General features: G+C 73.6%; 38 protein-coding genes, 5 tRNA genes and 1 pseudogene. 24 read left to right on the forward strand and 20 right to left on the reverse strand.

Annotated features, from left to right (window positions below):
• Positions 1-79: 79 nt before the first annotated feature.
• Entirely contained in the window at positions 80-1,471 is a 1,392-nt protein-coding gene (locus tag PV350_RS17675; protein WP_500334745.1) for a helix-turn-helix domain-containing protein, read from the reverse strand.
• A 208-nt stretch (positions 1,472-1,679) separates the two neighbouring features.
• Here PV350_RS17675 and PV350_RS17680 point away from each other — a divergent pair, with 208 nt between their 5' ends.
• Entirely contained in the window at positions 1,680-2,306 is a 627-nt protein-coding gene (locus PV350_RS17680; protein WP_499515151.1) for a hypothetical protein, read from the forward strand.
• A 75-nt stretch (positions 2,307-2,381) separates the two neighbouring features.
• Here PV350_RS17680 and PV350_RS17685 read toward each other — a convergent pair whose 3' ends face one another.
• Positions 2,382-3,995: an ABC-F family ATP-binding cassette domain-containing protein gene (locus PV350_RS17685; RefSeq protein ID WP_499515152.1), complete on the reverse strand. Its 1,614-nt coding sequence runs from the start codon at positions 3,993-3,995 to the stop codon at positions 2,382-2,384.
• 270 nt (positions 3,996-4,265) lie between these two features.
• Between PV350_RS17685 and PV350_RS17690 the strand changes: the two genes are divergently transcribed.
• Together PV350_RS17690 and PV350_RS17695 are read left to right on the forward strand one after the other, a co-directional pair.
• Entirely contained in the window at positions 4,266-4,655 is a 390-nt protein-coding gene (locus PV350_RS17690) for a hypothetical protein (protein ID WP_499515153.1), read from the forward strand.
• A 15-nt stretch (positions 4,656-4,670) separates the two neighbouring features.
• A tRNA-Met gene (locus PV350_RS17695) sits at positions 4,671-4,744 on the forward strand.
• 73 nt (positions 4,745-4,817) lie between these two features.
• Here PV350_RS17695 and PV350_RS17700 read toward each other — a convergent pair.
• On the reverse strand, positions 4,818-5,087 hold the full coding sequence (locus PV350_RS17700; RefSeq protein ID WP_499515154.1) for a DUF6343 family protein: 270 nt from the start codon (positions 5,085-5,087) through the stop codon (positions 4,818-4,820).
• 123 nt (positions 5,088-5,210) lie between these two features.
• Between PV350_RS17700 and PV350_RS17705 the strand changes: the two genes are divergently transcribed.
• From PV350_RS17705 to PV350_RS17740, 8 genes are all read left to right on the forward strand, one after another.
• Entirely contained in the window at positions 5,211-6,326 is a 1,116-nt protein-coding gene (locus PV350_RS17705; RefSeq protein WP_499516992.1) for an MFS transporter, read from the forward strand.
• A 36-nt stretch (positions 6,327-6,362) separates the two neighbouring features.
• Complete coding sequence (locus PV350_RS17710) at positions 6,363-6,887, forward strand: SigE family RNA polymerase sigma factor (protein ID WP_499515155.1); 525 nt, start codon at positions 6,363-6,365, stop codon at positions 6,885-6,887.
• Between the two features lie 63 nt (positions 6,888-6,950).
• Positions 6,951-8,186 carry a hypothetical protein gene (locus PV350_RS17715; protein WP_499515156.1) on the forward strand — a complete coding sequence of 412 codons (1,236 nt, stop codon included), beginning with the start codon at positions 6,951-6,953 and terminating at the stop codon, positions 8,184-8,186.
• 157 nt (positions 8,187-8,343) lie between these two features.
• The gene (locus tag PV350_RS17720) at positions 8,344-9,816 is read left to right on the forward strand and encodes an FAD-binding protein (RefSeq protein WP_500334749.1); all 1,473 of its coding nucleotides are present in this window, start codon (positions 8,344-8,346) and stop codon (positions 9,814-9,816) included.
• A gap of 29 nt (positions 9,817-9,845) precedes the next feature.
• Complete coding sequence (locus tag PV350_RS17725; RefSeq protein ID WP_499515158.1) at positions 9,846-10,577, forward strand: tyrosine-protein phosphatase; 732 nt, start codon at positions 9,846-9,848, stop codon at positions 10,575-10,577.
• 92 nt (positions 10,578-10,669) lie between these two features.
• A complete protein-coding gene (locus tag PV350_RS17730) occupies positions 10,670-11,146 on the forward strand; it encodes an SRPBCC family protein (protein WP_499515159.1) in 477 nt (158 codons plus the stop codon).
• The gene (locus PV350_RS17735; RefSeq protein WP_499515160.1) at positions 11,143-11,514 is read left to right on the forward strand and encodes an ArsR/SmtB family transcription factor; all 372 of its coding nucleotides are present in this window, start codon (positions 11,143-11,145) and stop codon (positions 11,512-11,514) included. Before PV350_RS17730 ends, PV350_RS17735 begins: the two co-directional genes overlap by 4 nt.
• Before the next feature lie 5 nt (positions 11,515-11,519).
• Positions 11,520-12,065, forward strand: a complete 546-nt coding sequence (locus tag PV350_RS17740) for a hypothetical protein (protein WP_499515161.1) — start codon at positions 11,520-11,522, stop codon at positions 12,063-12,065.
• Between the two features lie 49 nt (positions 12,066-12,114).
• Here the strand turns inward: PV350_RS17740 and PV350_RS17745 are convergent, their stop codons facing one another.
• Both PV350_RS17745 and PV350_RS17750 read right to left on the reverse strand, forming a co-directional pair.
• Entirely contained in the window at positions 12,115-12,354 is a 240-nt protein-coding gene (locus PV350_RS17745; protein ID WP_499515162.1) for a hypothetical protein, read from the reverse strand.
• 19 nt (positions 12,355-12,373) lie between these two features.
• Entirely contained in the window at positions 12,374-13,519 is a 1,146-nt protein-coding gene (locus PV350_RS17750) for an inorganic phosphate transporter (RefSeq protein WP_499515163.1), read from the reverse strand.
• Between the two features lie 175 nt (positions 13,520-13,694).
• On the opposite strand from PV350_RS17750, the gene PV350_RS17755 reads away from it, so the two are divergent.
• Positions 13,695-14,330, forward strand: a complete 636-nt coding sequence (locus PV350_RS17755) for a DUF4291 domain-containing protein (RefSeq protein WP_499515164.1) — start codon at positions 13,695-13,697, stop codon at positions 14,328-14,330.
• Here PV350_RS17755 and PV350_RS17760 read toward each other — a convergent pair.
• Both PV350_RS17760 and PV350_RS17765 read right to left on the reverse strand, forming a co-directional pair.
• Positions 14,305-14,682: an MmcQ/YjbR family DNA-binding protein gene (locus PV350_RS17760; protein ID WP_499515165.1), complete on the reverse strand. Its 378-nt coding sequence runs from the start codon at positions 14,680-14,682 to the stop codon at positions 14,305-14,307. The genes PV350_RS17755 and PV350_RS17760 overlap by 26 nt on opposite strands.
• A 165-nt stretch (positions 14,683-14,847) precedes the next feature.
• Complete coding sequence (locus PV350_RS17765) at positions 14,848-16,203, reverse strand: M14 family metallopeptidase (RefSeq protein WP_499515166.1); 1,356 nt, start codon at positions 16,201-16,203, stop codon at positions 14,848-14,850.
• Between the two features lie 178 nt (positions 16,204-16,381).
• Here PV350_RS17765 and PV350_RS17770 point away from each other — a divergent pair.
• From PV350_RS17770 to PV350_RS17795, 6 genes are all read left to right on the forward strand, one after another.
• A tRNA-Gly gene (locus PV350_RS17770) sits at positions 16,382-16,454 on the forward strand.
• 16 nt (positions 16,455-16,470) lie between these two features.
• Positions 16,471-16,542, forward strand: a tRNA-Glu gene (locus tag PV350_RS17775).
• A gap of 20 nt (positions 16,543-16,562) precedes the next feature.
• Positions 16,563-16,634 (forward strand) — tRNA-Trp (locus tag PV350_RS17780).
• A gap of 14 nt (positions 16,635-16,648) precedes the next feature.
• A tRNA-Ala gene (locus PV350_RS17785) sits at positions 16,649-16,725 on the forward strand.
• A 27-nt stretch (positions 16,726-16,752) separates the two neighbouring features.
• Positions 16,753-18,114 (forward strand): SDR family NAD(P)-dependent oxidoreductase, encoded by a 1,362-nt coding sequence (locus PV350_RS17790; RefSeq protein WP_499515167.1) that lies wholly within the window; start codon positions 16,753-16,755, stop codon positions 18,112-18,114.
• A 1-nt stretch (position 18,115) separates the two neighbouring features.
• Positions 18,116-19,294 (forward strand): leucine-rich repeat domain-containing protein, encoded by a 1,179-nt coding sequence (locus PV350_RS17795; protein ID WP_500334754.1) that lies wholly within the window; start codon positions 18,116-18,118, stop codon positions 19,292-19,294.
• Here the strand turns inward: PV350_RS17795 and PV350_RS17800 are convergent, their stop codons facing one another.
• From PV350_RS17800 to PV350_RS17845, 10 genes are read right to left on the reverse strand one after another with little or no spacing between them, the layout of a single operon-like run.
• On the reverse strand, positions 19,295-21,151 hold the full coding sequence (locus PV350_RS17800) for an ATP-binding protein (RefSeq protein ID WP_500334756.1): 1,857 nt from the start codon (positions 21,149-21,151) through the stop codon (positions 19,295-19,297). It lies immediately after the preceding gene.
• Positions 21,148-22,548 carry a vWA domain-containing protein gene (locus PV350_RS17805; RefSeq protein ID WP_500334758.1) on the reverse strand — a complete coding sequence of 467 codons (1,401 nt, stop codon included), beginning with the start codon at positions 22,546-22,548 and terminating at the stop codon, positions 21,148-21,150. Before PV350_RS17805 ends, PV350_RS17800 begins: the two co-directional genes overlap by 4 nt.
• Positions 22,437-23,492 (reverse strand): hypothetical protein, encoded by a 1,056-nt coding sequence (locus PV350_RS17810; RefSeq protein ID WP_499515171.1) that lies wholly within the window; start codon positions 23,490-23,492, stop codon positions 22,437-22,439. The genes PV350_RS17805 and PV350_RS17810 overlap by 112 nt, the downstream gene beginning before the upstream one ends.
• 37 nt (positions 23,493-23,529) lie before the next feature.
• Positions 23,530-24,150 carry a TetR/AcrR family transcriptional regulator gene (locus PV350_RS17815; protein WP_500334760.1) on the reverse strand — a complete coding sequence of 207 codons (621 nt, stop codon included), beginning with the start codon at positions 24,148-24,150 and terminating at the stop codon, positions 23,530-23,532.
• Positions 24,138-24,887: an enoyl-CoA hydratase family protein gene (locus PV350_RS17820; protein WP_499515173.1), complete on the reverse strand. Its 750-nt coding sequence runs from the start codon at positions 24,885-24,887 to the stop codon at positions 24,138-24,140. Before PV350_RS17820 ends, PV350_RS17815 begins: the two co-directional genes overlap by 13 nt.
• Positions 24,887-26,476, reverse strand: coding sequence for a 4-coumarate--CoA ligase family protein (locus PV350_RS17825; protein WP_500334762.1), 1,590 nt, complete (start codon positions 26,474-26,476; stop codon positions 24,887-24,889). The genes PV350_RS17820 and PV350_RS17825 overlap by 1 nt, the downstream gene beginning before the upstream one ends.
• 30 nt (positions 26,477-26,506) lie before the next feature.
• Positions 26,507-27,709, reverse strand: coding sequence for an acyl-CoA dehydrogenase family protein (locus tag PV350_RS17830; RefSeq protein ID WP_500334764.1), 1,203 nt, complete (start codon positions 27,707-27,709; stop codon positions 26,507-26,509).
• Positions 27,706-29,595: an acetyl/propionyl/methylcrotonyl-CoA carboxylase subunit alpha gene (locus PV350_RS17835; protein ID WP_500334766.1), complete on the reverse strand. Its 1,890-nt coding sequence runs from the start codon at positions 29,593-29,595 to the stop codon at positions 27,706-27,708. The genes PV350_RS17830 and PV350_RS17835 overlap by 4 nt, the downstream gene beginning before the upstream one ends.
• Positions 29,596-29,608: 13 nt before the next feature.
• Positions 29,609-31,147 carry an acyl-CoA carboxylase subunit beta gene (locus PV350_RS17840; protein WP_500334774.1) on the reverse strand — a complete coding sequence of 513 codons (1,539 nt, stop codon included), beginning with the start codon at positions 31,145-31,147 and terminating at the stop codon, positions 29,609-29,611.
• Positions 31,148-31,167: 20 nt separating this feature from the next.
• Entirely contained in the window at positions 31,168-31,965 is a 798-nt protein-coding gene (locus tag PV350_RS17845; protein WP_354795259.1) for a TIGR03084 family metal-binding protein, read from the reverse strand.
• A 200-nt stretch (positions 31,966-32,165) separates the two neighbouring features.
• Between PV350_RS17845 and PV350_RS17850 the strand changes: the two genes are divergently transcribed.
• Positions 32,166-33,125: an AEC family transporter gene (locus PV350_RS17850; RefSeq protein ID WP_499515177.1), complete on the forward strand. Its 960-nt coding sequence runs from the start codon at positions 32,166-32,168 to the stop codon at positions 33,123-33,125.
• A gap of 9 nt (positions 33,126-33,134) precedes the next feature.
• Here the strand turns inward: PV350_RS17850 and PV350_RS17855 are convergent, their stop codons facing one another.
• Entirely contained in the window at positions 33,135-33,770 is a 636-nt protein-coding gene (locus tag PV350_RS17855) for an HAD family hydrolase (protein ID WP_500334776.1), read from the reverse strand.
• Positions 33,771-33,910: 140 nt separating this feature from the next.
• Between PV350_RS17855 and PV350_RS17860 the strand changes: the two genes are divergently transcribed.
• Positions 33,911-34,372, forward strand: coding sequence for a GNAT family N-acetyltransferase (locus PV350_RS17860; RefSeq protein WP_500334768.1), 462 nt, complete (start codon positions 33,911-33,913; stop codon positions 34,370-34,372).
• 55 nt (positions 34,373-34,427) lie between these two features.
• Here PV350_RS17860 and PV350_RS17865 read toward each other — a convergent pair whose 3' ends face one another.
• Positions 34,428-35,393 (reverse strand): acyl-ACP desaturase, encoded by a 966-nt coding sequence (locus PV350_RS17865; RefSeq protein ID WP_499515179.1) that lies wholly within the window; start codon positions 35,391-35,393, stop codon positions 34,428-34,430.
• Between the two features lie 89 nt (positions 35,394-35,482).
• The gene (ddaH, locus tag PV350_RS17870; RefSeq protein ID WP_500334770.1) at positions 35,483-36,259 is read right to left on the reverse strand and encodes a dimethylargininase; all 777 of its coding nucleotides are present in this window, start codon (positions 36,257-36,259) and stop codon (positions 35,483-35,485) included.
• Positions 36,260-36,358: 99 nt separating this feature from the next.
• Here ddaH and PV350_RS17875 point away from each other — a divergent pair, with 99 nt between their 5' ends.
• The 4 genes and pseudogenes from PV350_RS17875 to PV350_RS17890 all read left to right on the forward strand — a co-directional run.
• Complete coding sequence (locus PV350_RS17875; RefSeq protein WP_499515181.1) at positions 36,359-37,999, forward strand: ABC-F family ATP-binding cassette domain-containing protein; 1,641 nt, start codon at positions 36,359-36,361, stop codon at positions 37,997-37,999.
• Between the two features lie 112 nt (positions 38,000-38,111).
• On the forward strand, positions 38,112-38,600 hold the full coding sequence (locus PV350_RS17880; protein WP_499515182.1) for a glutathione peroxidase: 489 nt from the start codon (positions 38,112-38,114) through the stop codon (positions 38,598-38,600).
• The gene (locus tag PV350_RS17885; protein ID WP_500334772.1) at positions 38,597-39,310 is read left to right on the forward strand and encodes a L,D-transpeptidase family protein; all 714 of its coding nucleotides are present in this window, start codon (positions 38,597-38,599) and stop codon (positions 39,308-39,310) included. The genes PV350_RS17880 and PV350_RS17885 overlap by 4 nt, the downstream gene beginning before the upstream one ends.
• A 351-nt stretch (positions 39,311-39,661) precedes the next feature.
• Positions 39,662-40,598, forward strand: a pseudogene (locus PV350_RS17890) (FUSC family protein); the annotation flags it as partial.

A 40,598-nucleotide genomic window follows, 5' to 3' on the forward strand; every position in this document is an offset into this window, starting at 1 on the left:
GTGGGGACCCTTCGTCACGTCCCGGAGCGGGGGACGAGGGACGGGCACGGGCACGGGGCGCCGGGGCAGGGCGCGGAGCCTAGTTGCGGGTCCAGCCCCCGGAGGACCAGTAACCGTACTCGGGGCGGCCCTTGACGCCGCTGGTGCGGAAGGGGCGGCCGCCGTCGTCGATGCGGACCGTGTCCGTCAGGCCGCCGGCGCTCCACTCCAGTTCGAGGAACCAGTCGCAGTCGCAGCGCACCGTGCGGGCGTGCACCCTGAGCACCAGCGGATCCTGTGCGGAGACCTGGTAGGGGAGGCGGACCGCGGGAAGGACGTGCTCGCTGTCGGAGCCGTCCCGCGGCCGCGGCTGCGGACGCGCGGCGTCGAGGTCCACCGCGTACTCCGCGGGGGTCAGCGCTCCACCGCAGCCGTTGTCCATCGAGTACGACGACCAGCGCAGCGGGTCGCGGCGTTCGACGACGCGGATGTGCAGGGCCTGCACCACCACCGGCGTCGACCCGCGCCCCCGGACCGTGGCCTCGACGATGGTCGTACCGCCGTGCACGGCGCCGAGGGCGCCGGCCCAGGCGCGCGCGTCCTGGGAGACCGGCGGGGGAGGGACGTCCGCGGGGGGCCGGTCGATGAGGTAGTCGTGACCGCAGCCGTTCTCCCAGACGTGCGAGCGCACGCTCCAGACCAGGGGCCGCGCGGGCACCGGGGCGTGGGAATCCGTGTTGCCGCCGGGGGAGCGAGGACCGGTGTCGGTGCCCTTCGCCGACGGCTTCGTGGACGAGGCCTGTCCGGAGGGGGAAGCGCCGGGCGAGGCCGGGACCGTGCCCGTCCCACCCGCCGAGGGCGGTGTGCCTCCCGCCCCGCCGGGGCGCGCGGAGGGCGAGGAGGCGGCGTGGGCCGGCGGACCCTCGCCGCCCGTGCCGTCGGTCATCGCCAGCGCGGCGCCGGTGAGCACGAGCGCCGCCACCGATCCGGCGACGGCGGGCCGGGACAGACGCCGGCGCCAGGAGCGCGGCCGGCGCGGCGCCGGGACGGTGCCGATCGGGTCGAGTTCGGCGGGCGCCTGCGGGGCCGCCTCGGGGCCGGGCGCAGGCGCGTTTCCGACAGGGGCGTTCCCGGCGGCGGCGACGTCGTCGTCCCCGCTCGCCTCGGCTTCCCCGTCCCCGCTCCCGTTGCCGCTCTCGTCGCGCTCGGCCACCGCACCGCCGCCGCGGTTGCCGACCCGCCGGACCGCGTCCGCGAGCACCCATCGGCGGTGCAGCTCGACCAGTTCCTCCGGCCCCGCGCCGCACAACCGCGCCAGGCGTTCCACGACCGCGTAGTCGGCCGGTACGGCGTCGCCGTTGCAATAGCGGTGCAGGGTCGACGTGCTGACGTGGAGCCGGGTCGCCAGCTGCCCGTAGCTCAGCCCCGAACGGTCCTTCAGGTCACGTAAAGACCGGGCGAAGTGCTCGCTGCCCGCCGCCGTACCACCCATGTCCCGCGCCCCCGACGTCTTCCCGTGTCCCGGCCGCCCGTTCCAGGGCGCTCACGTCTCCCCAGGCCAGGGTACGCGCAACCGTTCCGGCGTCCCGGAACCCGCCGCTGCTGTTGCCGGGTCGTGACGGCGCCCCGCAGGCTGAGGTGCAGTGCCGCCGCCGCTCGGCGACGGTCCTCGTCCACGACCTGACCACGGGGGAAGCACCTTGAACCGCACACCCACCCGCCGCGCCGCCGTGACCGCGCTGGCCGCGGTCGCCGCCACCTCTCTCCTCGCCGCCGGCTCCGCCGAGGCCGGGGCCGCCGCGCCCACCGCAGCGCCCAGGTTCCTCGCACCGAAGGAACTGCCGCCGTACCCCCTCTCGCCCTGGTACGCCGACCGGGTCACCGCCGGCCTGCCCGAGGGCGGCACCGCCTGCGCCCTGCGCGGCCTGCCCCGCAAGGGCGTCTCGCACCGCTCGTTCTGGACCGAACTGGACACCAACGCCCAGCAGGTCACCTTCACGACCAAGAACACCAAGGCGGCGCGTGACCTGGCCGCCAAGCTCCGCGCGTCCGTGCGGGGCTGCGCCGGCCGCTTCCTGGAGCAGAACCCGGGCTCGGAGGCCGACTGGAAGGACTTCGGCGCCCTCGACGTGGAGGAGGGCGCACACGTCTACGGCGTGCACGTCGCACCCCCCGAGTCCGAGCACAACGTCCGGCTCTACGGGATCGGCCGCGACGGCCGAACCGTCACCGTCGTCGAGTGGGGCCAGATGGGGACCCTCGACCGGATCCCGCTGAAGGCCTTCAAGAAGACCACGCGGACCGCCGTGAACAAGCTGTACCGCTGACGCCGCCACGCGGCCCGCGGACACCGGCGGCGGGGCCCCGGGGGGAGCCCCGCCGCCGAAGCGGCACCACATCCGTCACAGCGGCTCGACGCGGGTGAGCCCGCCGGCGTCGAGCCGCAGCCAGCTCGTGACGCCGATGCCCCGCAGGAACGGCAGGTCGTGGCTCGCCACGACCAGTGCCCCCTCGTAGGAGGCCAGCGCCGTCGTCAACTGCCGTACGCTCGCCATGTCCAGGCTGTTCGTCGGCTCGTCGAGCAGCAGCAGCTGCGGCGAGGGCTGGGCGAGCATCAGCGCCGCGAGCGAGGCCCGGAACCGCTCCCCGCCCGACAGCGAACCGGCCGCCTGGTCGGCCCGTCCCCCACGGAACAGGAAGCGGGCCAGCGACGCGCGGATGCGGTTGCCCGTCGCCTCCGGGGCGAACCGCGCCACGTTGGCCACGACCGACAGCTCGTCGTCCAGGACGTCCAGCCGCTGCGGCAGGAAGCGCAGCGGCACGTGCACCTGCGCCTCGCCCGCCGCCGGGGGGAGTTCGCCGCTGATCGTGCGCAGCAGCGTCGTCTTCCCCGCGCCGTTCCGGCCGACCAGCGCGATCCGTTCCGGGCCACGCAGCTCCAGGTCCCCGGCCGGCGCCCCGTACGCCGTCCGCAGGGAACGCAGCGTCAGCACGTTCCGGCCGGCGGGCACCGCGGTGTGCGGCAGGTCGACGCGGATCTCGTCGTCGTCACGCACCGCCTCCACGGCCTCGTCCAGCCGCTCCTTCGCCTCCGCCAGCCGTTCGGTGTGCAGCACCCGGTGCTTGCCCGCCGACACCTGGGCGCTGCGCTTGCGCAGTTTCATGACGGCGCGCGGCTCCCGCTTGGAGTCGTACATCTTCTGCCCGTACCGCACCCGGCGGGCCAGTTTGACGTTGGCGTCGGCCAACTCCCGCTTCTGTCGCCGCACATCGGACTCCGCGACGCGCAGCATGCGCTCGGCGGCCTCCTGCTCGACGGCCAGGGCCTCCTCGTAGACGGCGATGTCGCCCCCGTACCAGCGGACCCCGCCGTCGCGCAGCTCGGCGATCCGGTCCACGTGCCGGAGCAGTTCGCGGTCGTGGGAGACGACCACCAGCACGCCGTTCCAGGCCGCGACCGCCTCGTGGAGCCGCTGCCTGGCCGCCAGGTCCAGGTTGTTGGTCGGCTCGTCGAGCAGCAGCACGTCCGGACGGCGCAGCAGCAGGGCCGCCAGCCGCAGCAGGACGCACTCGCCGCCCGACAGTTCGCCGACGACCCGGTCGAGGCCGACGTGACCCAGCCCGAGGCCGTCCAGTCCGGCGCGGGCCCGCTCCTCCACGTCCCAGTCGTCGCCGACCGCCGCGAAGTTCTCCTCGCGCACGTCGCCGGCCTCGACGGCGTGCAGCGCGGCCCGCGCGTCCGCGATGCCCAGGGCCTCGTCCACCCGCAGCGCGGTGTCCAGGACGACGTCCTGCGGCAGGTAGCCGACCTCGCCGGCGACGCGAACCGTCCCTTCGACGGGCGTCAGTTCGCCCGCGAAGAGCCGCAACAGGGTGGACTTCCCCGAGCCGTTGAGCCCGATGAGGCCGGTGCGGCCCGGGCCGACGGCGAGCTGGAAACCGTCCAGGACGGGAGTGCCGTCCGGCCAGGCGAAGGAGAGGTCGGTGCAGGTGATGGAGATCGTGGGATGTCCCATGTGTTCCTCCGGGGTGCTCGTGAATGACGACGGGTCGGCACACGGGGACACCGGAAGGCGGGCGCTGCACGCAGGCGGCTGCTCACGGCCGAGGTCGCACACGGGCCCGCGCGGACGCCGGTTCGGCGAGCCGCGGACACGGTGTCCCTGACCTCAGAAGAGCAACGGCCTTCTCCAATCGGACGGTGGCAGGCCGGAGCAGAAGCTACGCCGGTGCCGGGGCCCCGGCAACGCATTTACCGGGCGCCCGGTCCGTGGGAGTGTGACGCCGTGACCTCCCGGACCACCGCGCCCGACGGCCGCGTCGCCTCCGTCCTCCGCTTCACCACCGAGCTCGTGGCCTGGGTCGCGACCCCGTGGGCCCTGGCCGGGCACTCCTGGCCGCTCGCCGCGCTCTCGGTGGTCGTGCTCGTCGGCCTGCCGACGGTGTTCGCCACCCCCGGCGACAAGGCGCAGGTGATCGTCCCCGTCCCCGGCGCGGTGACCGTCGCGCTGGTGCTGCTGCAGCTCGGCGCGGCCGTCGTCTCCTCCTGGGCGGCCTGGCCCGCCCCGGTCGCGGTGCTGGTCGGGGTCCTCGCGGCCGCCACCGTCGTGGCCGAGATCCCCCGCTGGCGGTGGCTGACCGGGAATGGATTTGGTCCTGGCGCCGACACCCCGTAAGGTTGCGTTCAACGACGCGGGGTGGAGCAGCTCGGTAGCTCGCTGGGCTCATAACCCAGAGGTCGCAGGTTCAAATCCTGTCCCCGCTACTGAAGCCGAGGGCCCGGTGCATCAGCACCGGGCCCTCGGTCTTTGCCTGCCCGTGCGTGTCCGGCCGTGCGCTCAGCGTTTGCGGAGCGGCTCGTAGGGCGGGACGTCGCGACCCGGCTGCCAGTGCGCGCCCTGGCGGATGTGCCGGACGATCACCACCAGGTCGGTGCCGGCGGCGAGCGCCAGCAGACCGAAGAAGACGGCCCACCCGGTACGCCCCAGGTCGGCGAAGAGCACCGTTCCCGCGATCGCCCAGACCAGCCCGAAGGCCGCGAGTGCGAGCCGCATCCGCAGTGCGCTGCGAGCCCGCAGGGGCTCGTTCCCGCTCCGTCCCATGCGCATGGAAAACGCCTCCTCATCCGGTTCGTACCCGGCTACGCTCGTCCCATGACATGGCGACATTGATCCTCACCGCAGTCACCACTGGCGCGCAGGCTCTACGCCTACGCCTTCCTCGAGGACCTGATCCCGCTCTACCCGGTCTACGCGGTGCTCTTCGCGGGCGCCGGGCTGTCCGAGGCGGGGATCTCCTCGCTGTTCGCCGTGTGGTCCCTCACGGCGTTCCTGCTCGAGGTGCCCTCGGGCGTATGGGCCGACCGCTTCTCCCGGCGTGCCCTGCTCACCCTCGCGCCGCTGCTGGCCGGGGCGGGCTTCACGCTGTGGACCCTGTGGCCGTGCTACGCGTCCTTCGCCGCCGGGTTCGTCCTGTGGGGCGCCGGGTCCGCGCTGCGGTCCGGGGCGCTGCAGGCCCTGGTGCACGAGGAGCTGACCCGCGTCGGCGCGGCCCACGCGTACGCCCGCCTCACCGGCCGGGCGCAGGCCCTCGGCACCACGGCGGCCCTGGCCGCGACCGCGCTGGCGGGGCCGCTCCTCGCGGCCGGCGGCGACCGCGCGGTCGGGCTGGTCAGCGTCGCGGTGACCGTGCTGACCGCGCTGGCCGCCCTCGCGCTGCCCGAACCCCGGGCACGCGGCGCGGGTGCCGACGAGGGCGGCGGCGCGGCCTCGTACGCCGGGCTGCTGCGCGAGGCCCTCGACCACGCCCGGCACACCCCCGGCGCCGGGCGCATGGTGGCCGTCGTCTCCCTGGTGGCCGGCGCGACCGCACTGGACGAGTACGTCCCGCTGCTCGCGCAGGCGACGGGCGTGCGGCCGTCCTTCGTCCCGCTGCTCGTGCTCCTGGTGACCGCGGGGGCCACGGCCGGCGGCTGGCTCGCCGGCCGCGGCACTCGCTGGGCCCCGCTCGCACCGGCCGTCGCCGTGGTGTGCCTGACCGCGGGCGCGGCCGGCACGCACCCGGCCGGCCTGGCACTGGTGGCCGCGGCCTTCGGCCTCCTCGACTGGGCGACGACGGCCGCCGACGCCCGCCTCCAGGACCGCATCACCGACCGCACCCGTGCGACGGTCACCTCCCTGGCGGGCCTGGGCTCCGAGGCCGGATCGCTCCTGCTCTTCGGCTGCTGGGCCCTGGGTTCCCGCTGGTCCGGGCCGGGTCCGCTGTTCGCCCTGGCGGCGCTGCCGCTGCTGCTTCCTGTGCTCCTGCTGTGGCGGTGCAACATTTTCCCACCCTCACGACGTCAGTGAGGTGAAGGCGATGCCGAAGGACGATGGGGTGGGGGCATGCACGAGGACCGTACGAAGGACTTCCTGGACTTCGCGAGGACCCGCGCCGCACATCTCTTCCGGTCGGCCTGCCTGCTCACCGGCGGTGACACCCATCTCGCCGAGGACCTCGTGCAGGAGACCCTCGGCAGGCTGTACGTCACCTGGTGGCGGGTGTCCCGGGTGGGCAACCCCGCCGGGTACGCCCAGACCGTGCTCGTCCGCACCTTCCTCAGCCACCGGCGACGGCGCAGCAGCAGCGAGTCCCCCACGGGCGAGCTCCCCGACGTGCCCGCGGGCGCCGGCGGCTCCGACAGCGACACGGCCCTGCTGCGGCTGACCCTCCTGGACGCGCTCGCCCGGCTGGCGCCGAAGGACCGCGCGGTCGTCGTCCTGCGCTACTGGGAGGACCGGAGCATCGAGGAGACCGCCGACGCGATGCGGGTCAGCTCGAGCGCCGTGCGCAGCCGGTCGGTCCGTGCCCTCGCCAGGCTCCGCGAACTGCTCGGCGACAGCCTCGCGGAACTCGTCTCCTCCCACTGACTCACCCCCCACCGGCTTCCCCTTCCCTCACGACCTCTCCTCTCCTCCGGACGGTGGTTCACCATGCCCTTCGAAGACGACCTCGGCGCCGCTCTGCGGAGCACCGGCGACAGTTTCAGTACCGACAACCGCGCCCTCGTCGCGGCCGGCCTCGCGCAGGGCCGCAGCGCCCGCCGCCGCCGCACGGCCGCCGTCGCGGGCACCGTCGCCGCCGTGGCGGCAGTGGGTGTGACGGCGGCGCTGGTCGCGCCCGGCGGTTCCGCGGGGGACACGGGCCCCTCGGCGCCGAGCGGCCCCCAGGCGACGCACGGGAGCGCCGAGGACTTCGGCGCGACACCCGAGGAGAAGAAGCTGCTCCGGCTCTTCGGAGGCCTGCTGCCCAAGGGCGGGTTTCTCAGCGGCCGCGCCGTGGGGCCGCAGGATGATCCGAGGGCCCGGCCCTCCTCGTTCGCCGAGGTGGTGTGGGACGACGGTCACGGCGCTTCGACGATCTCCGTCGGCCTGGACCTCGCCGACCAGTCGGGGCAGGACCTGACCGAGTGTCCCGACCTGGCGTTGATGAAGCAGGGCACGACGTGCCGGCGCTCCGAACTGCCCGACCGTTCGGTGCTGGTGGTCATCAAGACCTGGGAGTACCAGGACGAGCGCGAGGGCCCCGAGAACTGGCAGGCCATCCTGACCACTCCCGACGGGCGGCGCATCTGGGCCAACGAGTGGAACGCCCCGGAGGAGAAGGCGAAGGAGACCAGCAGGGACGACCCGCCGCTGGACGTCGCGCAGCTCACCGCACTTGTGCGGGCACCCCGGTGGAACAGCGTCTTCGACGCATTCCCTGCGTCGTCGGGGGCGCCCTCGGGCGCGAGCGGTTCCGTCGAGCCGAGGGGCACGGAGATCCTGAAGCGCCTCAAGGCCGTCATGCCGGCGGGCCTGAAGATCACCGCGCCGGTGGGGGAGGACGGCTACGCCCACATCACCGTGGACGACGGCCACGGGCCCACGCTCGTCGAGGTCAACGTCCAGCACTGGGCCGAGGAGGACTTCGGGGACCTGCAGTTCTCCGACCCCCAGACCCTGCCCGACGGCACCAAGGTGCAGACCACTCAAGGGGCGGGGGACAAGGGCGGGGCCGGGATCCAGCAGTGGACCGCCGACACCCTGCGGCCCGACGGGCTGCGGGTCGTCATCTCGGAACTCAACTCCGGTGGCTACCACCGGCCTCCCACGCGCACCACGCCCGCCCTCGGCATGGACGCCCTCGTGAAGGCGGCGACCGACCCCCGGTGGAAGTCGCTCGGATGATCACCCGGGCGGCCCGCCCGGCGGGCCGCCCGCCGTGGGGTCGGTTAGCGTCGCCGGTGGCCCCACGGGATTCCACGAGTCGCTGCTGACGGGGGGACAGCAGGCCTAGAATCCGGGACTGTTGCAGTGTCCACCGACCCGTTCAGGGGGAGCGCGCATGTCCCACCTCCCGTCCAGACGTGCGATGTTGCGGACGGCGGCGACGGCCGCGGGCGCCGTGGTCGTCGGATTCGACCCCGTGGGCCGCAGTTGGGCCGTGGCCGCGACGGCCGCGGACCGGGCGGACGGCACGCTGGTGGGGCTGCCCCACCTGGACGGGACGCTGTTCACCGACGACGCCTCGCTCGGCGCCGCCGCGGACGACTTCGGGCACATCGTGCACCGCAGGCCGGTCGCGGTGCTGCGTCCGGGGTCCGTCGACGACGTCGTCGCCATGGTGCGCTTCTGCAACCGGCACGGGCTGAAGGTGGCGCCGCGCGGCCAGGGCCACGGCACCTTCGGTCAGGCGCAGGTCGACGGCGGGCTGGTCATCGAGACCACGCCCCTGGCGGGGATCGGCCCGGTCGGACCGCACAGCCGTACCGTCACGGTCGGCTCCGGGGCCACGTGGAGCGAGGTCACCAGGGCCACCCTGGCGCACGGGCTCACGCCGCCCGTCTTCACCGACTACCTCGAACTCTCCGTCGGCGGCACGCTGTCCGTGGGCGGACTCGGCGGGCAGAGCCACCACCACGGCGCCCAGGTCGACAACGTCAGCGAACTGCACGTCGTCACCGGGGCGGGCGAGTCGCTGCGCTGCTCCCCGTCGCGGCACCGGGACCTGTTCGAGGCGGTGCTGGCGGGCCTGGGGCAGTGCGCCGTCATCGTGTCGGCCACGCTGCGCCTGGTGAAGGCCCCTACGACGGTCCGGCACTACCTGCTGCCGTACCACGACCTCGGCACCTTCCTCGCCGACCAGCGACTGCTGGTCACCGACGGCCGGTTCGGCTACGTCGAGGGCCAGGTCGTCCCGGACGCGAACGGCGCGTTCCGCGGCTACGTCCTGGAGGCGGTCTCGTACGACGCCTCGCCCGACGACGCCGCGCTGCTGGCGGGGCTGCACCACGACACCGCGGGCGTGCAGACCGAGGACCTCGGCTACTTCGCCTTCCTCGACCGGCTCGCGGCCTCGGTGGCGGCGCTCAAGGCCGCCGGCCTGTGGGACTTCGCCCACCCCTGGCTCAACCTGCTCATCCCCGGGGAGAAGGCCGCCGCCGTGGCCGGCGGCATCCTCGACGCGCTCACGCCGGCCGACCTGGGCCCCGGTGTCGTGCTGCTCTACCCGCTGCTGCGCGAGCGCCTGCACCGCCCCCTGCTGCGGGCCGGCCAGGACCCCGTCCCGTACCTGCTCGCCGTGCTGCGCACCACCCCGCCGCAGGACACCGCGACGGTCGACCGCCTCCTGGCCGCCAACCGGGCCGCGTACGAGGCCACCCGGGCGGCCGGCGGCACCCAGTACCCGGTCGGCTCCATCCCCTTCGGCCGCGCCGACTGGCGCGCCCACTTCGGCTCCGCGTGGCCCGCCCTGGCGGCGGCCAGGCGACGGTACGACCCCCGGGGGATCCTCGTCCCCGGTCAGGGCATCTTCTGAGCGGGCGGCCCGCCCCGTAAGGTCCCCCCATGGGGAGACACATCGCGTTCGACCGACTGCACAACTTCCGCGACCTGGGCGGCTACCGCACGGCCGGCGGCCGCACGGTCCGCTGGGGGCGGCTCTACCGTTCCGACGCGCTCTCGAAGCTCGGGGGCACGGATCTGGAGCGCTTCGCCGCCCTCGGGGTGCGCACGGTCATCGACCTGCGCTACCCGTTCGAGATCGAGGCCAAGGGGCGCGTCCCGGAGGCCACCGGGGTCGCGTACCACAACCTCAGCATCGAGCACCGGCCCGTCGACCAGACCGCGTTCGGGCCGGAGGTCGAGACGACCGCCTTCTACGCCCGGCTGCACGCGGAGGTCGCGGCCGACGGCGTCAAGGAGTTGGCGCGGGCGCTCGAGGTGATCGCCGCCGACACCAGCGGGCCGCTGGTGTTCCACTGCGCGGCGGGCAAGGACCGCACCGGGTTGCTCGCGGCGCTGGTGCTCGGGCTGCTGGGGGTGTCCGAGGAGGACATCGTCGCCGACTACGCGCTGAGCGACCTGGCCACCGCCCGCCTGCTCGCGGACTGGACGGCGGCCAACCCGGAGCGGAGCCTGCGCTGGCCCGGCTGGGGGAGGGCGCCCGCCGACGCGATGCGGATCTTCCTCGCCGGGCTGACCGCCGAGCACGGATCCGTCGAGGGCTACGCCCGCGCGCGGCTCGGCACGGACGACGCCCTGCTCAGCGCCCTGCGGGAGGTGCTGCTCACCGACTGACCCCCCAACGTGCAACTCATCGGTTGCGCGATACGGCCTTACGTGCAACCCTGGAGTTGCACGTAAGGCTGTCCAGTGACGGAGGAACCATCATGAGCACCCAGACCCAGGACCGGATCGAGCGGGAGATCAGCATCGCGGCGCCGGTCGAGCGCGTGTGGGACGTCCTGACCAGGCCCGAGCACATCGGCCGCTGGTTCGGCGAGGACCTGGGCGGTGGCGGCGCGCCCGCGGACGTGGACCTGCGGCCGGGCGGCACCTTCGAGATCGACCACGGCTTCGGCGTCTACCCCAGCCGCATCGTGAGCGTGGAACCGCCGCGCTACTTCTCCTACCGCTGGGCCACCGCCTTCCCCGGCACGCAGGCCACGGAGGACAACTCCACCCTCGTCGAGTTCACCCTCACCGCCGACGGGGACGGCACCCGTCTGCGGGTCGTCGAGAGCGGCTTCGCGGCCCTCGACATCCCCGAGGACCGCATCCCGTACGCCGGGTACGAGAGCCATGCGCAGGGCTGGGTGGACGTCACGGCCGGACTCGCCGCGTACGTGGAGAAGCTGCCCGCATGACGCAGACCCGTACCGAGGGCGAGGAGGGTACCGAGGGCGAGGAGGACGTCTTCGCCGCGCTGGCCGACCCGATGCGGCGTCGCATCCTGGACGCCATCGCCGAGCACGGTGACACCACTGCCACCGTGCTCGCGGCCGAACTCCCCGTGTCCCGTCAGGCGATCGTCAAGCACCTCACCGTGCTGGACCACGCGGGACTGGTCGCCGGGAGGCGCACGGGCCGCGAGATGCGCTACGCCGTACGGCCCGAGCGGCTCGTGGCGGCGGCGCGGTGGATGGACCGCGTCGCCGCCCGCTGGGACGCCCGGCTGTCGGCCATCAAACGCCTTGCGGAGGAACCCACTTCGCGGGACCCCGGTGTAACCTGAACGCCGTGAACGGGGAGAGGCCGCCGGACAAGTTCTCCGGCCGCATAGGCGACGGTCAGATCAACTGGCAGGTGGGCCTGCTGCTCGTCGTCGTGAACGTGGTGCTGCTCGCGCTGGGCGTGGCCTCCACCTTCTGGTTCTTCGGGCAGGACATCGGCATCGCGGGTCTGTCCGTGGCGCTGCCCGCCATGAGCCTGTGCACCTTCCTGGTGCTCTTCACCGACTCCCGCGACGTGCGCACCGCCGTGATGTCCGCCTTCACGGTCCTCTACTTCGGTTTCGTCGCGGCCTCGTTCAACGACGAGGTCGCACGGGCGATGGCGGACACCTCCGGCTTCCTCGACGACGTGTACGGCAGCTTCAACACCTTCATGATCGTGATGGTGGGCTTCTACTTCGGCGGCAAGACCGCGGAGAAGGTCGTCGAGAAGAAGCACGCCGGCGGGCAGGCCCCCACCGCCGCCCCGCCTGCGGACCCCGTCGGGGACGAGCGCGGCACCGTCACGCCGCTGCCCGCGCCCGCCGCGGCCGCGGACGCCAACCCGGCCTGACCGGCCCGGACGCCACAGCCGGTCCCCGCCGCACCTCGGCGTGGGCGCGTCAGCCGGGGACGATCAGGTCGATGCCGTAGGCCGCCACCGCCAGGCACGCCGCGAAGCACAGGGCCGCCACGGCCAGGGCCGTCTTCTCCTGGGCGTCGCGCGACTGCCCGTCGCGCGGGCTGCCGCCGCCGGCGCGGCCCCATGCGGCGATGCCCAGCGAGAACATCACCACGACGGCGATCGTGATGCCGAGGCTGGCCCCGAACACGCTGCCGAGGTTGCCCCACTGGATGTCCATGCGGATCCGCTCCTCACCGCTACCCGGCCGAGTGGCCGGCGGGGCTCGGCGCCGGCGCACCGGGCCGCGTGTCGTTGACGTTCTCCGCGTTCACCGGGCGACGGCGCGACAGGAGGTAGAAGCCCGCGGCGGCGGTGACGGCCACACCCGCCACGAGCGCCACGCCCAGGTCGCCGTGGCCGGCGACCCAGGCCGCGACCCCGCCCACCGCTGCCGCCGCGGGGAGCGTCAGCACCCAGGACACGGCGATCCGCCCGGCGACCCCCCAGCGCACCTGGGCCAGTTTGCGGCCCAGCCCGGCGCCCAGGATGCTGCCGGTGCAGACCTGGGTGGTGGACAGCGCGAAGCCCAGGTGCGAGGACGCGAGGATCACGGAGGTCGCGCTCGTCTCGGCGGCGAAGCCCTGCGGGGACTCGATGTCGGTCAGCCCCTTGCCCATCGTGCGGATGATCCGCCAGCCCCCCACGTACGTGCCGAGCGCGATCGCCAGCCCGGCGCTCAGCACCACCCACCACGGCGGACCGGAACCGGGCGCCAGCAGTCCCCCCGAGATGAGCGTCAGCGTGATGACCCCCATCGTCTTCTGCGCGTCGTTGGTGCCGTGGGCGAGCGCCACGAGCGAGGCGGAGCCGATCTGGCCGGCCCGGAAGCCGCGCTTCACCTCGTTGCCACGGGTCCGTCTGGTGATCACGTAGGCCAGGTACGTCGCCAGCATCGCCACCACGCAGGCCACGACGGGTGAGGCGACGGCGGGGACCACGATCTTCTCCAGGACCTCGCCGGCGTTGACCGCGGACGCGCCCGCGCCCACCCAGACCGCACCGATCAGCCCGCCGAACAAGGCGTGCGAGGAACTGGAGGGCAGGCCGAGCAGCCAGGTGACGAGGTTCCACAGGATGGCGCCCACCAGCCCGGCGAAGATCATCACGGCGGACACCTTGGCGTCGTCGACGATGCCGTTGGAGATGGTCTTGGCGACCTCCGTGGACAGGAACGCCCCCAGCAGGTTCAGCACACCGGCCACCGCCACCGCCACCCGGGGCGTGAGCGCGCCCGTGGCGATCGACGTCGCCATGGAGTTGGCCGTGTCGTGGAACCCGTTGGTGAAGTCGAAGGCGAGCGCCGTGACGATGACGATGACGATGAGAAAGGAGACAGTGCCCACCGCATACCTCCCACCCGGGTGCGGTGCGGTTCACCGGGCCCTCCGTACCGATGGCGGCTCGGGATTCCAGGCTAGGCGAGGTGCCGGTGGTCCGCATGGCACGGACCGCCGGACGGGCACACCGCCGGAAAATGCCTGGCAGCGGGTGGCCCGCGGCGGGCACGATGCCCGCATCATGGAGAACACCGAGATGCCGTACCGTCTGATCAGGGCTGCGCACACCGAGGACGCCGTGACGGTCTATCAGGCGTACCGTCCCGAGATCGGTGACCACGCCGCGCAGCACGGCCGCTTCCCCGCGAGCTGGAGCCGCTCCCGGATGACGTGGATCAAGCCGTCGTTCCTGTGGATGATGTACCGCAGTGGCTGGGGCCGCAAGGACGGGCAGGAGAGGGTGCTCGCCCTCGACATCAGCCGCGACGGCTTCGACTCGGCGCTCCGGCAGGCCTGCCTGTCGCACTTCGACCGCTCGGTGTACCCCGACCGCGAGACCTGGGCCGGGCGCGTGCGCACCACGCAGGTCCGCGTCCAGTGGGACCCGGAGCGGGACCTCTCCCTGCGTCCGCTGCCGTACCGCTCGCTGCAGCTCGGCCTCACCGGCCGGGCGACGCGCGACTACGCCGACCACTGGATCGTCGGGATCCGGGACGTCACCGCGCTCGCCCACCGCGTCCAGGAGCTCGTGCGCTCCGGCGACCGCGAGGCCGCCGCGGCGCTGCTGCCGCAGGAGCGGCCCTATCCGGTCGACGCGGAGACCGCCGCCGTGATCGGGGCGACGACCGGGCTCAGCGGCCGTCCAGCTCCGCGATGAGCCGCTTCGGAGCGACCACGCGGTAGCTCTCCTCCACCCAGTCGCACAGCAGCTCGGCGGCCGGCGCCTCCCCGGTGAGGGGGACCGTGACCCAGCCGGCCCTGCCGAGGCCGTAGCCGGAGGGCTCGGCGCCGGGGACCGACAGGGCGTGCTCGTGGACCTGGGGGTCCTTGAGCTTGACGTTGATGCCGGGAGGATGACTGCCGTCGCCGGTGCCGAGGAAGACGAAGACCTTCTTGTTGACCTTGACGACGCTCTCGCCCCAGGGGAACTCCTCGGCCGCGCCGGGCAGCGTGAGCGCGAAGGCGCGCACCTTCTCGCGCACGGCGAGCGGGTCGTGGACGGTGGTCACGGGGCCTCCCCGGGGCGGGCGCGGACGGCGGGCGACGGGCACGCGTACGCCCCGATCGTAGGACGGGGGCGTCCCGGATCCCGGGCAGGCGGGCCCCGCGACGCGCGAGGCCCCGCGACGCGCGAGGCGTCGCGGGGCCGGGCCGCGGGGGCCGTACCGGCCCGCTCAGGAGCAGTACTGCGCCTCCTTGCCGATGGCGCGGTACATGCAGTCCGCGTTCTCCAGGAGCAGCAGAACCGCCTCGCGGTTGCGGCTGGTCTGGGCGGGGATCACCTCGTCGGGCGGGTAGAAGCCCGAGGAGCCGTTCGGGCCCGGGTACATCTCGAAGGTGTAAGCCCAGATCCCCTGGTTGCCCCAGAGCCAGTCGTCGATCGACCCGTCGGTGATGTAGAGGTCGCTGGACTGCTCGGGGGTGTAGCCGTTGGTGGCGGCCATGGTGCGGCCGAAGGTGGCGAAGGTGTTGTACTGGTCGGCCGTCATCCCGGTGGTGGTGTTCGCGGTGGTGTAGCCGAAGGGCCACAGCACGAGCTGGCTGTAGGTGTGGAAGTCGATGCCCGCCGTGATCTGCTGCCTGCCGCCGACGACCCGGTCGCGTACGAAGTCCGCGACGAGCCTGACCTCGGGTGCGGACTCGGGGGATGCGCCGCGGTAGGTCTCGCTCGACTTGGTGCCGGAGGAGCCGCCGCAGCAGCCCCACCGGTAGTTCCAGTTGCGGTTGAGGTCGGTGCCGACGGCGGAGGAGCCGGAGTTGGGCTGGCGGTTCTTGCGCCAGCTGCGGTAGGAACCGGTCGCGATGTCGTACTCGCCGCCGTCCGGGTTGAGGTCCGGGATGATCCAGATCTCGCGGGAGTCGACGATGCCCTTGATGCGGCTGTCGGTGGCGTAGGTGTCGCCGAACTGGTGCAGCAGGTAGAGCGCCATCTCGACGGTGAGGTGCTCACGGGCGTGCTGGTGGTGGGTGAAGAGCACCTCGGGCTCGGCCTCGTCGGTGCCGACGTTGTCGCTGACCTTGACGGCGACGATGTTCCGGCCGCCGTAGGAGGTGCCGATGACCTGCTGCCTCATGATGGCGGGATGCGCGGCGACCAGGGCGTTGATCTCCGCGGTCATCTCCGCGTGGTTGTGGTAACCGGAGTCGGAGCCGGGGAAGTCCAGCACCGAGGCGCCCCCGTCGGCGCCGCGGTCGCCGTCGCTCCCGGCGGGCGGACCGGGGAGCGCGGTGAGGCGGTAGCCCTCGGAGCGGAGTGCGGCCGCCTGGGCGGCGTTCGCGGTGACGACGGTGGAGTGGGTGCGGGCGGCGTCGATCGACACGCCGTGGGCGGCGAGCGTGGTGCGGGCGGCGACGGTGCCGGTGCCGGCCACCTCGTACTGTCGGACGACCTCGTCGGCGGCGGCCGCGACGGGACGGCCGCCGGCTGTGGACGGCGAGGCGTCGGCCTGGACGGCGAGCGAGGTCGCCAGGGCGCAGGCGAGCAGTGCGGCGGTGACCGTCGCCCGTCGGCCCGTTCGGGGGATGTGCATGGACGTCCTCCTGGGTGTGGGGGTAGCGCAGGAGTTCGACCCGATCGTGCGGTGGTGGCATGAGCGCGTCAAGATGCGTACGGTGCCTTCGGCTGTGAACGCCCGGAACCCTCCGGTGGATTGGCCGGTGGGCCGCCCTGAGAGGTCCTGCGTGACGCCGGTACGATCGGCGCAATGCCCGGACGTAGCGCAGAGGCAGGCGCACTGTCTTGCCAAGACGGATCACGCCGGTTCGAATCCGGCCGTCCGGGCAGTCCGTGACACATGGGGCCCGTAGGGCAGAGGCAGACCCGCCGCCCTCTCAAGGCGGATACGCCGGTTCGAATCCGGCCGGGCCCCCGATAGGATCATCGCAATGCCCGGATGTAGCGCAGAGGCAGGCGCTCCGTCTCCACAACGGGATCACGCCGGTTCGAATCCGGCCGTCCGGGCAGTCGGAGCACACGGGTCCGTAGCGCAGAGGCAGGCGCCACCACCTTCGCAAGGCGGATCACGCCGGTTCGAATCCGGCCGGACCCACCAGGCAGTGCCGGACGTCGGGCAGGGGCAGTGGGGGACACGGGCGACATCACCGAGGCCGAACTCGCCGTCTTCGACGCGGTGGTCGGCAAGCTGCGCGCGCTGCCCGTCGATGATCCGGTACGGCTGAGGGCCGAACAGGTGGCCGCGTCCTTCGCCCGGGACGGACGGCTGCGGCGCAGGAAGACCCGGCGGGACGACCGGGCCGTGGCGGACGCCGAGGTCGTGGCGGCCACCGCGACCGGTGCGCGGGAACGCCGCGAGGACGCGCCCCTCGACGCCGCCGGAGAGGGCGGCAACGCGGGGGAGTTCGCCAGACCCCGCCGCTGCTACGTCTGCAAGTCCTTGTACCGGCAGGTGGATGCCTTCTACCACCTGCTCTGCCCCGCCTGCGCCGCGGACAACACCGCACGCCGGCGCCTGCGTACCGACCTCGGCGGCAGACGCGTGCTGCTGACCGGCGGCCGCGTCAAGATCGGCTTCCAGCTGGCTCTGATGATGCTGCGCGACGGGGCCGAACTCCTGGTCACCAGCCGCTTCCCCCGGGACACGCTGCGCCGCTTCACCGAGGCGCCCGGCAGCGAGCAGTGGCTCCACCGGCTCACGGTCGTCGCCGTGGACCTGCGCGACCCCCGTCAGGTCGTCGGCCTGTGCGAACGGCTCCGCGAGACAGGGGAGCCGCTGGACATCCTGGTCAACAACGCGGCCCAGACCGTCCGGCGGCCGCCCGAGTCGTACGCGGCCCTCACCGCGGGCGAGCGCGCGCCGCTGCCCGCCGGGCCGCGGCCGGGGGCCATGCTCACCGCTCCGGGTTTCGGCACCGCCCGGGCGCTGCCGGCGGCCGCCGGTCCCACCGCCGAACTCCTGCTGGCCGGGACCGACGAGGCCGGGCTCCTGCCCGACACCGCCCCGGAGAACTCCTGGTCGGCGGAGCTCGGCGGCCTCGACCCGGCCGAGGTGCTGGAGACCCAGCTCGTCAACTCCCTCGCCCCGGCGCTGCTCTGCGACCGCCTGCTGCCGCTGCTGCTGGCCTCCCCGCGGCCGCGCCGCTACATCGTCAACGTCACCGCGGTCGAGGGGCGCTTCACGGTGCGCAACAAGACCGCCGGCCATCCGCACACCAACATGGCCAAGGCCGCCCTCAACATGCTGACCCGCACCAGCGGACCCGCACTCGCCACGCAGGGCGTCCACATGTGCAGCGTCGACACCGGCTGGATCACCGACGAGAACCCGCTGCCGAAGAAGAGCCGGCTGGCAGACCGGGGCTTCCGCACCCCGTTGGACGTCGTGGACGGCGCGGCCCGGGTCTACGACCCGATCGTGCGGGGAGAGGCCGGGCACCCGCTCTCCGGCGTCTTCCTCAAGGACTACCAGGAAGCCGAGTGGTGAGATGACGGACGACCGGCCCCCGTACGCGGGCGTCCCCGAGATCGTGCCGCGCCCGCACGCCGACCTCGAACCGCTGCTGGGCTGGCTGCGCGGCGGCGAGGGCGTGGCCGAACGCCGGGACTTCCCGGCCGGCACCGCCCTGCCCGACGGGCGCCTCGACCTGTGCAAGCAGGCGCTGGGCCCGGAGGGGGCGGCCGCCGTCGCCGAGGCCCTGCGTCAGGCACCCGCCACCGGTGCCGTACGCCACCTGCTGCTCGGCACCGACGGACTGGGGGACACGGGCGCCGCCGCCGTCACCGAACGCGCCGGGGGCACCGGAGTCGAGACGCTCTACCTGGGCTGCAACGGCATCACCGCGGGTGGCGCCTGCCGCGTCGCGGACAACCTGCGGGCCTCACCGCAGGCCGTCACCGGGGTCTGGCTGAAGCGCAACCCGCTCGGCGGCGGCGCGGGCGAGGCGGGTGCCGGACTCGTCGAGTCGGCACGGTCGTTGCGCACCCTGGACCTCGTACAGACCGGACTCGACGCCGCGGGCCTCGCCGTACTGGCCGACGCCCTGGTCGTCGCCGCCCGGTCGGGACGAGCCGTGGAGCGGCTGTTCGTCGGTGGCAACGCGCTCGGCACGGCCGGAGCCGCTTGCCTCGGGACCGTCATCACGGCAGGAGCGGTTGCCGAGTTGTACGTATCGGCCGCCGGCCTCGGCGACGAGGGCGCCCTCGTGCTCGCCGAGGCCCTCGCCCGGGCGCCGCACGGCCGGCTCACCCGGCTCTCCGTGGCCAGCAACGGCATCGGACCGGTGGCCTGCGCCCGCCTGGTCACCGCCGCGACGGCCGCGGGTGTGGAACTCCTGGACCTGGGACGGGTCAAGGCCGCCCGCGTCCTCGGCGCCGCGGACAACCAGGTCGACGTCGAGGCGGCCACGGCGATGGCCGCGGCACTCACCTCGGCGCCGCACCGGCTGACCCATCTCGTGCTGACCCACACCGGAATGCGCAGCCGGGAGGCGCACCGTCTGCTCGACGCCGCCCCGGCGGCGGCGACCGCGACCCGCTACGTCCTCGGCAAGGGCATCGCGACCAGCGTCCGGCGGCGGCTGGACGCGCTCAGCGCGCACCTGCCTTCGCCGGCCGTGCCCGAGGACGTCGCCGCCGTGCGCAGCGTCCACCGCACCGCGCGCTGATCAGCGGGGCATGCGGGCGAAGGTCTCGATCCAGAAGCGCTGCGTCTGCTCCGAGGCGCCCACCAGGTAGGTCGAGCGCAGCTTGGGCGGCAGCAACGCCACCAGCCGGGCGACGGCCTTGCGGTGCCGCTTGAGCTGGGACAGCTCCGCGTTGGCGATCACCTGGTGGACGACGTCGCTCTCGTCGTTGCCCTCCCCGGACTCCTCCCGGGCCCGCCGCAGCCGTGCCTCCCAGGCGTCCACGTCCCGCGCCAGTTCCCGCAGCCCGGTCACCGAGCGGTTGGCGAGCCGGTCGACCAGTGCGGTCAGCGGCACCGGGGCGTACTCGCCGTCGCCGAGGTAGACGGTCGCCATCTGCAGGGGCAGACCGCGCTGGTGGAGCTTGATCAGCCGCTCGATGGTGCGCTTGGTGATCCAGGCGCGGCCGTCGTCGTCGATGTCGTGCTTCCACCACTCCAGCACGGTCTCGGCGAGGCTGCCGTACCGCGCGATCAGCCACTCGTTGGCCGGGATGTCGCCCGGCTCGACGGTGAGCGAGGCCGTGAAGCGCGTCGCCTGGGCGATGTTGTTGCGGGACACCATCAGCCGGCGGCCCAGATGGTACGGCGGGTTCTGCACCGCTATCTGGGCACGCAGGTTCTCGATCGGGCGCCCCGCCAGCGACCACTCCTGCGTGATCTCCATCAGTTTGGCGAACGCGGCCTTGTCCTTGGGCCGGTTGTACTCGTCCCAGACGATCGCCTTCGCCTCGCTCCCGGTGAACTTCTGCGCCAGCAGGGTGTCCAGCGAGCCGTCCCGGTCCGGGACGGGCGCGCACAGGTCCTCGACGTTGGTGACCGGCAGCGAGAAGTACAGCGGGTCACGGCCCAGGTCCTCGCGCAGCGTCTCGCGCACCACCTCGGTCTTGCCGCAGCCGGGCGGCCCCTGGAGCAGCACCGTCCACCGGTTGCGCAGTGCCGCCCGCACCACCGAGCGCACCGGGTCCGGCACGGTCGCCGGGTTGGGCACGCCGAGCTCCGCGGCGATCCGGTCCAGGATCTCCGACGTCCGGTCCTGCCCCGGCCTGCCGTCCGGCCGGGGCTCCGCCAGGCGCAGCCGCTCGCCGCCCACCAGCGGCAGCCCCCAGCGCAGCGGGAACCCCTCCCGCGCGTTGGCGAGGACGTGGTCGAGGGTGCGCGGGGAGAGCAGCTCGCGGACCGCCGGGCCGAGCGACGCCCACAGGGCGAAGACCCCGTTCAGGTCCCAGTCCCGGTACTCCTCGGCGAGCTTGCGCCGCCACGCCGTGTCGTTGGCGGTCACCCGCACCGTGACCATGCGGTCGAGGACGGCCAGGTCGCCGCGGCGCGCGGCCGTCTCGGACAGCGACTCGTTGTCGCTGAGGAACACCCCGACGCAGCCCAGCGCCCGCAGGTCGTACTCGCCGAGCGTCCAGTTGCAGGCGATCTGCATCAGCTGCGACTGGATCGTCTCGCCGGCCTGCAGCGAGTCGTCGATGAGCAGCACGAACGGACGCCCCGGCCGTAGCTGGCTCATCACCAGCTGGCGCAGCACCAGTTCGTCCGAGTGCGGGTCGCGGACCGGCGCGTTCACCAGGAGGTCGTCCGGGGTGAGGTTGGCGGCGGGCACGTAGACCAGCTCGGCGTGCGGATGGGCCTCGGCGACGTGCGAGAAGAACGTCGAGGTCTTGCCGATGCCGTGCTCACCGAAGACCTGCCCCGTCTGCCCCATGTCGATCATCGCGTCGATGAACGACTCCAGCCGGGAGGCCTCCGGCCGGCCCTCGGGCGGCCGTGGATAGGTGGCGTTGGCCTGCCAGGGCCGGGGGCCGGCCGTGGCGGTCGCCGCGGTGGTGGTCATTTCGCTCCTGTCGTCACGCGGTGGCAGGCCATGGGCGGGGTGTGGGCGTCGGGCCAGTCGTCGCCGCCCTCGGTGATCAGCCATATCCACTTGTCGGGCTCCTGCGGCGTGATGTGCGGGGCGTAGCCGTCGGTCAGTACGACCACCGCGTCCGGACGCTCCTCGAAGCGCCGCCCGTTCACCTCGGTACGGCCCTCCACGTAGTCGGCCACGGCCTGGAAGCTCGTGCCCCCGCCGCCGTACACCCGCTCGCCGGGGGCGAAGGGCATCACGACGCCGTCGAAGGAGAGCCAGTGGGCCTCCACGCCGTCGATCCGCCCGACGAGTTCGGTCAGCCAGGTGATGACGGAACCCGGCATGGACCCCGAGGTGTCGTAGGCGATGACCAGCACCTTGTCGCGCACGGGGCCGCGCCGCGACAGCATCGGGTCGTGGCCGAGCGCCGCCAGCAGCGCGCCCCGCTTCTTCGGGTAGACCAGCCGCTCGCCCACGCGCAGCTTCGAGGCGACCACGTCGACCAGCCACCGCTGCCACCAGTCCACCCGCCGGGTCCTGACGGTCTCGCCGCGCAGCGTCCCGGCGCCCAGCTGTCCCCACAGCCGGGCCGTGCGCTCCGAGGCGTCCTCGGTGCGGCCCATGAGGTCCAGCAGCTCGCGCTCGGCTCCGGTGTGCCCGCGGCGCGCGGCCAGCAGCGAGTTCAGCAGGGAGGAGGAGACCAGTGCGTCGATGGTGCCCTGGTCGCCCGGTACGCCCTCACCCTCGAGGTGCACGCACGACGACGTCAGGGGCACCGGCGGGTGCTTCATCCGCTTGAGCTCGGTGTAGACGCCCATGTCGGTCTCGACGAACTCCGCATAGGACAGGGGTGTCAGCCCCTGCTCCGTCAGATCCCGCTCGTACGCGGCGTGGACCTCGTGCGGATCGACGCCCGTCGGCCGGCCGTCCCGCAGCGGCAGGGCCTGCCGCCGCAGGCGGACCAGCGCCACGTGGTTGATCGCCACCTCCGCCGCGGTGGAGAAGACCGGGTCCTCCCGCAGTGCGGGCTCGGCGAACAGATGCCGGTGCACCACGTGCCGGGCCTCGTGGAAGAGGACGAACTTGACCCCGTCCAGCCCCAGGTCGACGAAGAACGCGGGGTTGTACAGCAGGAGGACCGAGCCGTCCCCCGAGGCCACCACCGCCGCGGTGTCCACGGCCGTGGTCGGGATCTGGTGCGGGCACTTGGCGTACAGCCAGGACGCGACCGCCGACTCGGTCAGCCCGAAGTCCAGCAGCGCGGCCTCCTTCAGCCGCTCGGCCTCCGCCACGACGACCGGATCCGCCGGATGCCACTGCTCCAGCGCCCGCCGGTCGGCGAGGTCGACCACGGGTCGTCGCCCGCGCTCGTCGAATCCCATGTCGGCCCCCCACGTTCGTGCCCCGGACCCTCCTGGTCCCTTGGTGACTCAGTGTTACCAGAGGCCACTGACAACGGGCCGTCGGCTCCCTCCCCGGCGCCCCCTGCGATCGCCCCCGCCGTCGAGATCAGCTCCGGCAGCGTGCCCGTGAACGTCGGCAGGAGCTGCGTCAGCACCGCCCACGCCTCGGTGTTGCCGCCCAGCTCCGCGCGCACCAGCGGCCGCAGCGCGTCGGCGGCCTCCGGCAGCCGCAGCGGGAACGCCCAGCGGCCCATGGCCAGGACGTGCAGGGCGTCGCGTGCCGGACGCGTGCCGGTCGCGTATGCCGCCGGGCCGTCCACCACGCCCGCGTCGCGGAGCCGGTTGGTGAACTTGCGGTGCGTGCCGAACTGCGTGCGCAGCTCCGGCGGGCAGTCGGGGCGGATCGCCAGTGCCCAGCGGGCGTAGCCCGGCAGCGGCTGCTCACGGTCGGCCTCGGCCACCGCGGCCCAGTCGTCCCGCCCCACCGTCAACGCGGCGGCTCGGCCCTGGGACATGCCCGTCACGGCACGCAGCGCGGCGACCAGCGCCTCCGGCCCGGCCGGCAGGGCGAGTTCCGGCGCCGGAAAGTGCGCGAGGTCCGCGTGCACCTGCACTCGTCGGGAGCGATCCGGTCCGTACGGAAGGCCGTTGAGGATGTCGTACCGGACGCGGTCGTCGGTCCGCCAGTGGTGGTACACCAGCGCGTTGGTCCGGGGATCGTCCTCCTGCAGGATCCACCAGAGCACCGACGCCGGCAGGTTGTGCCACGACGGGCCCCACATCAGGTGCTCCGGGGGCTTCGCGACGGCCGCCGGATCCTCCTCCGGCACACCCGTCCGGCTCCGCGCACGCGCGGCGAGCGCCGGGTCGACGAGACCCAGCAGGAAGCCCAGTCCGCCGGCGGACACCCCCTCGTTCAGCATGCCGTGATCGTCTCACCCGGCACCGACAGGGGGCGACTCAGATTCCGCGGCGCAGCACCCCGTCCAGGACCGCCGACCACTCGCGGACGATGCCCGCCCGGCGGGCGCTGTCGTCGCTGAGGAGGTTCGCCAGCCCCAGGCCCCGGGCCATGTCGAGGGTGGCCTGGACGGTCTCCCTGACCCCGGCCACCGCCTCGTCCGCGCCGAGCATCTCCACGGCGAGCCGGTGCGCCTCCCGCCCGATGCGCGCCTCCAGCGAGGTGACCCGGGGCCGCAGTTGCTCCTCGTTCGCCGCGGCGACCCACAGGTGCAGGGCGGCCCGGAAGATCGGCCCCGTGTAGAGGTCGACGACCATGCCGACCACGGCGTGCGTGCGGGGCACGCCGTCGCGGGGGAGGGCGTGCGCGTGCTCGCGCAGGGCGACCAGCCACTGTTCGGCGACGAACTCGATCGCCCCGGTGAACAGGTCCTCGCGGGTGGGGAAATGGTGCTGGGCCGCGCCCCGCGACACCCCCGCGCGCTCGGCGACCACGGTCACCGTGCTGCCCGCCCAGCCGCGTTCGGCCAGGCAGGCGACGGCGGCCCCCAGCAGCCGCTGCCGGGTGGCGCGGCTGCGGTCCTGCTTGGGCATACGGGTGCCGGCGCTCACAGCGCCCATGGTGCGGCCCGCCGTTCGAGGAACGCCCGCATCCCCTCCGCTGCCTCGGGCGAGCCGAACAGCCGGGCCGACCGCTCGGTCAGCTGCGCCGCGTCCCGGTCGAAGACGCGCAGCACGGCGGCCGTCGTCAGCGCCTTGGACTCCGCGAGCCCCTGCGGCGAGGCCGCGCGCAGCCCGGCGAGGATGCCGTCCAGCGCCTCCTCCGGCGCGGCGACCAGGCCGGTGCGGACGGCCTCCGCGGTGTCGAAGACCTCGCCCGTCAGGTAGTGCCGCGCGGCGGCCCGGGCGTCCATGCGCGGCAGCACCGTCAGTGAGATGACGGCCGGGGCGAGGCCGAGCCGCGCCTCGGTGAAGGCGAAGCTCGCCCCCGCCCCCGCCACCGGGACGTCACAGGCCGCCAGCAGCCCGAGGCCGCCCGCGCGCACGTGACCGGTCACGTGCGCCACGACCGGCTTGGGCAGTTCCACGATCGCGCGCAGCAGCGCCACCAGCCGCCGCGGCCCCTCCGGCGACGCCGCCTCCTTCAGGTCCGCGCCCGCGCAGAAGGTGCCGCCGGTGTGCGTGAGCAGCACCGCCCGCGTGGCCGGGTCCTTGCCGGCCCGGGCCAGCGCGTCGGACAGCTCGTCGACCATGCGTGCGGACAGCGCGTTGCGGTTGTGCGGGGAGTCCAGCGTGAGCGTGGTGATTCCCCGGTCGTGCGCGCTGCGCACGCAGGGTGCCGCGGCGTCGTCGGTCATCAGGTGGTTCCCCTTTCCCGGGCGCGCAGTTCACGCCGGAGGATCTTGCCGCTCGCGGCCCTCGGTATCGCGTCGGTGAACTCCACCCGGCGCACCTTCTTGTACGGGGCGACCTGCGCGGCCACATGCGCGATCACGTCGTCCGGCGTGAGGCCGGAGCCCTGCTGCGGCACCACGTACGCCTTGGGGATCTCGTTGCCGTCCTCGTCCACCACGCCGATGACCGCGGCGTCGGCCACCCGCGGGTCGGTGAGCAGCACCGCCTCCAGTTCGGCGGGCGGCACCTGGTAGCCCTTGTACTTGATCAGCTCCTTGACCCGGTCGACGACGTGCAGCCACCCGTCGGCGTCCACCCGGCCGACGTCGCCGGTGTGCAGCCAGCCCTCCTCGTCGATCATGGCGGCGGTCTCCTCGGGCCGTCCCAGGTAGCCCTTCATGACCTGCGGACCGCGGATGTGGATCTCCCCGGTGCCCTCGGCGGCGGCGTCCTCGTCCTCCTCGCCGAGCGGCACGATGCGCATCTCGGTGCTGGGCAGCAGTTTGCCGACCGCGCCGGGTGGCGCGTCCCGCGAGTCCAGCGGCACCACGTGCGTGCCCGGGGAGAGTTCCGTCATCCCGTACGCCTGCAGGATCGGCGGCAGGCCCAGCCGCTTGGAGCAGGCATGGGCCAGCTCCGCGTCGAGCGGGGCCGCCGAGCACAGCACGTACTCCAGCGAGCTCAGGTCGTGCGCGGCGACCGCCGGGTGCTTGGCGAGCGCGAGCACGATCGGCGGGGCCACGAACAGGCCCTGTACGCGGTGGGTCGCCACCGCCTTCAGGAACTGCTCCAGGTCGAAGCGCGGCAGCACCACGACGGTGGCGCCCTTGCGCAGCGGTGCGTTCATGAGCGCGGTGAGCCCGTAGATGTGGAAGAACGGGAGCACGGCCAGGATGCGGTGCCCGGGCCCCATCGACAGCGTCGGGTCCAGCTGGGCCAGGTTGGTGGCGATGTTGCGGTGGGTCAGCATCACGCCCTTGGGTACGCCGGTGGTGCCCGAGGAGTACGGCAGCGCGGCCAGGTCCTCGCCCGGTTCGAAGGCGATCTCCGGCTCGGGGGCGGTGGAGCCCAGCAGGTCCAGGACCGAGCGGTGGCCCTCGGCGCTGTCGCAGACGAGGATCTCCCGCACGCCGCCCGCCTGCTCCGCCGCCTTGCGGGCGGTCTCCAGCAGCGGCGAGACGGTGACGATCCACGAGGCGCCGCTGTCCCGCAGCTGCCGCGCGAACTCCTCGGCCGTGGCGAGCGGATGGACGGTCGTGACGGCCGCCCCGGCGCGCGTGGCGCCGTAGAAGACCGGCGGGTAGGCGATGGTGTTGGGGCTGTGCAGGGCGAGGACGTCGCCCTTGCGCAGGCCCGACTCCGCGAGCGCCGCGGCGATGCGGCGGGTGAAGGAGTCGAGCTGCGCGTAGGTGAGCGTCGTGCCCTCGACCCCGTCGACGAGCGCGGGCCGGTCGCCGAACCCGGCGGCGTGGCCCAGCACGGCCTCGTGGATCGGCAGGTCGATGGCGGGAACCGCGGGGTACTCGCTGTGGAACACGGCCGGCTGTGCCATGGCCGTTCCCCCCTCCTCGGTAGGACGTGCTCAGTAGGACTTGGGCAGACCCAGCGTGTGGTGCGAGACGTAGTTGAGAATCATCTCCCGGCTGACCGGCGCGATGCGACCCACGCGCGACGCCGTGAGGAGGGAGGCCAGCCCGTACTCGGCCGTCAGCCCGTTGCCGCCCAGGGTGTGCACGGCCTGGTCGACGGCCTTCGCGCCCGCCTCGGCCGCCGCGTACTTCGCCATGTTGGCGGCCTCACCGGCCGCCATGTCGTCCCCGGCGTCGTACAGGAACGCGGCCTTCTGCATCATCAGCCGGGCCAGTTCCAGCTCGATGTGGGCCTGCGCCAGCGGGTGGGCGATGGCCTGGTGCGAGCCGATGGGTGCCTTCCACACCTGCCGGGTGCGGGCGTAGTCCACGGCGGCGTCCAGCGCGAAGCGGCCCATGCCGATCGAGAAGGCGGCCGTCATGACGCGTTCGGGGTTGAGGCCCGCGAACAGCTGCAGCAGCCCCGCGTCCTCGTCGCCCACCAGGGCGTCGGCGGGCAGCCGCACGTCGTCCAGGTAGATGTGGAACTGCTTCTCGGGCGCCGACAGTTCCATGTCGATCGGCCGGAACTCGAAGCCCGGCGTCTCGCGCTCCACGACGAACAGGCACGGCTTCAGCTTTCCCGTACGGGCGTCCTCGGTGCGGCCCACGATGAGCGTCGCGTCGGCGATGTCGACCCCGGAGACGAAGACCTTGCGGCCCGTGAGGAGCCAGTCCGAGCCGTCCCGGCGGGCCGTGGTCGTCAGGCGGTGCGAGTTGGAACCGGCATCCGGCTCGGTGATGCCGAACGCCATCCGCGTCGAGCCGTCCGCGAGCCTGGGCAGCCACCGGCGCTTCTGCTCCTCGGTGCCGAAGCGCGCGATGACCGTGCCGCAGATCGCGGGGGAGACGATGAGCAGCAGCAACGGGCAGCCCGCGGCGCCCAGTTCCTCCAGCACGATGGCGAGTTCGGCCAGGCCGCCGCCCCCGCCGCCGTGCTCCTCCGGCAGGTTGACGCCGAGGTAGCCGAGCGCGCCGGCCTCCTGCCACAGCTTGTCGGTGTGCCGCCCCTCGCGGACGGCGTCGAGGAAGTACGAACGCCCATAGCGGCGCCCCAGGTCGGAGACGGCCTTGCGCAGTGCACGCCGCTCCTCGCTCTCCAGCAGGACGTTGTCGAAGGTGCCTGTCGGTCCGTTCACAGCGGGCGTACCGCTCATGGGGAATCCTCCTGAACGACGGCGAGTACGGCTCCGACGTCGACCTGGCGGCCGGCCTCGGCGTGCAGTGCGGTGAGCACACCGTCCGCCGGGGCGGCGACGCGGTGCTCCATCTTCATGGCCTCCAGCCACAGCAGGGGCTGCCCCGCGGCCACCTTGTCGCCGACGGCGACGTCCGCGACACGGACGACCGTCCCCGGCATCGGGGCCAGCAGCGAGCCGGGCGCGAGCTGGGTCTGCGGGTCGGGGAAGCGGGGGAGCGCGGTGAAGCGGTGGGAGCCCGACGGGCCGTCGACGCACACCTCGTCCCCGTAGACCGCGACGTCGAAGGCCCGGCGCACCCCGGCGACCTCCAGCACCACGTGTCCCGGCCCGTGCTCCAGCAGGCGTACGTCCGGGTGGCCCTCGGCGGCGAGGCCGTCGCGGCCGAGCCGGTAGCGGACCTCGTACTCCGCGCCAGCCGGCTCGGCGCGGTAGGTCTTGGACTGCGGCGCCGACCGTACGTTGCGCCAGCCGCCCAGCGGGTGGCGTCCCGAGGCGTCGGCGAGCGCGGCGGCCAGGGCCGACAGCCGCAGCGCGGCCCCGTCCTGCGCCGGCGCCGGGCCGAGCCGGTCGAGGAAGGCCGTCGACAGCCGCCCCGCGGTGAAGTCCGGGTCGCGCAGCACCCGTACGAGCAGGTCGCGGTTGGTCACCAGGCCGTGCACGCGGGCCCGCTCCAGGGCGCGAGCGAGCAGCCGCAGCGCTTGCGGGCGGGTGGGGGCGTGGGCGACGACCTTGGCGAGCATCGCGTCGTAGTGCACGCCGATCCGGTCGCCGTCGCCGAAGCCCGCGTCCACCCGCAGCCCCGGCGCCCGCGGCACCCGGAAGCGGCGCAGGACGCCGGTCTGCGGCTGCCAGTCGCGGGCCGGGTCCTCCGCGTACAGCCGGGCCTCGACCGCGTGCCCGGAGGGCGCCGGGGGAGCGGCCGGGAGCCGCCCGCCCTCGGCGACGTCCAGCTGGAGCGCGACGAGGTCCACGCCGAAGACGCACTCGGTCACCGGGTGCTCCACCTGGAGACGGGTGTTCATCTCCAGGAAGTACGGCCGGCCGTCCGCCGACACCAGGAACTCCACCGTCCCCGCGCCGACGTAGCCGATGGCCCGCGCCGCCGCCCCGGCCGCCTCGTGCAGTGTCCGGCGCAGCCCGTCGGTGATGCCGGGCGCCGGGGTCTCCTCGACCACCTTCTGGTGGCGGCGCTGCACCGAGCAGTCGCGCTCGCCCAGCGTCCACACGGTGCCGTGCGTGTCCGCCAGCACCTGCACCTCGATGTGCCGGCCGTCCTCGACGTACGGCTCCAGGAACACCTCGCCGTCCCCGAAGGCGGAGAGCGCCTCCGCGCGGGCGGCGGACAGCTCCTGCTCCAGGTCGGCCGCCTCGCGGACGACGCGCATGCCGCGTCCGCCGCCGCCCGCCGCCGCCTTGACCAGCACGGGCAGGTCGCCTGGACCGGCCTCCAGCACCGGGACGCCGGCCTCGGCCATCAGCCGCTTGGCCCGGGTCTTGGAGCCCATCGCCTCGATGGCCTCCGGTGTGGGCCCGATCCAGGTCAGGCCCGCCGCGATGACGGACCGGGCGAACTCGGCGTTCTCCGACAGGAACCCGTAGCCCGGGTGGACGGCGTCCGCGCCCGCGGAGAGGGCGGCCTTCACGATGAGGTCGCCGCGCAGATAGGTGTCGGCGGGCGCGTCGCCCGGCAACCGCACGGCGGCGTCCGCCTCCCGTACGTGCGGGGCGGTCGCGTCCGCGTCCGAGTGGACGGCGACCGTGGCGATGCCCAGGTCGCGGCAGGTACGGAAGACACGGCGGGCGATCTCGCCGCGGTTGGCCACCAGCACTGATGCGATCACGGTCAGGTGCTCCTCACATCCGGAAGACGCCGAAGCCGCCACGGGCGCCCTCGACCGGTGCGCTGTGGATCGCCGACAGGCACACGCCGAGCACCGTGCGGGTGTCGCGCGGGTCGATCACCCCGTCGTCGTACAGCCGCCCCGACAGGAACATCGGCAGGGACTCGGACTCGATCTGCTGCTCCACCATCGCCCGCAGCCCGGCGTCGGCCTCCTCGTCGAAGGGCAGGCCCCGGGCGGCCGCGGACTGCCGCGCCACGATGGACAGCACCCCCGCGAGCTGCGCCGGCCCCATCACGGCCGACTTGGCGCTGGGCCAGGCGAACAGGAAGCGCGGGTCGTACGCCCGGCCGCACATGCCGTAGTGCCCGGCGCCGTAACTCGCGCCCATCAGGACGGAGATGTGCGGGACCTTCGAGTTGGACACCGCGTTGATCATCATGGCGCCGTGTTTGATGATGCCGCCCTGCTCGTACTCGCGGCCCACCATGTAGCCGGTGGTGTTGTGCAGGAACAGCAGCGGGATGTCGCGCTGGTTGGCGAGCTGGATGAACTGGGCGGCCTTCTGCGACTCGGCGCTGAACAGCACGCCCTGCGCGTTGGCGAGGATCCCGACGGGATAGCCGTGCACCCGCGCCCAGCCGGTCGCCAGGCTCGGCCCGTACAGCGGCTTGAACTCGTCGAACTCCGAGCCGTCCACGACCCGCGCGATGACCTCGCGCGGGTCGAAGGGGGTCTTCAGGTCGGCTGGGACGATGTCCAGCAGCCCGTCCTCGTCGTACAGCGGCGGGTCGTAGGCGGCGGCCGGGGCGGGGCCCTGCTTGCGCCAGTTGAGCCGGGCCACCACCCTGCGGGCGGTGCGCAGGGCGTCGGGCTCGTCGAGCGCGAAGTAGTCCGCGAGGCCGGAGGTACGGGCGTGCATGTCCGCCCCGCCCAGCGACTCGTCGTCGCTCTCCTCGCCGGTGGCCATCTTCACCAGCGGCGGGCCGCCGAGGAACACCTTGGAGCGCTCCTTGACCATGATCACGTGGTCGGACATCCCGGGGACGTACGCGCCGCCGGCCGTGGAGTTGCCGAACACGACGGCGACGGTGGGGATGCCGGCCGCCGACAGCCGGGTCAGGTCCCGGAACAGCGCGCCGCCCGGGATGAAGATCTCCTTCTGGCTGGGCAGGTCGGCGCCGCCCGACTCCACGAGGTTGACCAGCGGCAGCCGGTTGGAGAGCGCGATCTCGTTGGCCCGCAGGGCCTTCCTCAGCGTCCACGGGTTGCTCGCCCCGCCGCGCACCGTGGGGTCGTTGGCGGTGATCACGCACTCGGTGCCCTCGATCACGCCGATCCCGGTCACCAGCGACGCGCCGACCGGGTAGTCGCTGCCCCAGGCCGCGAGCGGCGACAGCTCCAGGAACGGGCTGTCCTGGTCCAGCAGCAGCTCCACCCGCTCCCTGGCGGTCAGCTTCCCCCGCGACCGGTGCCGGTCCACGTACTTGGGTCCGCCGCCCGCGAGCGCCTTCTCGTGCTCGGCCTCCAGTTCGGCGAGGCGTTCCAGCATGGTCGTACGGTTCTCGGCGTTCACGCCGTTCCTCCCTCACGCGGCTCGCGACCCCGCCCGGGCGGTCCCGCGAAGGCCTGGGCGATGTCCAGCCAGCGGTCGGCGTCCTCGCCCTCGGCACGTACGGCCAGGTCGGCGCGGTGCCGGCGGCGGGTCGCCAGCAGGCACAGGTCCAGCGCCGGGCCCGTGACGCGCTGCGCTGCGTCCTTCGGGCCGTACGCCCACAGCGTGCCGTCGGGGGCCGACAGCTCGACCCGGAACTCCCCGGCGGGCGGGGTCAGCCCGTTGACGAAGTACGCGTAGTCGCGGGCCCGTACGGCGATCCGCGCCACGTGCCGCAGCCGCGCGGTCGGCGGTCGGCGGACGCCGAGGGCGTCCGCGACGTCCTCGCCGTGCGCCCAGCTCTCCATGAGCCGGGCCGAGGCCATGGACGCGGCGCTCATCGGCGGTCCGAACCACGGGAAGCGCGTCCCGGGCGGCTGCGCCCGCAGCGCGGCCTGCAGCTCCGCCCGCCCCGAGCGCCAGCGCGCCAGCAACTCGGCGGGCGGCAGCGCCGCGCCCTCCTCGGCGCCGGCGTCGACGAAGGTGTCGACCGCGGCGGCGGCCTTCTCCACCACGGAGCCGAAGCCCTCCGGGTCGGTGACCGCCAGCACGGACTGCCGGTCGGTCCAGGCCAGATGGGCGATCTGGTGCGCGATCGTCCACCCCGGAGCGGGCGTCGGCGCCGCCCAGGCGCCCTCCCCGAGCGGGGCGACCAGGGCGTCCAGGCCCTCGCTCTCGTCCCGCAGATCGTCCAGTACGGGTGTGGGGTCGGACAAAGGTCCCCCTGAATGACGCAGCGTCAGCGAAGCCGTGCGCGTCACAGGCTGGCACCGCGGCAGGAAACAATCAAGCGTGCTTGCATGATTTTCCGCCCGGGCCCCGGTGCGGCGGCCCGGAGGCCGCCTGATTGACTGCACCGGGCCGCCCGGCGATCCCGGGACCGCGCCCTACGGCTCACCGGACGACCCGAGGTTCCATGCACGCCCTGCCGCCCCTCCTGTCGGGCTTCGTCCCCATATGGGCCCTCAGTGCGGCGGGCTACGTGGTCGGCCGGACCGGGCTGCTGGGGCAGCAGGCGGAATCCGTCCTCGGGCGGTTCGTCTTCCACGTCGCCATGCCGGCCGCCCTCTTCGCCACGGTCGCCGGAACACCGTTGGACGCCTTCGCGAACACGTCCGTGATCGCCTTCGCGGCCGGAACGGCCCTGGCGTGCCTGCTCGGGTTCGCCGTCAGCCGGTGGCTCTTCGGGCGGCGCCTGCCCGACCAGGCGATCGGCGGCATGGCGGCCGGGTACGTCAACTCCGCCAACCTGGGCATCCCGGTCGCGGCGCAGATCCTCGGCGACGCCTCGTTCGTCGCCCCGGTACTGCTCTTCCAGGTGCTGCTGGTCACCCCGGTGATCCTGACCGTCCTCGACGCGGGTACCGGCGCCGCCGGGCGCGGGCGGGCGGGTGGCGGTGCCGCGCGCATGCTGCTGATGCCGCTGCGCACCCCGGTCATCCTCGGTGCCGCACTCGGCTGCGCGTTCTCCGCGGCCGGCTGGCGGCTCCCCGCAGCGCTCGGCCACTCCGTCGAGCTGCTGGGCGACGCGGGCGTGCCGACCGCGCTGATCACCCTCGGCATGTCGCTGCACGGCCGCCCGGCCGCCACGGGCCCGGCGATCCGGGCGGAGATCGGGGTCACCGTCCTCATCAAGACCCTCGTCCAGCCCCTGGCCGCATGGGCCGTCGGCAGCCTCGTCCTGCACCTGCCGGCGCAGCAGCTCTTCGCGGTGGTGATCCTCTCCGCGCTGCCGAGCGCCCAGAACGTCTTCATCTACGCACGCCAGTACGACCTGAGTACGGCCCTCGCCCGGGACGCGGTCATGCTCTCCACGCTGCTGTCGATGGCGACGCTCTCCGCCGCGGCCTGGGCCCTGGGCCCCGCCCACGGCTGAGTCCCGTCGTCAACGAACCGCCGCGACCAGGCGGCTCAGGGCGGGAAGCACCTCCCGCAGGTCCTCGCCGTCCACCGGGACGGTGGCCGCGGCCCGGGCGTCCGCCGAGGCGTTGAACGCCACGCTCAGCCCGACGGAGGCGAACAGCGGCAGGTCGGAGCGGCTGTCGCCGACGGCCCCGCAGGCGCCGGGGGCCAGGGCCAGCCCTCGCGCGTGGGCGAGGGCGAAGTCCCTCTTGCCGTATTCGTCGAAGTGCCGGGCGACCCGGCCCGTGAACCGGCCGCCGGAGGTCTCCAACCGGGGGCCGCTGAACGCGTCGAAGCCGAAGCGCTCGCTCAGGTGGGCGCCGACCGGCGACCAGGCGAGGGTCGCCAGCACGGGTGCCAGTCCGTTCCTCCGGCACCAGGCCACCGTCTCCGTGATGCCCGGGACCAGGGGGAGCCCGTCGAGCCACCCGGCGACCCGCCCCTCGGGCACGCCCGCCCAGCCGGCGGCGTCCAGCTCGGAGACCTGCCGGTTGTCCATGGCGCCCCTGGCGTAGGCGTCCTCGGCCGCGGTCAACTCGTCCCGATGGCCGAGGAAGCCGGCCAGGAAGGCCGACGAGCTCGTGCCGGGCACGAGGGTGCCGTCGACGTCGAAGAACACCGCGCCCGAGCGACCGGAGGGGAACACCGCTCAAGGATGTCATCGGAGCCCATGCCTTCCCCGGTGGGTCGGGGCCCCCGGTCCGGGCCGGGGCCGGAAAACCCATGACGCCGCGGCCCGCGCGCTGCCACGCTCGTGGCATGGAAGGTGTCGTGATCCGTCCGGCCCGTTCGGAGGAGCTGCCGTTCCTGGACGCGTTGGTCCTGAGGTCGAAGTCGCACTGGGTGGGCGGTCGCGTGGAGGACGTCCCCGACGTGACGCCGAAGCTCACGGCGGCGGACATCGCCTTTCGGCACGCCACCGTCGCCGAGCAGGACGGCGTGCCCGTCGGCTTCTACACGCTCAACGAGCACGAGGACTACCTGGGGATCGGTCTGCTGTTCGTCGACCGGACGTCCATCGGCACCGGGGTCGGGGGCCTGCTGTGGGGCCATCTGGTGCGGCGGGCGGTCGCGCTGGACGCGCGCCTGCTCGGGGTCGGCGCGGAGCCGCGGGCCGAGGGCTTCTACCTGCGGATGGGCATGGTGAGCCGGCGCGCGTTCGAGCACAACGGCGAACGCCTGATCTGGATGACGGGCGAGGTCGCCACGCTGGCGCGCTGACCGGCCCGCCACGGTGGGGCGCCTCCGGGGAGGCGCCCCACCGCGCACCGCTCGGTCAGGCGCGCGCGGCCCGCCGGGCCATCAGGGCGTCCCGGCGCTCCTCGAACTTGCGGGCCTGGCTGTCCAGCTCGCCCATGAAGAAGCCCAGTTCCTCCTGTGCCTTCAGGCCCTCGGGGCCGAGCCCCGAGGTCTCCAGCACCTTCAGGTGCCGCAGTACGGGCTGGAGCACGTCGTCGTGGTGGATGCGGAGGTTGTAGATGCCGCCGATGGCGATCCGCGCCGCGGAGCGTTCGAAGCCGGGCATCCCGTGCCCCGGCATCCGGAAGCCGACGACCACGTCACGGATCGCCTGCATCGCCTGGTCCGGCGCCAGTTGCAGCGCCGCCGCCAGCAGGTTGCGGTAGAAGACCATGTGCAGGTTCTCGTCGGTCGCGATGCGCGCCAGCATGCGCTCGCACAGCGGGTCGCCCGACTCGCGGCCCGTGTTGCGGTGCGAGATGCGGGTGGCCAGTTCCTGGAACGCCACGTACGCCACCGAGTGCAGCATGCTGTGCGCGTTGTCGGACTCGAAGCCCTCCGACATGTGGTGCATGCGCAGCCGCTCCAGCTCCACCGGGTCCACGGCGCGGGTGGTGAGCAGGTAGTCCCGCATCACTATGGCGTGCCGGCCCTCCTCCGCGGTCCAGCGGTGGACCCAGGTGCCCCAGGCGCCGTCCCGGCCGAAGAGGGTGGCGATCTCGTGGTGGTAGCTGGGGAGGTTGTCCTCCGTGAGCAGGTTGACCACCAGCGATATCCGGCCGATCTCGGTGACCTTGGACTGCTCGGGCGCCCAGGCTTCGCCGCCCATCACACCGTCGTAGTCGCGGCCCTGGCTCCACGGGACGTACTCGTGGGGCATCCACTCCTTGGCCGCCTTCAGGTGACGGTTGATCTCGGTCTCGACGACCTCTTCCAAGGCGTACAGCAGCCTGGTGTCACTCCATGCTTCCGAACCGGCACTCTGGGACGGGGCAATGGTCACGCTGGGCTCCTGGCGGTTCGCTGAGAGTGCTTACGGAATCGTAAGTTACGAAACCGTAGGTTAGGTGCCACTGAAAAGGCAACCCGCCGTCAGGCGTACAGGTTCCGCAGGCGAACGGACAGGCAGGTCACGCATCCCTCGAGCTTCTCGAACTCACTGATATCCACTGATACGGGCTCATATCCCCTATCACCCAGCAGCTCCGCGCTCCTCGGCGCGCTCGCCGCCATCAGCAGCCGCCCGCCGCCGAGCAGCACCACGTGGGCCCCCGCCTCCTCCGGCACCGGCAGGAAGCGGGGGAAGACCGACGGGTCGTCAACCAGCGGCGGATACCCGATGACCGTGCCGTCGGGCAGCGCCGTCACCGCCGACTTCAGATGCAGCACCTTGGTGACGGGAACGGCGACCACCCGCGCCCCCAGCGGCTCGAACACGGACCGCAGCTGCCGGACGCCCTCGGCGTTGGTCCGCCCGCCCCGGCCCACGTACACGGTGTCCCCCGTCTTCAGCACGTCCCCGCCGTCCAGGGTGCCCGGCTCGCGCACCCGGTCGACCGAAAGCCCCAGCGCCGCCACCGCCTCCCCGACCCCGGCCGTCTCCGGGCGCCGGGACACGGCACCGGACCGGGCGAGCAGCGCGACGTCGCGGAAGACGACCACCGGGTCCTCCACGAAGACCGCGTCCGGGCAGTCGTCGGCGGCCGGCACCTCCACCGTCTCCCAGCCGGCGACGCGCATCGCCGCCACGTACCCCTCCCACTGGCGCGCGGCGAGGCCGGTGTCGACGGGGGAGCGCTCGACGTGCGTCACCAGCCCCTCGGCGAGGCGCGGACCCGGACGGCGGACGAGGGCCTTGTTGCTCGGCACGGTTGGTCCTCCCTGGATCGGGGACGGCCGGCGGCCGTCCCGGGGGCCGCACACGGGCCGCGGGGCGCGGGCCGGCGGGGCGATAGCATCGGCAGCCTGATGAGTGCCACTCTTGTCGTCAAGGATCTCGCCGCCGGCCACGGGGACCGCGTCCTCTTCTCCGGCCTCGACCTCGTCGTCGCCCCCGGCGACGTCATCGGCCTGGTCGGTGCCAACGGTGCCGGGAAGTCGACGCTGCTGCGCCTGCTCGCGGGCCTCAGCACACCCGAGCAGGGGCAGCTGCGGCTCAGCCCGCCCACCGCGACCGTCGGCCACCTCCCGCAGGAGCCAGAACGCCGCCCGGACGAGACCGTACGGGCCTTCCTGGCCCGCCGCACCGGGGTCGCGGCCGCCCAGGCCGAGCTCGACGCCGCCACGCAGGCCCTGGTCGACGGGGCGCCCGGCGCCGACGACGCCTACAACGACGGCCTGGAGCGCTGGCTCGCCCTCGGCGGCGCGGACCTCGAGGAGCGCGCCGAAGAGGTCACCGACTCGCTCGGCCTGACCGTCGGCCTCGACCTCCCGATGACCGCGCTGTCCGGCGGCCAGGCCGCCCGCGCCGGCCTGGCGTCCCTGCTGCTGAGCCGCTACGACGTCTTCCTGCTTGACGAGCCCACCAACGACCTCGACCTCGACGGCCTGGAGCGGCTGGAGGCCTTCGTCAGGGGCCTGAAGGCGGGCACCGTCCTCGTCAGCCATGACCGCGAGTTCCTCACCCGCACCGTGACCAAGGTCGTCGAACTCGACCTCGCCCAGCAGCAGGTCAACACCTACGGCGGCGGCTACGCCGCCTACCTGGAGGAGCGGGAGACCGCCCGCCGTCACGCCCGCGAGGAGTTCGAGGAGTACGCCGACACCAAGGCCGCCCTGGAGTCCCGCGCCCGGATGCAGCGCAACTGGATGGAGCACGGCGTCCGCAACGCCCGCCGCAAGGCGAGCGACAACGACAAGATCGGCCGCAAGCTGCGCTCCGAGTCCACCGAGAAGCAGGCCGCCAAGGCCCGGCAGACCCAGCGCATGATCGAACGCCTCGACGTCGTCGACGAGCCCCGCAAGGAGTGGGAGCTGCGCATGGAGATCGCCGCCGCGCCCCGCGCGGGCGCGGTCGTCGCCACGCTGCGCGGCGCCGAGGTCCACCGCGGCTCCGGGTTCACCCTGGGGCCCGTCGACCTGCAGGTCGACTGGGCCGACCGGGTCGCCATCACCGGCGCCAACGGTTCCGGCAAGTCCACCCTCCTGGCCGCCCTCCTCGGCCGCGTCCCGCTGGACGCCGGCGCCGCCCACCTCGGGCCCGGAGTCGTCGTCGGCGAGGTCGACCAGGCACGCAGGCTCTTCCTCGGCGGCGAGTCGCTGCTCGACGCCTTCTGCGCGGAGGTCCCCGACACGGCCCCCGCCGACGTCCGCACCCTGCTGGCCAAGTTCGGCCTCAAGGCCGCCCACGTGCTGCGCCCCGCCGCGACCCTCTCCCCGGGCGAGCGCACCCGGGCCGCCCTCGCCCTCCTGCAGGGCCGCGGCGTCAACCTCCTCGTCCTCGACGAGCCCACCAACCACCTCGACCTGCCGGCCATCGAGCAGCTCGAGTCCGCCCTCGCCTCCTACGACGGCACCCTGCTGCTGGTCACCCATGACCGCCGCATGCTGGAGGCCGTCCACACCACCCGCCGCATCCGGGTCGACTCCGGGCGGGTCACCGAGCACTGACGTCACGCCGCGGTCGTGCCGCGGACCCCCTCCCATGGGAAGATCGGCACCGTGACCGGGGTTGAATGGACGACCTGTGGTCCGTCCGCGCCCCAAACGAGGAGATCCGAACGTGAGCATCTACGACATCCCGCTGCGCACCCTCACCGGTGAGCCCGCCTCCCTCGCCGACCACCGGGGCAAGGCCCTGCTGATCGTCAACGTGGCCTCCAAGTGCGGTCTGACCCCGCAGTACGAGGGCCTGGAGCGGCTGCAGAAGCGGTATGCCGACCGTGGGTTCACCGTGCTGGGCTTCCCCAGCAACCAGTTCGCGGGCCAGGAGCCGGGCACGGCCGAGGAGATCGCGACCTTCTGCTCCGCGACCTACGGCGTGAGCTTCCCGCTCTACGAGAAGGCCGACGTCAACGGTGAGCAGCGGCACCCGCTGTACGCCGCGCTGACCGAGACCGCCGACGCCGAGGGCCAGGCGGGCGACGTCCAGTGGAACTTCGAGAAGTTCCTCGTCGGCGGCGACGGCCAGGTCGTCGGCCGGTTCCGCCCCCGCACCGAGCCCGAGGCCGACGAGATCGTCGCCGCCATCGAGGCGCAGCTCCCCGCTTGAGCCTGCGCGCGGCACTGACGCGCCTCGCCGTGCCGGCCGTCGTGGCCGGCACGGCGGCCGCGGTCCCCTGGTCGCCGCCCGCACTGCCGGACCGCATGGCGGACACCGGCGGCGGCACCCAGCTGATCACCGCGGTCGCCGCCTCCTCGGAGGCCACCACCGGGACGCTCACCTGGTGGGACCGCCGAGACGGCCGCTGGGTCGCCGCGGGCTCCGCGGCCGCCCGCTTCGGCGGCGGCGGCCTCGTCGAGGGCGGGACCCGGGTGCAGGACACCTCGACCACCCCGACCGGGCTGTACGACCTCCCGTTCGCGTTCGGCACCAAGGCCCCGCCCCCCGGCACGACGACGCGGTACCTGCCGGTCACCGAGGACTCCTGGTGGTGCCAGGACAACGCCTCGGACTCCTACAACCGCTGGGTCGAACCGCTGCCCGAGGACTGCGCCCCCGGGGAGTCCGAGCACCTCGCCGACTTCGGGCGGCAGTACGCGCACGCCCTCGTCATCGGCTTCAACTACCGCCACCCGGTCCGCGAACGCGGCGCCGGGATCTTCCTCCACGTGAACGGCCGCGCCGCCACGGCGGGTTGCGTCTCGGTCCCGGCCGGCGCCATGCGCCGCATCCTGGCCTGGGCCGACCCCGGCCGTGACCCCCACATCGCGATCGGCACGGAACCGGGCCGCGGCGGGACCGCGGTCACGCGGTACTAGGCCCCGTCGTCAAGGTCCCTCCCCCAACCTTCGGCCGGGGGTGCCCCCACCCCGCGGCGCTCCCCCAGCTGGCGCTGGGAGGTACCCCCAGGCACGGCGCTCCCCCAGCCTTCGGCCCGGGGGAGTTGTCGAATCGTCCGAGTAGCCCACTACGAGGACGATCCTCCGCCTTGCGATGCACCGCACCAGGGGGCACCTCCCAGCGAAGCTGGGGGGAGCTCCTTTGACGACGGGGCCCAGGCCGGTGCCGGGTCTCCCGCGGCCGATAGGCTGAGGTGGGGGAGGCGAGGGCCCGGAACCCTGTTGGCCTGCGTCTTTTCCTGACGCCGAGATCGTTCCTGTCCCGTGAGGATGCCCGTGCTGCCCCGTGGCCCCGGCCGCCGGCCCGTCGCCCTGCCGACCTGGCTGGCCCATCCGCTGCGCTGGCAGCGAGGGCCGGTGCCCTGGCCTGCCGTGCTGCGCGGGGCGCTGGCGGCCGGGCCCCTGCTCGCGCTGGGGATCGCGGTGGGACGCGTCGAGATCGGGGTGCTGGCCGGACTCGGGGCCCTGTTCGCGGGCTTCAACGACCTTCCCGGCACCCGCAGGACGGGCGTCGTCCACATCGGGCTGCCCGCGCTCGTCGCCGCGTTCGGCGTGCTGGTGGGTGCCGCGACGCAGGACGCCCTGAGCGGGTGGTGGGGGCTGCCGGTGCTCTTCGCGGTGGGCGCGGTGTCGGGCGCGGTCAGCGTGATCGGCCCGGTCTGCTCGCGGGCCGGGATGCAGGGGCTGGCCGCCCTGGTGATCGGGATGGGCCTGCCGCTGCCCGGCGGGCCCTGGTACAAGGCGCTGTGGTTCCTCGCCGGGGCGGGCTGCCTGCTCCTGCTGCGGCTCGTGCTGCGGCCGCCGCGCCCGTCCGGCGGGGCGCTGGAGGGCGAGCGCGCCTCGCTGGCCCGGATCTTCGACGCCCTTGCCGACGCCCTCGACGCCGTCGGCGGACCCGGGGCGGAGGCGGCGCGGCGCAGGCTCAGCGCCGCCCTGGACCGCGGTGACGAGGCGGTCCGGCTGCGCCGGCTCAGCCGGCGTCTGCTGCGTACCCGCGTACGCCGCGACGAGCTGCTGCTCGCCGAGCGCTTCGGCGTGGCCACCGAGCTGACCGACGCCGCCGCGGCCCTGCTCTGGGAGGCCCGTCCCCTGCCACCCGGGACCGGCGACGGCCCGCGGCGGCGCGCCGAGGCCCTCCGGCGGGCTCTTTCAAACATATCCCGGGCCCAGGGACCCTTCTACAACCCGTTTGCAGTTTTATGTCTTA

The organism is Streptomyces sp. PA03-6a (assembly GCF_033792765.1).
Taxonomy (GTDB): Bacteria; Actinomycetota; Actinomycetes; order Streptomycetales; family Streptomycetaceae; genus Actinacidiphila.

Coding starts and splice junctions, on each gene's coding strand:
- PV350_RS17675 (WP_500334745.1), bottom strand. CDS start 1,471: ATGGGTGGTACGGCGGCGGGCAGCGAGCACTTCGCCCGGTCTTTACGT.
- PV350_RS17685 (WP_499515152.1), bottom strand. CDS start 3,995: ATGGGACATCCCACGATCTCCATCACCTGCACCGACCTCTCCTTCGCC.
- PV350_RS17700 (WP_499515154.1), bottom strand. CDS start 5,087: ATGCGCATGGGACGGAGCGGGAACGAGCCCCTGCGGGCTCGCAGCGCA.
- PV350_RS17710 (WP_499515155.1), top strand. CDS start 6,363: ATGCACGAGGACCGTACGAAGGACTTCCTGGACTTCGCGAGGACCCGC.
- PV350_RS17715 (WP_499515156.1), top strand. CDS start 6,951: ATGCCCTTCGAAGACGACCTCGGCGCCGCTCTGCGGAGCACCGGCGAC.
- PV350_RS17720 (WP_500334749.1), top strand. CDS start 8,344: ATGTCCCACCTCCCGTCCAGACGTGCGATGTTGCGGACGGCGGCGACG.
- PV350_RS17725 (WP_499515158.1), top strand. CDS start 9,846: ATGGGGAGACACATCGCGTTCGACCGACTGCACAACTTCCGCGACCTG.
- PV350_RS17730 (WP_499515159.1), top strand. CDS start 10,670: ATGAGCACCCAGACCCAGGACCGGATCGAGCGGGAGATCAGCATCGCG.
- PV350_RS17735 (WP_499515160.1), top strand. CDS start 11,143: ATGACGCAGACCCGTACCGAGGGCGAGGAGGGTACCGAGGGCGAGGAG.
- PV350_RS17745 (WP_499515162.1), bottom strand. CDS start 12,354: ATGGACATCCAGTGGGGCAACCTCGGCAGCGTGTTCGGGGCCAGCCTC.
- PV350_RS17755 (WP_499515164.1), top strand. CDS start 13,695: ATGGAGAACACCGAGATGCCGTACCGTCTGATCAGGGCTGCGCACACC.
- PV350_RS17765 (WP_499515166.1), bottom strand. CDS start 16,203: ATGCACATCCCCCGAACGGGCCGACGGGCGACGGTCACCGCCGCACTG.
- PV350_RS17795 (WP_500334754.1), top strand. CDS start 18,116: ATGACGGACGACCGGCCCCCGTACGCGGGCGTCCCCGAGATCGTGCCG.
- PV350_RS17800 (WP_500334756.1), bottom strand. CDS start 21,151: ATGACCACCACCGCGGCGACCGCCACGGCCGGCCCCCGGCCCTGGCAG.
- PV350_RS17805 (WP_500334758.1), bottom strand. CDS start 22,548: ATGGGATTCGACGAGCGCGGGCGACGACCCGTGGTCGACCTCGCCGAC.
- PV350_RS17810 (WP_499515171.1), bottom strand. CDS start 23,492: ATGCTGAACGAGGGGGTGTCCGCCGGCGGACTGGGCTTCCTGCTGGGT.
- PV350_RS17815 (WP_500334760.1), bottom strand. CDS start 24,150: ATGGGCGCTGTGAGCGCCGGCACCCGTATGCCCAAGCAGGACCGCAGC.
- PV350_RS17820 (WP_499515173.1), bottom strand. CDS start 24,887: ATGACCGACGACGCCGCGGCACCCTGCGTGCGCAGCGCGCACGACCGG.
- PV350_RS17825 (WP_500334762.1), bottom strand. CDS start 26,476: ATGGCACAGCCGGCCGTGTTCCACAGCGAGTACCCCGCGGTTCCCGCC.
- PV350_RS17830 (WP_500334764.1), bottom strand. CDS start 27,709: ATGAGCGGTACGCCCGCTGTGAACGGACCGACAGGCACCTTCGACAAC.
- PV350_RS17840 (WP_500334774.1), bottom strand. CDS start 31,147: ATGCTGGAACGCCTCGCCGAACTGGAGGCCGAGCACGAGAAGGCGCTC.
- PV350_RS17850 (WP_499515177.1), top strand. CDS start 32,166: ATGCACGCCCTGCCGCCCCTCCTGTCGGGCTTCGTCCCCATATGGGCC.
- PV350_RS17860 (WP_500334768.1), top strand. CDS start 33,911: ATGGAAGGTGTCGTGATCCGTCCGGCCCGTTCGGAGGAGCTGCCGTTC.
- PV350_RS17875 (WP_499515181.1), top strand. CDS start 36,359: ATGAGTGCCACTCTTGTCGTCAAGGATCTCGCCGCCGGCCACGGGGAC.